At 39.8% G+C, this 54,306-nt stretch carries 48 protein-coding genes and 2 pseudogenes; 28 read left to right on the top strand and 22 right to left on the bottom strand.

Going from position 1 to position 54,306, the window contains the following annotated elements:
• Positions 1–425: 425 nt before the first annotated feature.
• Complete coding sequence (locus AC6UD8_RS05715) at positions 426–965, bottom strand: hypothetical protein (RefSeq protein WP_500699760.1); 540 nt, start codon at positions 963–965, stop codon at positions 426–428.
• 141 nt (positions 966–1,106) lie between these two features.
• Between AC6UD8_RS05715 and AC6UD8_RS05710 the strand changes: the two genes are divergently transcribed.
• Positions 1,107–2,288 (top strand): thiolase family protein, encoded by a 1,182-nt coding sequence (locus AC6UD8_RS05710; RefSeq protein WP_500699759.1) that lies wholly within the window; start codon positions 1,107–1,109, stop codon positions 2,286–2,288.
• 59 nt (positions 2,289–2,347) lie between these two features.
• Here the strand turns inward: AC6UD8_RS05710 and brnQ are convergent, their stop codons facing one another.
• Positions 2,348–3,700 (bottom strand): branched-chain amino acid transport system II carrier protein, encoded by a 1,353-nt coding sequence (brnQ, locus tag AC6UD8_RS05705; protein WP_500699758.1) that lies wholly within the window; start codon positions 3,698–3,700, stop codon positions 2,348–2,350.
• 144 nt (positions 3,701–3,844) lie between these two features.
• On the opposite strand from brnQ, the gene AC6UD8_RS05700 reads away from it, so the two are divergent.
• The 4 genes from AC6UD8_RS05700 (at position 3,845) to AC6UD8_RS05685 (ending at position 7,502) form a co-directional block, all read left to right on the top strand.
• A complete protein-coding gene (locus AC6UD8_RS05700) occupies positions 3,845–4,378 on the top strand; it encodes a GNAT family N-acetyltransferase (protein ID WP_500694276.1) in 534 nt (177 codons plus the stop codon).
• Positions 4,379–4,805: 427 nt separating this feature from the next.
• On the top strand, positions 4,806–5,543 hold the full coding sequence (locus AC6UD8_RS05695; RefSeq protein ID WP_500699757.1) for a hypothetical protein: 738 nt from the start codon (positions 4,806–4,808) through the stop codon (positions 5,541–5,543).
• 174 nt (positions 5,544–5,717) lie between these two features.
• Positions 5,718–6,263 (top strand): hypothetical protein, encoded by a 546-nt coding sequence (locus tag AC6UD8_RS05690; RefSeq protein ID WP_500694275.1) that lies wholly within the window; start codon positions 5,718–5,720, stop codon positions 6,261–6,263.
• 723 nt (positions 6,264–6,986) lie between these two features.
• Positions 6,987–7,502, top strand: a complete 516-nt coding sequence (locus AC6UD8_RS05685; protein WP_500694274.1) for a hypothetical protein — start codon at positions 6,987–6,989, stop codon at positions 7,500–7,502.
• 103 nt (positions 7,503–7,605) lie between these two features.
• Here the strand turns inward: AC6UD8_RS05685 and AC6UD8_RS05680 are convergent, their stop codons facing one another.
• Positions 7,606–9,702 (bottom strand): glycoside hydrolase domain-containing protein, encoded by a 2,097-nt coding sequence (locus tag AC6UD8_RS05680; RefSeq protein ID WP_500699756.1) that lies wholly within the window; start codon positions 9,700–9,702, stop codon positions 7,606–7,608.
• A gap of 289 nt (positions 9,703–9,991) precedes the next feature.
• Between AC6UD8_RS05680 and AC6UD8_RS05675 the strand changes: the two genes are divergently transcribed.
• Both AC6UD8_RS05675 and AC6UD8_RS05670 read left to right on the top strand, forming a co-directional pair.
• Positions 9,992–10,309 carry a helix-turn-helix domain-containing protein gene (locus AC6UD8_RS05675; RefSeq protein ID WP_500694272.1) on the top strand — a complete coding sequence of 106 codons (318 nt, stop codon included), beginning with the start codon at positions 9,992–9,994 and terminating at the stop codon, positions 10,307–10,309.
• On the top strand, positions 10,290–10,700 hold the full coding sequence (locus AC6UD8_RS05670; protein WP_500699755.1) for an ImmA/IrrE family metallo-endopeptidase: 411 nt from the start codon (positions 10,290–10,292) through the stop codon (positions 10,698–10,700). Before AC6UD8_RS05675 ends, AC6UD8_RS05670 begins: the two co-directional genes overlap by 20 nt.
• 54 nt (positions 10,701–10,754) lie before the next feature.
• Here the strand turns inward: AC6UD8_RS05670 and AC6UD8_RS05665 are convergent, their stop codons facing one another.
• Positions 10,755–12,449 carry an oleate hydratase gene (locus tag AC6UD8_RS05665; protein WP_500699754.1) on the bottom strand — a complete coding sequence of 565 codons (1,695 nt, stop codon included), beginning with the start codon at positions 12,447–12,449 and terminating at the stop codon, positions 10,755–10,757.
• A gap of 240 nt (positions 12,450–12,689) precedes the next feature.
• Between AC6UD8_RS05665 and AC6UD8_RS05660 the strand changes: the two genes are divergently transcribed.
• From AC6UD8_RS05660 to AC6UD8_RS05625, 8 genes and pseudogenes are all read left to right on the top strand, one after another.
• Entirely contained in the window at positions 12,690–12,923 is a 234-nt protein-coding gene (locus AC6UD8_RS05660; RefSeq protein WP_500694270.1) for a hypothetical protein, read from the top strand.
• Between the two features lie 112 nt (positions 12,924–13,035).
• Positions 13,036–14,172, top strand: coding sequence for a recombinase RecA (gene recA / locus AC6UD8_RS05655; RefSeq protein WP_500694269.1), 1,137 nt, complete (start codon positions 13,036–13,038; stop codon positions 14,170–14,172).
• Between the two features lie 257 nt (positions 14,173–14,429).
• Positions 14,430–14,567, top strand: coding sequence for a hypothetical protein (locus AC6UD8_RS05650; protein ID WP_500694268.1), 138 nt, complete (start codon positions 14,430–14,432; stop codon positions 14,565–14,567).
• Between the two features lie 22 nt (positions 14,568–14,589).
• The gene (locus tag AC6UD8_RS05645) at positions 14,590–14,721 is read left to right on the top strand and encodes a class III lanthipeptide (RefSeq protein WP_500694267.1); all 132 of its coding nucleotides are present in this window, start codon (positions 14,590–14,592) and stop codon (positions 14,719–14,721) included.
• Positions 14,722–14,738: 17 nt separating this feature from the next.
• On the top strand, positions 14,739–14,876 hold the full coding sequence (locus tag AC6UD8_RS05640; RefSeq protein WP_500694266.1) for a class III lanthipeptide: 138 nt from the start codon (positions 14,739–14,741) through the stop codon (positions 14,874–14,876).
• 50 nt (positions 14,877–14,926) lie between these two features.
• Positions 14,927–17,533, top strand: a complete 2,607-nt coding sequence (gene lanKC, locus AC6UD8_RS05635) for a class III lanthionine synthetase LanKC (protein ID WP_500699753.1) — start codon at positions 14,927–14,929, stop codon at positions 17,531–17,533.
• A gap of 76 nt (positions 17,534–17,609) precedes the next feature.
• Positions 17,610–19,085: pseudogene (locus tag AC6UD8_RS05630) on the top strand (ABC transporter ATP-binding protein); the annotation flags it as partial.
• 63 nt (positions 19,086–19,148) lie between these two features.
• Positions 19,149–19,325 carry a hypothetical protein gene (locus AC6UD8_RS05625; RefSeq protein ID WP_500723585.1) on the top strand — a complete coding sequence of 59 codons (177 nt, stop codon included), beginning with the start codon at positions 19,149–19,151 and terminating at the stop codon, positions 19,323–19,325.
• A 54-nt stretch (positions 19,326–19,379) separates the two neighbouring features.
• Here the strand turns inward: AC6UD8_RS05625 and AC6UD8_RS05620 are convergent, their stop codons facing one another.
• The 4 genes from AC6UD8_RS05620 to AC6UD8_RS05605 all read right to left on the bottom strand — a co-directional run bounded on the left by AC6UD8_RS05620 (position 19,380) and on the right by AC6UD8_RS05605 (position 28,882).
• Positions 19,380–20,738 carry a cytosine permease gene (locus AC6UD8_RS05620; protein ID WP_500694263.1) on the bottom strand — a complete coding sequence of 453 codons (1,359 nt, stop codon included), beginning with the start codon at positions 20,736–20,738 and terminating at the stop codon, positions 19,380–19,382.
• 272 nt (positions 20,739–21,010) lie between these two features.
• Complete coding sequence (gene addA, locus AC6UD8_RS05615; RefSeq protein WP_500699752.1) at positions 21,011–24,736, bottom strand: helicase-exonuclease AddAB subunit AddA; 3,726 nt, start codon at positions 24,734–24,736, stop codon at positions 21,011–21,013.
• A complete protein-coding gene (locus AC6UD8_RS05610) occupies positions 24,723–28,307 on the bottom strand; it encodes a PD-(D/E)XK nuclease family protein (RefSeq protein ID WP_500699751.1) in 3,585 nt (1,194 codons plus the stop codon). The genes addA and AC6UD8_RS05610 overlap by 14 nt, the downstream gene beginning before the upstream one ends.
• Positions 28,307–28,882 (bottom strand): NAD(P)H-binding protein, encoded by a 576-nt coding sequence (locus AC6UD8_RS05605; RefSeq protein ID WP_500699750.1) that lies wholly within the window; start codon positions 28,880–28,882, stop codon positions 28,307–28,309. Before AC6UD8_RS05605 ends, AC6UD8_RS05610 begins: the two co-directional genes overlap by 1 nt.
• Before the next feature lie 174 nt (positions 28,883–29,056).
• Here AC6UD8_RS05605 and AC6UD8_RS05600 point away from each other — a divergent pair, with 174 nt between their 5' ends.
• On the top strand, positions 29,057–30,370 hold the full coding sequence (locus AC6UD8_RS05600; protein ID WP_500699749.1) for an NCS2 family permease: 1,314 nt from the start codon (positions 29,057–29,059) through the stop codon (positions 30,368–30,370).
• A gap of 44 nt (positions 30,371–30,414) precedes the next feature.
• On the opposite strand, the gene AC6UD8_RS05595 is transcribed toward AC6UD8_RS05600, so the two are convergent.
• Entirely contained in the window at positions 30,415–30,687 is a 273-nt protein-coding gene (locus AC6UD8_RS05595; protein ID WP_500699748.1) for a helix-turn-helix domain-containing protein, read from the bottom strand.
• 240 nt (positions 30,688–30,927) lie between these two features.
• Here AC6UD8_RS05595 and AC6UD8_RS05590 point away from each other — a divergent pair, with 240 nt between their 5' ends.
• Positions 30,928–32,352, top strand: a complete 1,425-nt coding sequence (locus tag AC6UD8_RS05590) for an NAD-dependent succinate-semialdehyde dehydrogenase (RefSeq protein ID WP_500699747.1) — start codon at positions 30,928–30,930, stop codon at positions 32,350–32,352.
• A 96-nt stretch (positions 32,353–32,448) separates the two neighbouring features.
• Here the strand turns inward: AC6UD8_RS05590 and cls are convergent, their stop codons facing one another.
• Positions 32,449–33,921 carry a cardiolipin synthase gene (cls, locus tag AC6UD8_RS05585; RefSeq protein ID WP_500695893.1) on the bottom strand — a complete coding sequence of 491 codons (1,473 nt, stop codon included), beginning with the start codon at positions 33,919–33,921 and terminating at the stop codon, positions 32,449–32,451.
• Positions 33,922–34,034: 113 nt separating this feature from the next.
• Here cls and AC6UD8_RS05580 point away from each other — a divergent pair, with 113 nt between their 5' ends.
• Positions 34,035–34,199, top strand: a complete 165-nt coding sequence (locus tag AC6UD8_RS05580) for a hypothetical protein (protein WP_500695894.1) — start codon at positions 34,035–34,037, stop codon at positions 34,197–34,199.
• A 65-nt stretch (positions 34,200–34,264) separates the two neighbouring features.
• On the opposite strand, the gene AC6UD8_RS05575 is transcribed toward AC6UD8_RS05580, so the two are convergent.
• The 4 genes from AC6UD8_RS05575 to lepB form a co-directional block, all read right to left on the bottom strand.
• Positions 34,265–34,456, bottom strand: a complete 192-nt coding sequence (locus AC6UD8_RS05575; RefSeq protein WP_500694254.1) for a hypothetical protein — start codon at positions 34,454–34,456, stop codon at positions 34,265–34,267.
• Between the two features lie 440 nt (positions 34,457–34,896).
• Positions 34,897–36,222, bottom strand: coding sequence for a C1 family peptidase (locus AC6UD8_RS05570; RefSeq protein WP_500699746.1), 1,326 nt, complete (start codon positions 36,220–36,222; stop codon positions 34,897–34,899).
• Positions 36,223–36,298: 76 nt separating this feature from the next.
• The gene (locus AC6UD8_RS05565) at positions 36,299–37,393 is read right to left on the bottom strand and encodes a hypothetical protein (RefSeq protein WP_500699745.1); all 1,095 of its coding nucleotides are present in this window, start codon (positions 37,391–37,393) and stop codon (positions 36,299–36,301) included.
• Between the two features lie 75 nt (positions 37,394–37,468).
• Positions 37,469–38,071: a signal peptidase I gene (gene lepB / locus AC6UD8_RS05560; RefSeq protein ID WP_500699744.1), complete on the bottom strand. Its 603-nt coding sequence runs from the start codon at positions 38,069–38,071 to the stop codon at positions 37,469–37,471.
• Between the two features lie 161 nt (positions 38,072–38,232).
• On the opposite strand from lepB, the gene AC6UD8_RS05555 reads away from it, so the two are divergent.
• The 3 genes from AC6UD8_RS05555 (at position 38,233) to AC6UD8_RS05545 (ending at position 40,684) form a co-directional block, all read left to right on the top strand.
• Complete coding sequence (locus AC6UD8_RS05555) at positions 38,233–39,420, top strand: multidrug effflux MFS transporter (RefSeq protein WP_500699743.1); 1,188 nt, start codon at positions 38,233–38,235, stop codon at positions 39,418–39,420.
• A gap of 143 nt (positions 39,421–39,563) precedes the next feature.
• A complete protein-coding gene (locus AC6UD8_RS05550; RefSeq protein ID WP_500699742.1) occupies positions 39,564–40,079 on the top strand; it encodes a hypothetical protein in 516 nt (171 codons plus the stop codon).
• Positions 40,080–40,090: 11 nt separating this feature from the next.
• Positions 40,091–40,684: a cadmium resistance transporter gene (locus AC6UD8_RS05545; protein ID WP_500699741.1), complete on the top strand. Its 594-nt coding sequence runs from the start codon at positions 40,091–40,093 to the stop codon at positions 40,682–40,684.
• A 19-nt stretch (positions 40,685–40,703) separates the two neighbouring features.
• Here the strand turns inward: AC6UD8_RS05545 and AC6UD8_RS05540 are convergent, their stop codons facing one another.
• The gene (locus AC6UD8_RS05540; RefSeq protein WP_500699740.1) at positions 40,704–41,612 is read right to left on the bottom strand and encodes an alpha/beta hydrolase fold domain-containing protein; all 909 of its coding nucleotides are present in this window, start codon (positions 41,610–41,612) and stop codon (positions 40,704–40,706) included.
• 262 nt (positions 41,613–41,874) lie between these two features.
• On the opposite strand from AC6UD8_RS05540, the gene AC6UD8_RS05535 reads away from it, so the two are divergent.
• The gene (locus AC6UD8_RS05535) at positions 41,875–44,649 is read left to right on the top strand and encodes a cation-translocating P-type ATPase (RefSeq protein ID WP_500699767.1); all 2,775 of its coding nucleotides are present in this window, start codon (positions 41,875–41,877) and stop codon (positions 44,647–44,649) included.
• Positions 44,650–44,743: 94 nt separating this feature from the next.
• Here AC6UD8_RS05535 and AC6UD8_RS05530 read toward each other — a convergent pair whose 3' ends face one another.
• The 4 genes and pseudogenes from AC6UD8_RS05530 to AC6UD8_RS05515 form a co-directional block, all read right to left on the bottom strand.
• Positions 44,744–45,136 (bottom strand): VOC family protein, encoded by a 393-nt coding sequence (locus AC6UD8_RS05530; protein WP_500696009.1) that lies wholly within the window; start codon positions 45,134–45,136, stop codon positions 44,744–44,746.
• Between the two features lie 72 nt (positions 45,137–45,208).
• Positions 45,209–45,931, bottom strand: a pseudogene (locus AC6UD8_RS05525) (DUF6198 family protein); the annotation flags it as partial.
• 18 nt (positions 45,932–45,949) lie between these two features.
• Positions 45,950–46,966 (bottom strand): zinc-dependent alcohol dehydrogenase family protein, encoded by a 1,017-nt coding sequence (locus tag AC6UD8_RS05520; RefSeq protein ID WP_500696010.1) that lies wholly within the window; start codon positions 46,964–46,966, stop codon positions 45,950–45,952.
• A 608-nt stretch (positions 46,967–47,574) separates the two neighbouring features.
• Positions 47,575–48,171: a MucBP domain-containing protein gene (locus AC6UD8_RS05515; protein WP_500699739.1), complete on the bottom strand. Its 597-nt coding sequence runs from the start codon at positions 48,169–48,171 to the stop codon at positions 47,575–47,577.
• 290 nt (positions 48,172–48,461) lie between these two features.
• Here AC6UD8_RS05515 and AC6UD8_RS05510 point away from each other — a divergent pair, with 290 nt between their 5' ends.
• Together AC6UD8_RS05510 and AC6UD8_RS05505 are read left to right on the top strand one after the other, a co-directional pair.
• Positions 48,462–48,833, top strand: a complete 372-nt coding sequence (locus AC6UD8_RS05510; protein WP_500699738.1) for a carboxymuconolactone decarboxylase family protein — start codon at positions 48,462–48,464, stop codon at positions 48,831–48,833.
• A gap of 103 nt (positions 48,834–48,936) precedes the next feature.
• Entirely contained in the window at positions 48,937–49,299 is a 363-nt protein-coding gene (locus AC6UD8_RS05505; protein ID WP_500699737.1) for a MerR family transcriptional regulator, read from the top strand.
• A gap of 84 nt (positions 49,300–49,383) precedes the next feature.
• Here the strand turns inward: AC6UD8_RS05505 and AC6UD8_RS05500 are convergent, their stop codons facing one another.
• Together AC6UD8_RS05500 and AC6UD8_RS05495 are read right to left on the bottom strand one after the other, a co-directional pair.
• Entirely contained in the window at positions 49,384–50,079 is a 696-nt protein-coding gene (locus AC6UD8_RS05500; RefSeq protein WP_500694243.1) for a type 1 glutamine amidotransferase domain-containing protein, read from the bottom strand.
• Between the two features lie 12 nt (positions 50,080–50,091).
• Positions 50,092–50,631, bottom strand: a complete 540-nt coding sequence (locus tag AC6UD8_RS05495; protein ID WP_500699736.1) for a TetR/AcrR family transcriptional regulator — start codon at positions 50,629–50,631, stop codon at positions 50,092–50,094.
• A gap of 105 nt (positions 50,632–50,736) precedes the next feature.
• On the opposite strand from AC6UD8_RS05495, the gene AC6UD8_RS05490 reads away from it, so the two are divergent.
• The 4 genes from AC6UD8_RS05490 to AC6UD8_RS05475 all read left to right on the top strand — a co-directional run bounded on the left by AC6UD8_RS05490 (position 50,737) and on the right by AC6UD8_RS05475 (position 53,481).
• Complete coding sequence (locus AC6UD8_RS05490; protein ID WP_500699735.1) at positions 50,737–51,549, top strand: oxidoreductase; 813 nt, start codon at positions 50,737–50,739, stop codon at positions 51,547–51,549.
• Positions 51,550–51,561: 12 nt separating this feature from the next.
• Positions 51,562–52,578: an NADP-dependent oxidoreductase gene (locus AC6UD8_RS05485; RefSeq protein ID WP_500699734.1), complete on the top strand. Its 1,017-nt coding sequence runs from the start codon at positions 51,562–51,564 to the stop codon at positions 52,576–52,578.
• Positions 52,579–52,879: 301 nt separating this feature from the next.
• A complete protein-coding gene (locus AC6UD8_RS05480) occupies positions 52,880–53,122 on the top strand; it encodes a hypothetical protein (RefSeq protein ID WP_500694239.1) in 243 nt (80 codons plus the stop codon).
• Positions 53,119–53,481, top strand: coding sequence for a type II toxin-antitoxin system PemK/MazF family toxin (locus AC6UD8_RS05475; RefSeq protein WP_500699733.1), 363 nt, complete (start codon positions 53,119–53,121; stop codon positions 53,479–53,481). The genes AC6UD8_RS05480 and AC6UD8_RS05475 overlap by 4 nt, the downstream gene beginning before the upstream one ends.
• Before the next feature lie 147 nt (positions 53,482–53,628).
• Here the strand turns inward: AC6UD8_RS05475 and AC6UD8_RS05470 are convergent, their stop codons facing one another.
• Positions 53,629–54,195, bottom strand: a complete 567-nt coding sequence (locus tag AC6UD8_RS05470; protein ID WP_500699732.1) for an LbetaH domain-containing protein — start codon at positions 54,193–54,195, stop codon at positions 53,629–53,631.
• Positions 54,196–54,306 lie beyond the last annotated feature (111 nt).

Genomic DNA, 54,306 nt, shown 5'->3' with positions numbered 1-54,306 from the left:
TTAATTTTAAGTTCTACAACTTAAAATTACCTTACACTTGTAATCAAAATCTTGTTCAGTTTTCAAAGATCTACTCTTGATTGTTGCTGTTTGATTCTTCCTTAACGCAACATGTATAACTATACTACGTTGCGTTTTAAATGTCAACAGATAAACTCAATTATTTTAAATTTATTTGTTCAAGCATTGTATCCGGAGAACCCAGACAACAAAGACTATTATACAACGCTCATAATGAAGATGCAAGAGAAATGATTAAAATAATTAATTCAGTTCATAATCAGTGACTAATCGATTATTATCAAATCACTTTGTCTCCCTCACTGAGCATTTACTACTATACATGCGCTCAAATCATTTGTCAACACTTTTGGTCAAAAAAGGTCAAACTTTTTTAATTTTCATTTTTTATCAAGAAAATTGGCCTACTTTTTCTTTGAATATAAGTCAATTCCATCTTGCGGGTGTTGTCTTAGATAACGCGTCGTAAAAGCATCCACTGCACTCTTATCCTCTAAATCAACGTCAGCATCTTCCATCGCACTAACCAATTTCTTATAAAAGGCATCAAAATTAGAATCGTACATTGAACGTAATGCTTTACTATTATTTTCTACCCATTTATTCAAACTAGGACCATTACTAATAATTCCCTGATCGTTTAAATAAGAAAATAAATGGATTAAGGCAAAGGGAATTAGTTGAAACAGCGAGTCCGTTTTCTCATCACTATCTAGCATCAAGGTAAAACGATTAAACATTACGTTAGTAACCAAATCGACGTTCCAGTTCTTAGGCTGAACTCCCAACCCAACAATCGCAATTTCAGCAAAACTATCAATGATGGTATCAATCTCGTCAATCTCATCCTGCGTCTTCTCTAAGACATCAGGTTGATCATCAATAGCGTCTAGCCAGCGATCGATCATTTCCCCTACTTGCTGTACTTCTTCATCCTTATCCATGACTTCATCTCCTAAAGTATTTTTATTATTCACTTTATTATAGTAGAAACTCGAAATTAACATTAACTTTTGCACTTTAAAAAAAGTTAAGTAAAAACATGTATAATTATCAACGAATCATGTCAAAGGAGCATCGAATCTATGAATGACAATATCGTAATCGTAAGCGCAAAGAGGACTCCGATTGGTAAAATCAACGGCACCCTCGCTAGCCTAACTTCGGTTGATCTTGGAACCATTGCCGCCAAGGCAACCATCAAGGACGCGGGCATTGATCCAAAACAAATCGACCAAGTCATCTTTGGAAATGTAATTCAAGCGGGCGGTGGACAAAACGTCGCCAGACAAATCGAGTTAAACGCTGGCATTTCTGACACAGCCACCGCCTCCACCATTAACCAAGTTTGTGGTTCCGGTATGAAAGCGGTCCGACTGGGGCAATCCGCCATCCAAATGGGCGATGCTGACATCGTCCTTGTCGGAGGAACCGAAAGCATGTCGAACGCTCCATACCTAAATATGAACGAAAGAAGGGGCCACAAGTTTGGCCCAATCACTTTAGAGGACAGCATTCAAAAAGACGGACTAAACGACGCCAGGAGTGGAAAACCGATGGGAATGACCGCCGAAAACGTTGCCGACCAGTTCAACATTTCAAGAAGGGATCAGGATGCTTTTTCCCTCCAGTCCCATCGAAAAGCCAGTGCCGCCCAACAAAATGGTTATTTTAATGAAGAAATGATCCCAATTGAAATCCAGAATCGCCATGGGAACACTATGGTTGATAAGGATGAGGGCGTTCGTTTTGATACCTCAATGGAACAATTAAAAAAGTTAAAACCATCCTTTAAAGAAAACGGCACGGTGACGGCCGGAAATGCTGCCAGCCTAAATGATGGGGCTTCCGCAATCCTATTAATGAAGCAAAGTAAGTCCAACGAGCTTGGTCTAACCCCGCTGGCGGTGCTGGATGACTACGCCGAAGCCGGATGTGACCCTAAAATCATGGGATATGCCCCCTACTACGCCGTTAATAAACTACTGGATAAGACGGGTCAACAAATCAGTGACTTTGATTTGTTTGAACTAAACGAAGCCTTTGCCTCTCAAAGTTTAGCGGTAGCGCGTGACCTCAATCTTCCCGACAACAAGCTTAACATTACCGGTGGTGCCGTCTCAATGGGCCACCCGCTCGGCGATTCCGGTTCGAGAATCCTCATCACCTTAATTAACAACCTCAAACGGACTGGTCAGACTAAGGGACTGGCCACCCTCTGTATCGGTGGTGGAATGGGAATGGCGATGACCGTTCACACATTATAATGAAGAAACAAAAAAAGATCTCAGTAGTTAGATGCATTTCTAACTACTGGGGTCTTTATTTATCCTTGCTTTAATTGTTTTCTGGTCTTTTTCACTGAAAGAATCAATCCAATCGCAAATCCAATCAGTGCGAACAAAACCCATCCCATTCCGTACTGCGCCAGTGGCAAAAAGTCATTAATTTTAAATAACCACGCTAATTCTGGTACGTGTGTCAATTCGGGAATGGTGGTCATCCCGCTTAAAAAGGCTGGAATGGCGATGAACCAGATTGTCATCTGGTAAACAATCTTAGAGTTTTTAAGCAATGGTTTAATTAACGAAATCAAAATCAGACAGATGGAAAACGGATAAACAATCATCAAGACTGGCATGATAAATTTAATCATTTCAGTCAGACCCAGCGTTGCCAAAAGTGCCGACATCACCACCGCAAAAATCAGAACGGGAAGGTACTTAAGCTTCGGGAAAACATCAGACATCGTATCCGCAAAGGCACTACTCATCGCAATCGATGTCTTAAGGCAGGCCACGATCACAATTAGCGCCAGCAAAATGTTCCCATAACCACCAAAGTAGTGCGTCGCAATCTGCACTAGGGCAATGCCACCATTCGCTGATGGCCGAAAATCACCCAGACTGCTAGCGCCCATGTAACTTAATAGAACGTAGACAACTGCCATCATCAATCCACCAATCCAGCCGGCCTTTCCGATGCTAACGGCTAACTGCTTGGGGCTTTTGGCTCCTAGTCCACGCACGGTTTCCACAATCACGATTCCAAAAGCAATTGATCCAGCACCGTCAAGCGTGTTATATCCCTCAACGAATCCCGAAAGGAGTGGGGAGTGACCGTATTCACCCATTGGATGATAGAAATGTGGTGAACCCATTGGTCTAACAATCGACACGACGATGATGACCGCTAGTAAAATCAAAAACAACGGCGTCAAAAATTTCCCGATGTATTCTAATAATCGACCCTGATTATACGAGAGTAAAAAAACGGCAATGAAGAAAATTAAAATAAATCCGATTAAGCCTAACTGCTGATGACCAGAACTAAGAAATGGTGCAATTCCAATCTGAAATGAAGTGGCTGCTAAACGTGGAATGGCCAAAAGTGGTCCCATTATAAAAGAAATTAAAATAGTAAAGACGTACGCAAACGACTTGCCAACGTTTGAAGAAATTTCAAAGGCTCCGGAACTGTCGGTGACCCCTAACGCAATGATCCCTAAGATGGGGAGACCCACTCCAGTTAAAACAAATCCGAGGGTTGCCCACCAAACGTTGCCACCAGCCATCTGTCCCATATTAACGGGAAAAATCAAATTGCCAGCTCCGAAGAAAATCCCAAACAACATAATTCCAACGTAAATAATCTGTCTTACACTTAATTTCTTTTCCAAGTTTTCTCCAACTTTCCTAAATTACTGTTCAATGCATTTTACCAGAAAAAAAGCCGGCTCCCTAATTAATTTGATGGTTGAAAAACCACATGAGCTTCACTATAATTATTTATCGTCTGATAATAAAAGTAAGGAAGTGTTATTATGTCTACTATTTACGTAAGAAAAGCTACTGAAGCTGACTTAAACGATATCTACACTATCATCAAAAACGCCAAGAAGTTTTTGGGCGAACAAGGCATCGACCAATGGCAAAGTGATTACCCGAGTGAAGAGGATTTAGCCAGAGACGTTAAATTTGGCATCTCATACGTCCTAGATGTTGACGGAAAAGTTGCTGGAACCGCAACCCTGCATTTAGGAATCGACCCCGATTACTTACACCTTGAGGGTGGAGAGTGGGAAAATGGCGACCAAGGTCACTACTCCGCCATTCACCGTATCGCTGTCTCAAACGACTATCGTGGTCAGGGACTAGCATCCAAATTCATCAGTGGTCTATTCACCATCTCAGCCTTTCGTGGTTTTAAAGACGTCAGAATCGACACTCATCCAGACAACAAGGGAATGCAGCACGTCATTCTCTCAAATGGTTTCACTAAACGTGGTATCATTTACGCAAACGGTAAAAAGAGTCATGGAACAAAACGTTTCGCTTACCAAATCGAACTAAAATAATAACTAGGAAGTGGCCAAATTGGGCGACACAGCGGTATTAATCAAATTAATCATAATGGCAACGTTCGGATTGATCGTAATTTTGGGATGCATGGGATGGACCTATCACAAGACCCACAAATTGACGTCAAAACGTTTTTTGGCATTATCAGTGTTGGCAATTTGTTTCATTATCGTCCTAATTATTCTGGTATAAAAAAAGGCTCAACCTGTGATATTCATGGGTTGGGCCTTTTTGTTTATTTTTTCTACTATAATTAATAACTAAGCATTTCTAATGTGTACCGTAATTATATAATATCGTCACTCACTATATCGTCCTTATGATTGTATCATATTTCACATTAGCCCTATTAATTACGTCATTTAAAGAATATAATTATTTATGTGTCAAAATTTAATAAAACGTTAAAGGGTGTAAATTGGTTTGAAAAATAAGAAGAATTTAATTATAGTCGTTCTAGTAGTTCTCCTAGCATTTGCTCTAGGAATAATATTTGCATTTAAAATAAACGGAAATAATAACAACAGTAACAATAAGAAAAATACTACAAGTATATCTAAGAAACGTAAGCCAACTAAACACAAAAAAGAAACTGACAACAAAAATAAGCAAGCAACTGATCAAGCTTCAACTAAAAATAACAGTTCAAGTTCTGAAGAAACAGGAACAACTTTGCCTCAATCATTACAGGGAGATTACAAGGGTTCAGACGATGTTACACTTACTATTTCAAGCAATACTGTAGGATTAGGAACTGCCGATAGTAGCATCGTAGTTAGATCGTATAAAAAGAATGGAAATACTTTTACTATTCATGGTGGCAGTGATTCCGGTGATAGTGACATTGTTGCAGACTCACCTATGGATAAACCTGAAACAATCCAAATTACTAAAAACCAAAATGGTAGCGTAACTGTATCAGGATGCTCAAATAACAATTTAAATGGTACATTTAATGCCACCAATTCTAATGATAATAGCGCTGACAATGACTCCTCAGATGCTGATACCAATTCAAACGACGATAATTCAGATTCAAATACTGATTCTAATGATAATAATTCAGATTCCGATAATGACAACAACTCAGATACTGATACCAACTCTGACGATGATACAACTACGGAACCAAATACCAATAATGATCAAGACAATGATTAATCAATAAGAATATTCAGCTTTAATTATCATCCTAATTATTCCGGCATAAAAAGAGGCTCAACCTGTGATATTCATGGGTTGGGCCTTTTGTTTTGAAATTTTTAATCATCAGTTTGTGTAAACACTGAAACTTTACTACACTTAACACCATTAATTTAGTTAAGGAGAATTTTAATGAAACACAAAAAAACAATCGTATTCGTCGTTATTATCGTATTAATAATTGGGATTGGATTTATCGTGTATTCAAATTCAGGTCATAATGAAACATATAATAGGACGAAACAAGTAGAGCAAACAAAGGATAAAAAAACAAGCAATAGCAAGGATAGCTCTGAAAACTCATCACAGACATCATCTACAACAGATAGTCAAAGTAATATGAGTTCAGACACTCCCTCTAGTTCCAATGACAACTCATCCTCTTCTACTAATGAGGCTCAATCTACACATTCCTCTAACAACTCTGATCAAAGAAACAATCAACCAAATCAGTCCAATCAAGCGCAAAATAATGTAGTCAACAATCCTGAACAAGCTATTAATGTCCTAAAAAATGGCTTAGGTTTTGGTGACGATATGGAATACGGATCTTTACCAACTGATGGATCTTACTATGATATCCAATTGGTAATTAAATCCTACAGAGATCAAGGTGGATCTGGAACTGCAGGAACTTATCGTGTTAATAAAAATGGAACATATGAAGAAATTCAATAAACGTTCTTATAAATGAAGAAAAGTAATATTTCGATGTTATTTTCTCTTTACATGTCAAATACCTTCTAATCGCTGATACTATTGTTACTTCAAGCATACTAGTGCTAACATAATTAAGGCAACCTACTCAGTTTAATAGAAAAGCCCTAATGAACACTTTTACTGGAGGAATTATTTTGCAATCATATTTTCAATTAGGTTATTATCTGCTGGCTAAATTATTCTTTTTTTGTATGCTTATAGTAATTATCTATGAAATTGTTGCCTATGAGCGTTCCAGACATTATTTAAGAAAAAGGGGAGAAATATTTAACAATATTTCTCCCCTAATATACATTTTGATTCTTTTTCTATATTTTGCCTCTAACAATATCATTGGACATACTTTAACTGATAATTATATGTGGAACAAAACATTAACAGATCGCTGGAATTATTTAATCGGGAACCCTAGTGGACTAATTATGCTAATGTCATACGTAATTATTCTGACTAGTATTGTTTTGTACATGACAATCAAACGCTGGAACATTTACAATAATGGGAACCAACAACCAAAATTAATTAAGCAACTGAAACAATCATTTTTTAAACATATTAACTATATCTATATATTAATTATATTTACTTGCATAATTTCATTTATTAATGTTGCATTAGGAATAATCTATCATTTTGTATTTTACTAATAAGGTAATATCCTAATTGTGAGGAGGAAGATAAATGTCAGAAAAACCGGACTACATCAAAGACTACCAAGAATACTTACATAAATACCACATTATGTCACGCTTATTGCTACCATCCATTATATTGGTAATCATTACCTTCACTTTGGGATCCATTCTCCTTAATATGCATGCAAACAAATTCATCCTTTGGATCATGGGGACAATCGATGGAATTACATTCTCGCTATTTATTACCGCACTAGGAACTACAATAAGATTAATGATAGAAAAATATAAGATTAAGCATATGCGACCTTCAAGGTTAAAACATTATTATTGTTTATGGGTCATTATTTTATTTCTGTGTTTTGGAATTTTTGTTTTCATTGGATCAATTGAAATACTATTACTTTCAAACAATTTATGGGAGGCATATGAATCTCCAATGCTGCCAACGTTTTTAATTTGCTCTGGATTTTTATTATATTATCTTTCTAAAAGCACCTTAAAATATCGGAAAAAGAAATATTCAAAAGAACTTACTGAGGGAATTAAAAAGATGAAATAAGTAATTGAGATATAAATCAATAAATGGACCTGTAATTACAAATTACAGGTCCATTTATTTAATCATTTTAATACAACATAAATTACGCAAATAATGACATATATCATCCTACTAGTGCCGCTAAAAATGCAATTATTACAGCAATACCAACACTTTCACCCTCAATTGCATATCTTACATATGCCGGTGTCAACGCAAGCGTATCAGTCTTTTCTCCTAATTTATCGGTAACCTCATCATAAGCTTTTTCATAACTCTTAAAGTCAGGATAATCATGTGGATGAGAATCAATATCTATTGAAATAGAAAGCTCTGTATCAAAACTTTTATTATTAATTTTTAACTTAAAAATATTAAATTCTACTGATATACTCCAACCGTCTTTAGTTTCTACAATCTCAATTGAAACTTGACCATCTTCAATTTTTTGAACAAATTCCCACTTATTAAATAAACTAACGATGTATACGCCAGCATTAACATTGTTATTACAACTTTGCATGACCCAATCAAACATAAATTTTAGTGGTAATTTCCCATTACTAATGGTAAACATCCCAGATCCATGGACTGGCTTAATATCAGCTTCACCTACTAAAGTAATTTTTAATGATTTATTATCATTGTATAGCACATAAGGAACATCAATTTCTACCTGTGTATTATCAACAATATTCTTTAAAGCTTCTTTAGCAGACATTTCTCCAATTCCCGTTGGCTTAATCTTATTAGTACCATCATCTCTACCAGACGACGCATCTTGGTCAATCGCAATGTCACCTAAACTGTATTCAACAAATTGGTCAATTGCCCAATTTTTAGGCATCTGATAACCCAAATTTCCACTATATCCAGTTGACATATCAGATACAAACGCCGTTTTTGCAAGTCCTTTACCAAGGGCTTGAGCACAAACATTTCTGGTTCCGTAAATTCCTGCTTGATAACTTGAGCCGCCTAATGCTTTTTTGACTCCCTCCATATATGGAATAACCGTACTATCAATGTCACCAGCTTGAATATCAGTATCAACAGCAAAGTAAATAATAGTATCCTTTGGGAATCCAAGCCGTTGTGCTGTTGCATTTGCAATTCCTGCATCAGCACAACCCTGGCCGTATTTAAAGTATTCCTGACTGCCATCATTATCTTGATAGATTGGAAACACCTTTAGGCCACCATCAGTAATTCTTTTCAGTTCATCATCAGTCAGATTTTTGTTACGACGTTTTGAGCCAGTGCCAACTGATCCAGTTAAATAGCGACCAACAATTTCAAAGCCATAATTTTTGATGTTTTTAACGTCTTTATCACTTAATTGAAATGAAGTATCACAAGCATTTGAATCTCGATTAGTATTCCCATTACTGGTAAGCAACCCCTTGATAACGGTTAAATCAGCTTTCCCTGTAAATGGTGGTAAATTCATAAACTTCCTAAAATTAACCACATCTTCAGCAACCGAATTATTAAATACTCCATCAACAGATCCACTCAGAAAATCATTAACCATTAATCCATATTGAAGTAGCTTAACGCCTGCACCTTTGTCCCCTTCAGTTAAAGTTGGCGTTTTATTAATGGTTCCAGGTCCATAAACTCCGTTTGCTTGTCCAGGTGTCATTCCTTCAACAGCTTGCAGGGCATAAATCAAAGCTGTGTTTGTATTTCGTTGATACAAACCATCAGTTGGAACCAAGCCAAGATCATCACCAAAATAATCTAAATAGTTATGGTTTAAATATTGTTGCATTTGACGATATTTCTTTTTACCACCATCAAGTAATTCAAAGGCAGCCATATCAAATAGACCAGCCATTAATGGAACAGTAACCCCACCTTTATCTAATCCAGCATCATTACGTAATTTATTTACTGCATTCTGTGTATCTTTGGTATATTTCTCATCAAACGCATTCGGGCTAATTCCCTTACACCAAAAAGCACCCTGAATTAACTTCGCAATCTTGCCCTTGTAACCGACCTTCAACTGATCGACCATTCCACTTAGTGCTTTCTTGGTTTTATCACCAAAACCACTACCAAGTGGACTAATCCCTAGTTCATGCTGAAGTCCCATTCTTAAAGCATAAATAGTTGGCCAACCCGTCTTTCCATTTTCCTTGACCTTATCAAATCCTGAAACATTACCGTATTCTTCGTTCAACCACTTTTGAACGCTTAAAACTTGTTCATCCATAATTATTTCCTCCTAAAATTTTCTTTATAAAATTTAAGAGCTAGCGCTAACTCGCACGTAAACACATCAAAATCAATTTGCAATCATGTAGAATAATCATTGAATCTTATAGACAAAAGTTCTACAATGATGGTAAAGAAAATCAGCTGAAATAATCTAAACCGACCTCTCTTCGAGGTTGTTGCTTGATTTCTCATCTGTTTACAAGAACAATCATATATCCATTATTTCTACATGTCAACAATTTCATAGATTAATTTTCTATGTAAATAATTAAAAGGAGTCAAAAATGTCGATCTATCAACGGGTTAAAGAGCTTGCTAAAAATAAAAATATTTCCATTCGCGAATTAGAGCATCAACTTGGGTTCTCCAACGGAACCATGCAAAAGTGGGACCAAACCGCTAATTCGCAAAAACTCAAAAAAGTTGCCAACTACTTCAACGTCTCCGTTGACTATCTCTTAGGAAACTCAACTGGTAACTCGGCTGACTTAGATGACCTCTCAACGATCATGATGTTTGGGGGCAAACCCATCCCAGAAGAAGACCGTGAAACAGTCGTGGAAATCTTAAGGAAACTTCGAAATGCACGAAATCATCAATAGTCTTTTTAACTATGCGTTAGATAATGACATTGCTGTTGTATACACGGACAAACTCCATCAAAATACCCAATCCTTTGCGGACGTTCGTTCCCATTCAATTGTGATTAATGCCAACTGGCAGCTACGAAAACAACTTCCATTTATCATTGCGCACGAAATTAGCCACGTCCTGCAGTGCGATCAGGATGATGCCATTCTTAGTTTTACCACTCTGATGAATCCCAAGTACGAACAGAAGGCCAACGTGAATGCCGTTAGGCTTCTAGTTCCCTTCTACGCTGACAACAAGGAAATTGACCAGCTTAACCTAGAGGAATTCATGGATTTATTTGCCATCCCAAATTCACTACGTGACGTGTGTTTTACTGAAATTAAAGACTATGTTGATTGAAACATCAAAAAAGCTCAACTTCATTTCGAAGTTGAGCTTTTCATTTACGATCATCTATTCAAATAATTTTTTAGCGGCCTTGGCCAGAATCTTCGGATTCTTATCAAATCGTGGGTTGTCCACGAGTTTTGACATTGGAACACCAGCAAAGTGGTAAGCGGCCATTTCACCAGAACGAACGGCACTTTGTTCGGTGAAGACCATTTGGTAAGGTTGTTCAACAAACTCACCGGTGAATGCTAGATTCGTTGAATGGTCAGGGATGACCTTGGGACGGTCAATTTTAGCACGGTTGTTAAACAATGCCGAAGCGTATGGCATGTATACCGGAACGGAGTTGACAATTGAGTCCATGATTTCCTTTTCTTTATCACGGATGTTTACGGGACCTGGATCGACCTTTGAAAGCTGTCCGATCAACTCTTGAACCATTTCTTTTCCAGTCATCTTGATGTACTGCTTGTCGACGAATTCACCGCGACGATATGGATACAAGAAGTAACCCCAAAGAACGGTTTCGTTTGGCTTCTGGTCGGTGAAATGAGGTTGATGGTGAACCACAATCGACATTCTCACGTCTTTTTGACCTAACGGAGTAATTGGACTCGTTGATAGGAAGGAATTCAAAGCATTCCCAGGTAGTTGCGTAGTAATGCGAGTGATTTCGTTTAAGAAAGTGTGATCCTTAGTGGTTACGGTAAAACTACTCCAACCACTAGCATTCCGGTCGGCGAAAAACTTATCTGGATTACCTAAGTTGTAGAAGTGATTGGTAGCTTTCTTCCACAAACTTGAGGCAGCTCCATAATCGGTGTTCTCACCTGATGGGGTGTTGAAGTCCCCAAGCGTAGCCGAGTCGGTGATGGAACCATTGGTGAAGAAGACCGCGGTCTCGTCATCGACGTCAACGTGTTCTTTTTGACCAGTGTCAACGTTCTCCATTTCTAGACCCTTAACGGTGATTTCTTCGTTCATTGGGGTTTCTTTGAAGTCCCAATCATTAACCCGACGGTTCAAGACGAACGTTACGCCTTGTTTCTTCAAGTAATTAATTAATGGCAGCATCAAACTTTCGTACTGATTGTATCGAGTTCGGTTAACCCCCACGAGCGTGTTAATTTGGGTAAATTCGTAAATCATTTGGTGCATGTAACGCCTGAGTTCTTGAGCTGAACTTTGGGTACGAAAGGCAAAGGTCGTCTCCCACATATACCAGAAATTGGTTTGAAACATGTGGGGATCGTCCTTGAAGTAGTCAGCGATGGAGACGTTATCAAGTTCAGTCTCTTTGTCATCTGGCATCATGATTAACTTCGTCAATAGGAGCCGGTCCTTGTTGTTAAAGCCCATTTTAGCGGAGTTAATGATGCCCTTTTCGCCTTCCATCAAACGCGCTTTATCGTAGGTCCGATGCTTAGAATCAAAGTCGCGCGTGTCCTCTGCGGCAGTCATCCCTTCTTCAGTGACTGACGGAACCCGACTTAAGAGATCCATCAAATCAACGTAGGTTCGGTAATTCAACATTCTTCCCCCACGAGCGACAAAGCCAGTCTGGTCAGACGTTTCGTGATTGCGATTCCAGTATTCATTGCCGGTCACGTCAGTCTTGGCACCATCATTTGCGCCATGGTCGTCCAAGGAATAGAAAGTGATGTTCTTTCCGTCCCAGTGACCTTCTTGAATCAAGTAAACGGCGGCGGCCATGTTGGAAATGCCGGCGCCAATCATAATTGCTTTTTTCTTAGTCATATTAAACCTCCTAGATTTAAATACGTAGTAAGCACTGGTCTCTATGTTAGCAGTTTCACATATGCTTATATTTATATTATAACGTACCCAAAAGTTGGAGTGTAACTTATCAATTTGATTTAATAATTTATTTAATTAATGTTCTTACGTCAACCATTAAGCAACTCACACGTCAGCCTGCGAATAGATAATTAAGGTCGTAATCTGGTACAATATAGTAGAAGAAAGGTGGTAATTACTATGCCAGAAACAGTATTTTTCAATCCCGGCGACTCACTTGGAAACTTTCACGACTATAATGATGCAGTTCGTTCTGCTCAACTTTACCGTGACAAACAAGTGGAGGCCAAAAACGTCGTAGTAGTTCATGGAAAAGACAAAAAATCATTCGATATTTTCCTTTCGGATAACGCTCAATCAGATGCTAAAAATAACGATCAAACTTCGCCCTATTACGTTAATAAACGAATCTAATTAATTGATTTAATTTAATTGGAAATTACGTAATTATTAGTGTACAATTGATTATATTAAATAACCAAACGTATGTTCGCAATTATGTAATATGTAAAAAGAAAGGAATTTTATGGCAAATTCTAAAAACAGTGTCGACGGGCGTCAAATCGAGCTCGATAAAGCACTTAGCAAGATCAAAAAAGAATTTGGGACCGGTGCTATCATGCGGATGGGCGAGTCCCCTAACCAAAACGTTGATTCCATTTCAACTGGTATTTTATCGTTAGATATTGCCCTTGGCATTGGGGGATTCCCTCGTGGTCGTGTGGTTGAGATCTTCGGTGCCGAATCATCAGGTAAAACCACGATCGCTCTTCAGACCGTTGCTGCTTTACAACAAGCTGGCGGAACGGCCGCATACATCGATGCCGAAAACGCGATGGATCCGGAATACGCTCACAGCCTGGGAGTTAACATTGATAACCTTTTGTTATCACAACCAGGAACCGGTGAAGAAGGACTACAAATTGCCGATGCACTGGTACAATCCGGTGCCATCGACTTAATCGTTGTCGACTCAGTGGCCGCCTTAGTTCCGAAGTCTGAAATTGAGGGTGACATTGGTGATTCTCACGTTGGTTTACAGGCTCGTCTAATGTCACAGGCACTTAGAAAATTAGCTTCCAGTATCAACAAGACCAACACCGTTGTCATCTTCATCAACCAGCTAAGGGAAAAAGTTGGTGTGATGTTTGGTAACCCAGAAACAACTCCTGGTGGTCGGGCCCTTAAGTTCTACTCAAGCGTGCGACTCCGTGTTAGTTCCGGTAAACAATCCAAAGAAGGTCAAGACGTCGTTGGTCGAGAAACCAAGATCAAAGTCGTAAAGAACAAGGTGGCTCCCCCATTCAAGACCGTTGACACTTTGATGAGTTTTGGAAAGGGTATCGAACCGATTGCTGACATGGTCAACCTAGCCGTTGACAAAGACATCGTCGACAAATCTGGATCATGGTACTCATACGGTGAGGAACGACTGGGACAAGGCCTGAATAAGACCGTGGCCAACCTGCGTGACAAACCTGAGATGGTCGAAGAAATCAAGAACAAGGTCAGAGAAGCCTATGGCATTGCCAATGATGAGGAATCAAAGGACGATGACAGTGACAAGGATGCAAAATCCAAGTCAACTGACAATAAGGCCACTACTAAGAAAACAACCAAAGCAAGTACCAAAAAAGATAGCGAAACTAAGTTAGACGTTTAATTAAATGGAAAAGCATCAAATCATTATGTAATGATTTGATGCTTTTTTAATACAAATAATAATCTTGATAAAGCTTTAAACAATATTTTAATTAAATCTACATAAGTCAAATATCGAATACTCAAATGAATTTTCAGTGTAATTACACAACTATAAAAAACAATTTTTATAACTTTAAAAAAATTGTTGACTTTCTATATCGTTTAATTTATATTAATTATGGTAATTAAACCTCTCACAAGAAAGGAAGATTTAATATGAAGTACTTGCTTAATTTACAAGCACAACCAAACGTGGAGTTAAAGAAGAAGCGTCGTCATCACCATCACGGAGTACGAAGTAATATCAGTGTTCAATGTGATGTTCGAAGCAATGTAAGTGTCTTCTGTCAGTAATTTAACAATAGGTGTATTTATTATGAAAACTTTGCTAGACCTCCAAAAGACTGTGGGTAAAAATGCCAAGAAGCTTGTTGGCGGGAAAAAAGATTCTCATATTAGTGTTATGGGATGTGGCAACAACAGCAATATTAGTATTATGTGCAAATAATACTATAGGAGCATTTCATGAAACCTATTCTGCAATTACAACAACTTGATAATGTAGCATTAAGAAAAAAGCGCCGAAAAGGACGTAAGGGTTCTCATCTGAGCGTTGGATGCACAATTAACAGTGACGTTAGTATTCTTATATGCAAGAGATAAGAGAGCCCTAATAGGACTCTCTTTTTATTTTAAACTTAAAGGATGTAGTTATGGATTTAAGATATTTAGATTATTTAAAAAAAGGATCATTATTTTATCAACCCACCACAGCCGAAACAAACAGTTTAATTTATAAAGTTACTATTCACGACAAGGATAAATGGAATCATCATATCGATAAAAATTGGAATTATTTTATCAATAAAAATAGACAACTGCCAAACCAAGGGTGGAAAATTCATGTAACATCTCCCATTGATTACGCGCAAAAAACATTGGACCAAATCACACCGTATTTGATAGAAAATAACATTTCTTTTAAATTTGTTCCTACCAAAAAAGAATTAATTATGAAAAATTCAAAATATGGTGATCGATCTGCATGTGGAAAATTCATAACAATTTACCCCAAAGATGAAGATCAATTTATTCAACTATTAAGTCCCCTAACTGACCTAACCAATGACATCCCCAAGGGTGCATATATTTTAAACGATAAACAGTGGTACAATTCCAACATCTTCTTTAGGTATGGGGGATTTATTGGAATGCCAATGGTACATGATGGAAAAACGATCATGGGAATCAAAAATCCAAATGGAGAGTTAGTGCCAGACTTAAGGGTTCCATACTATAACGTTCCCTCATTTATTTCTGAACCAAAAGAAATTAAAAAAATGGATAAAATACAAACGATTGAATATTCCAAAATTGATTTAACTAAATTCAAACGCTATGAGGTTATTTCCGCAATTCACTTTAGTAATGGTGGCGGCGTCTATCAAGTCACAAAAGATGGTAAAAATTATGTAATGAAGGAGGGACGAAAACAGTCTGGAATTGATGCACAAGGGAATGATGGTTTTTTCCGTGTAAAGAATGAATACAATACCCTAAAAAAATTAAATGGGATTAACAGAACAGTTAAGGTCTATGATTATTTTGAGATATGGGAAAATAATTACTTGATTGAAGAATTTGTTCCTGGAAATTCATTATCCGATTTCATTCCAGAAAACTTTCCTTTCTCATACGAAAAGAATCGAAATGAATATTTAAAACTTATAGATCAATTAATCAAACAATTAAAAGTGGCAATCACAGAAGTTCATCAGGCTGGTTTTGCTATTGGTGACTTAAATCCAAATAATATTATGGTTACTCCTAACAATAACATTAAACTAATCGATTTTGAGACTGCTACCCTCCTCTCAAATGAATATCATCCAGAACTACAAACTATGGGATACGTTAATTCTAAAATTAGTGACTTTAAAAGTGCTGATTGGTTTGCTTACATGAGGATCTCAAGATTTTTGTTACTACCGATTGAGTTCGTTTCTGATTTGTCTTTAAAAATTGAAGAAAATCAAAATAAATGGATAACAGATTATTTTGGAGAAAAAGCACTTGATATATTACAAAATACAGAAAAGGATTGTAAAAATTTCATTCCAAAATTAAAGAACATTTTCGACGTCCCAAAATTTGAAATCAATATAAAAGCAGTAGACAAACTCATCAATGGGTTAAAAACCGGAATAATTGAATATTCATCAAATCAAAATGATAGTTTTTCAGGTGGTGACATTAGACAATTTATTGACAAGCTTGGAAAAGTTAACATCGCTAATGGTGGTTTTGGAATACTAATGGCATTAAATCGGAGTAATACAAAGTTAACAAAAGAAATCAATTGGGCTAATAATAGCAGCAAAAATCTTATTAGCCACTTCAATGAAGACACCAGTCTTGGACTATTTAATGGTATTTCAGGAATCGCGTCTATTTTAGATGATTTAAACTTACAGGAACATTCAAACCAATTTCTTGAATTTATACTTGATCAAAAAAATAGAATTTTAAAAGAAACAGATTACACTCTTTACTCTGGATTAAGCGGAATTGGTTTAAGTTTACTAGCCTTCTTTAAAAAAAATAATAATAATAAATTTTTAGAAATGAGTAAATTAATCGCGATCCGCTTAAATACATTATTTATAAATGGTTCGGGAACTCAACCAGATGATGAAGATACCATTCCTTATGGATTAATGAATGGATGGTCAGGCGCGAGTTTATTTTTATTACTACTATTTGATGTAACAAAAAACAAAGAAACTCTGAAAAATGCCAAAGATATGTTGAATTTTGAACTAGATAAAAACATTGAAATTTCCGACTCACAATCTGCAGAGATTTTGGATAATTCAATTGGTTTTCCCAGAATACTTCCATATCTAGGAGAAGGAGGAGCTGGTGTCGGATTAGTATTGAGCCAATTTATTAGGCGCTTACATGAATTTCAAAACGAAAAATATTTAAACCTTCAAGAACAATTCACTAAAAATCTCCAAACTTACTGCACATACTCATCTGGACTAACCAGAGGGATCAGTGGAATTATCCTTATAGGAATTGATAATAAAAACAAATTATCCGACATCGATAAATTAGTCCAGTCATTAGAAAACTATCTGCTTGTAGATTCTAATAATAATATTATGTCACCCGGAACATATGGATATCGTTTTTCAAATGATTTGTTTACTGGAAATGCTGGTCTAATGACTGTCTTACAAGGCATTAAAGATAATAACGCTTGGAAATGGATGCCAGTGCCTAAATCTGTCTTAAATCAACTGTTTCTTTCCTAATCAAAATTAAATTAATGTCATCGTATAAAATCATTTATTATGATTAATTCCTAAATAAATTAAAAGTAGGAAAATAATGAAAAAGACAAAAATTAATTTCATTAAACTAGATGCCGGCTTCTTCGTTGGACTCGGTTTAAGTCTGATTGGAACAATAGTTTCTTTATTTATTCCCCTATTAATTGGTAAGGCTATCAACATTAAATCGTTACTCAGTCAAAAAAATAATACGTGGACAATTATTGGAATTTTGGCCTTGCTAATTTTTAGTGCCATTTTTACAGCAATTAGTGGATATTTGCTTAGTCGTTCAGGAGCCAAACAAATTGCAAATATTCGCACTCGTATTCAAGATCATCTTCTTTATTTACCAACTACCTATTTTGATAACCAATTAAGTGGAAAACTTTCTAGTAGAGTTATTAATGATGCCTCAATAATTCAAAACTTTACTACTGAAATAATCCCCTCTTCAATTAGTGGAATAATTACTGTGGTGGGAACATTTGCAATTTTATTTTCACTTGATTGGAAACTATCTTTACTTATCTTAATTGCATTTCCACTAGACGCGATGGTTACCATCCCAATTGGAATAATTGATGAGAAGGTTTCAATTAAATCTCAAGAGAAACTAGCTCAAATGAATGAAACCAGTTCTGAAAGTCTTAGAAACATTCGAGCGGTTAAATTAAATAACGCAGAACATAGTATCCAAAATAAATTCAAAAAAGACGTAAATGCTCTTTATCATTTATCACTAAAAATGAATGCAATTTTTGCTATAACAGGTCCAATTCAAACCATGTTTGGACTTTTATTGATTATTATAATCATTTGGTACGGTGGTGTTCGGGTATCAGCTGGAACTCTTTCCATTGGAACCCTAGTCGCTTTTCTAATGTATCTATTCCAAGTAATTGGACCAATTAATGTCATAGCTGATTTCTATGCAAGCTACAAGCAAGCAAAGGGAGCAACAAAACAAATTACTAGAATCTTACAGTTAAGTCCAGAAAATAACTATAAAAATCCTGTTATTAAAAACACTTCAAAAAATTCAGTTATTAAATTAAAAAATGTATCTTTTTCTTATGAAAATCACCTAGTACTAAGTAATGTTTCAATGGATTTTACTCCTGGTGATAAAATTGCAATCGTTGGTCCCTCAGGCGCTGGGAAAACCACTATTATCAATTTATTAACAAGACTTTATCCAATCCAATATGGAAAACTCTTGTTTGATGACAATGACGCTTCTAATTTTTCTATTTCGCAATGGCGTTCGCTTTTTGGAGTAGTAACTCAAGATAACACTATTTTTTCTTGAACATTTTATGATAACTTAGTTCTTGGTTTAGTAAATATCCCAAGCAAATCAGAAATATCAACAGCAATTAAAATTGCTGATTTAGAAAATTGTGTATCATCATTACCAGATGGAATAAAAACAATCATTGGTGAACAAGGACTTAAATTATCTGGAGGACAAAGACAACGATTACAAATTGCTAGAGCATATTTAAAACATCCTAAATTCCTAATTCTTGATGAAGCAACTTCTAGTCTGGACTCTGATTCTGAACAATTAGTAACACATGAAATTGATAAGATGATGACCGGCAAAACAATTATTGCCATTGCACACAGACTTTCAACCATTATAAATGCCGATAAAATATACTTTCTAGACCGTCACAAAATATTAGGCTTTGGAAACCACGAAGAATTAATGAATCGAGTTCCAGAATATCATCGCTTCGTAAATGAACAATTCATTGATAAAAACTAAAAAAGCATCAAATCATTACATAATGATTTGATGCTTTTTTAGTTTGTTATTTAATTACGCTTTTCTCATTAACTTACTACCGACATAGTAGATAATGGCAATCACAATCATGGAAATGAAGGTGGCACCAACCGTTGCTTTAATAATTGGCAACATGTTTAACGCAATGTACAATACCACCCCGATGGCGATACATAACATCGCAAACCAGTTAATTCCATTTTTGTACCAATACTTTCCGGCGGGAGTTTCTAAGGCTTTTAAATCGTATTTCCCATCTGACAAGCCAAAGTAATCAACCACCAAGATGGCAATGATTGGACCAAGAAACATCCCAGTATAGTTCAGAAATGCGGTAAAGGCATCAAGGAAACTACCGTTAATCAAAGGAACCAGTGTCAAAATCATGGACAAGATGGTAACGATGAACAGTGATTTATTCAAACTAATCTTAGGAATCAAGTTATTTAGGGCGGAGCCACCAGACTGAATGTTGACGGCGTTGGCAGTCATACTGGTCAAAACAATGACAACCATCGCAATAACTCCTAGTCCCAATTTATTAGCAACCGTACTAGGATCGGAGTTATTAGGATTGAAGACCCCGGACGTCAAGGCAACACTTAGCGTCGTGCACAGACCGATGATGACAAAACTGACCATCCCAAGAATGGCACCGACATATGGAGCCTGGGTGGCAATGCGTTTACTGGAAGTGAACCGAGTAAAGTCAGCTCCACCAACTACCCAACCAAGGGCAGCTGCGGCAATCGTATCGAGGGCGACCCCAAACGGCATCCGGGCTTTCATTGGAACTTGATACTTGGCAATCTGTGAAAACGAAACGTCACGAAAAACCACGATGACTTCGATAATCACAAAAATAATTACCAAAATCACTCCAATTCGTTCGATAATTTGAACGGATTTGGGACCAGCGATGATACTAAGTAAGTGCAGAATGCTCATGATGATAATTCCAACAATAATCCCAAAGTAGCCGCCGGGTTGACCAAACAACGCCCAGCCAAACATACTGTGGAACAGATACGCAAGGGAAGTAGCGGCGATAAACGTGTTAACGGCCGTCCACCCCATAAAAAGCGTCAGATTAATGACTGATGGCACGACACTTCCCCGAATTCCAAAGGGAGCTCTGGACAAGATCGTGGTCGATGCCCCCGTTTGATATCCCATGTAGCCCACCATGCTCAAAAACGCGAAGGCAATTGCCGAAGCAATGACGGCGGAACTAATTCCGCCAAAGAAACCAGCGGCGGCAATCACGCCACCAATGAACCAGGTTCCGTTGTTAGCGTTCGCTCCGAACCACGTGGCAAACATATCCCAATAATTCATGTCTCGTTCGGAAATTGGGATTGACTCAAATGCATATTTCTTATTTCGCTCCATTTTATCCTCCAATTATTAACGACTGGTTTGGTTTACTGTCTGATGGTCGTATTTGCAACTTATTTCAAGTATACCACTGAAAGAATCCTTCACAACGAATAATTCGAACGCCTCCTCAATTACTAAAATTCTGAATTACATTAGGCAAATCATTAAGTTACCACAAATTCTATCATTCGTTTTTCTTTGAATCAATTAAGTTGGTTAGCTAATATTGTTCGTTTTCTATGAAAATAAAAACGCCAATCATTTTTGACTGACGTTCTTATTATTTACTTCTTAGCTCTAACCCGCTGCAAAGTATTATTTGATAGCAGGTATAAATATTCGTCTTTAACCAGTTTGCCCAAGATATCTGATAAAGCAATCCCATAGATATTTACCTGACCACGATACTGGTCAATGATCTTCTTGACACTTTCATCCGGCTTCTTCGGATTAACGAAATCGGTCTTGTAATCAAACAGAACGGGTCCATCGTCTAAATCAAGATAACCATCAATAATTCCGTGGACCAACAACTTTTGTTTTGAATCGTTTTCAAATTCAGAGAAGATTTGGTCGGCTGAAACCAGCAGTGAAAACGGAACTTCCCGATGAAGTTGATCGGGATGAGCCTTAATTAGTTTGCCTAGGTCACTTTGATAAAACTCGACAACCGAATCAACGTTGACCTTTTTGGCAACCTCCGGCGTAATTAACTTATCATTAATCAGCTGCGCCAAGAGTTCTGAAACCGTCTCGTGATTAACTGGTTCTTTGACGTTAATCTTCTGCAAAATCAAATGCGTTGCCGTTCCAATCTCCATCGAGTTGGGTTGTCCGACTGATTGCATGAACTGCGGCTGCATAAACGTTGAGTTATTGTATCGCGTTCGCCTTAAAATCATGTTACGACTTTCGGCGACACTTCCCAGCTGAATGTTGTCCGGATCATCAAACAATCGTTTGATTTCCGAAACGGACTGATAGGCAGTGGTGGTAGTAGCTGCTTTGTATGGATATTTGAACCCCATAATCTGCTTAATTTGTGATTGATCAATTTGATCAGCTGGAAATTCCTGTTCCTCTGTGGCCGACTTTGTTTCGGTCGTCCCAGGTTGCTTCAAATCCTTTGCCGTCACAAATTCGACCTTAAAGTTCGTCGGATCCTTCGCCAAAACGTGGGTGGCGTCAACTTTTCCACGGTCCTGATAGTAGTTTGGGTGACGAGCAAGGGCCGCCCCAATCCAGTCCATAAAGTTATTCGCACTACTTCTCGTGGACTGATTTAAGACCAGGTCTGAACTCTGATAAGCGCGTTCCCACTTCTTGGTCTCATCTTCAACCGACTTCTTATTCTTAACAATCCCAGTGATGTAGAGTTGTTGCTCAGCCCGGGTCAGTGCAACGTACAACTGCCGCATCTCTTCGGCTAGCATACTGTTGTACTCTAGATCATTAATGGCCACGTACTGTAGACTAGGCAACAGTTCATGCTTTTTTTGATCTAAGTATTTAACCCCAATTCCCAATTTATTATTGAAAATGTAGTTTCCCCGGCTGTCAGAGTTATTGAACTGTTTGGTAGCGTCCATCAAAAAGACCACCGGAAATTCCAGCCCTTTACTACCGTGAATCGTCATGACGTGGACCGAGTCGGTCTCAACTTCTGCAGGGGCCTCCGCTAAATCGTCGTCCTTGTCCTGCAGTCGTTTGACAAACTGCACGAAGGCAAACAAGCCCTTAAAACTACTCTTTTCGTATTCAGCGGCCCGTTCGTACAAAGCGTGCAGGTTAGCCTGGCGCTTCTTTCCAGCTGGCATCCCACCAACGTAGTCCAAGAAACCCGTCACACTGTAAATGTGCCAGATCAAGTCCGAAAGCTCATGCTTTGTCGCAAAGTCCTTAAAATCATTCAGTTGGTCCAAGAACAACTGCACTTTTTTGGAAACCAAGTTCCCGAATTCGGTTGGTTCCTGTGTCGGATAGTTGTGGTAGAAATCAAGAAGCGACGTGAAATAGTCACCAGTCTTATGGTTAATTCGCAGATAAGCCATCTCATTTTCATCCATTCCCACGATTGGCGAACGCAGGACAGCCGCGAGCGGAATATCTTGATAAGGATTATCAATAATCTGTAAGAGTGACATCATAATCTGAACTTCAGTGGTTTTAAAGTAGCTCTCGCCACCATCAATTGAAAGTGGGATCTGTTTTTGGGCAAATTCCTTGGAAATATCTAAATTGTTCTTACGGGTTGGTTCCAAGATGGCAATATCACCGTAACGAATGTCACGCATCTCGTGCGTGGCCTTGTCGTAGATCTGTATCTTCTTTTTCATTAAGTCCTGGATTTGATCGGCGACCATTTTAACCTGACCTTCAGAACTACTGTCTGGTTCAAGGGTCAGATCGTCGTCATCATGGTCTGAATCATCAACGTACATCATAACGTTGGCGTTTGATTTGACGGCATCACCGTAGTAAGTGGCCCCGTACTTCAACTTGGCGTTGCCGGTATAGTTCATCTCACCAAGACCCCGGTCCATGATTTGAGAAAAGACTAAGTTGGTAAAGTCATCGACGTTTTTGGCCGAACGGAAATTATCGGCCAAAACGACCGCCGTATCCGGATTATCGGATTCTTGATAATCGTCTAGTTTTTCCAGAAACATCCCGGGATCGGCCAACCGGAAACGATAAATCGACTGCTTGACGTCTCCTACCATAAACATGTTCTCATGTTTCGGATTCTTCATGGCGTTTAAAATGGCGTCTTGAAGACGATTATTATCCTGATACTCATCAACCATGATTTCATTAAAGTAGTTCTGAAACTGATGTTGAATTTCAGGACTATCCTTGCCCTTTCCCGTCAAAATATTTAACGCAAAGTGCTCAATATCAATAAATTCGTAAGCGTGCTTTTGTTTTTTGACCTCAGCATAGCGCGTCGAAAACGTCTTAACGACGTCCACTAACTTGTTAACAATGGTTTCAGAATGATGAATCACATCCAAATTGTCAGCTTGTTTGGCAAAAAAGTACCGGTTGGTAAGGTTCTTTTTGATCGTATCATCAGCATTTTTACGCAGTTCCATGGCTTGTTTCTTGAATTCTTTTTGAGAATCATCCACCTTTTTCCGAGACATGGTTCCCAGTTTAAAATCATGAAATACATCATAGAGGGCATCCCAGTCCGCCGTTTTCAACCGATCGTAAATCTGATTCAACTTTTTAATGTCGGATTCAACCAAATCGGCCCGATCAGACATGGCACCGTTTAAAAATTCCTGACGGGACTGTTCAAGTAAACTAAGAGCCTGCTTCATTTTGTTTTGAAGTTCTGGGAGGAGGTACTTCTGGTAAAACGCACTCCGAGTTATACTACCGTCCATCTGGTACAAACCTGAAAGCTTATCTAACCACGCCACTGGATCTCGATCAACGTTTGCGAAATCATAAAGTCCCAGAACCACGTCGGTTAAACCGTCGTCACCCCGATCACTTGAAAAATTGCGGGTTAATCTGGCAAATGACCCATCCTCATCGTCTCCGTACAGGTCTTCGCGCACGTCTTCCCAAACGGTATCCCGGAGCATCTCCAGCTCCGTTCGGTCGGCCAAAATCCGAAAGTTGGGATCTAGGTCAATGGCGTAGTAGTACTTCTGGACCAACCACTGACAAAAAGCATCCATCGTTGAAATGTGGGCCACTGACAACTTCCGAATTTGTTTGACTAAGTTTCGTTTTTGCGCATTGTCACTGGTCTGATTAATTTGATTCTGGAGACCCTTTTTAATGCGGTCCTGCATCTCCTTAGCAGCGGCCTTCGTGAACGTCACAATCAATAGATGATCGACGTCAACGCCGTGTTCGACCTTATTTAGGACTCGTTGAACCAACACCCGGGTCTTTCCCGAGCCAGCCGAGGCCGACACTAGCGCATTTCCCGGAAACTTTTCCGTAATGGCTTTTTCTTGTGCGGAAGTATAATTCATACTATTGTTCGCCATTATCACGTGCCTCCTTTCTTAAGAAGTCAATCACGTCCTTGTTATTGCCCATGTCCTTCACAATGCGATAATTATTTTCAGTTAACAATGGATCAAACTGCATTACCGGTTTATAGGGAGAATAAATAATCTTGGATTGGTCTTTATACTGAGACGGTTCCAACTTAATGTTTCCGGCAAAAATCTGCTTACCGGCATTCTTAATCCGATCCTCAGTCCGCTTCAGTAAGAGGTCCAAGTCACGCGGTTCAACAATACTGGTCTTGACCGCATTACTGTATAAATCACCCTTGCTGGTAAACTGATAGGGATAAATATTACCAGCATCGTCAACGTTATTGACCATGTCTTTTAACATACCGTCGTTATTAACCAAGAGGCCCGTGTACTTATGAGCCTTCATCAATGCCGCTTCCAGCTGCTTCGGATCATCAAAATTCTTGACATCCTGCGGCTTCAAAATTGGATCAAAGATGTGCATATAAAGTGCTCCCGCTAACTTCACCTTGTCAGTAGTAGACAGCTTGTCCTGATTTCGTAGCACCGCATCAAGGTAAGTCATCATCTGCATCCGCGTTCCGTCATAGGCTTCCGACAAATCAATCTTCTTTTCACCAGATTTATAGTCAATCACTCCGAGATACTCGGTCCCATCAATGAACATCTGGTCAATCCGGTCAATTCGACCCCGCACGTTCACCGAGTGTTGACTGCCTAAATCAAAGTTCAGACCGTCAATGCCATTCGGTTTTCCGGGTTCACCAAAGATGACCTCGGTGTTTTTCGGCCGCATCTTGGTGTAGTGGGACTGGTCTCTAAGCGCCGTCGCCATCTGGATCACGGTTTGAACTAACTGCCTAGCAATGTACTCCATCCGGTTGGAACTCTTCAGGATTTCGTACTGCAGGTTCGGGTCGTTTTCAATAATGGTATCAGTGATTTCAGTTACCATGTTTTTAATCTGTTCGTTGGTTAATTTAGTAATGTCAATGTGTTCGGCATTAATCTTCTTGACCAGCTCATCAAGGGACTCGTGGTAGAACGTTCCAGTACTGCTGGGGTCAAGATTAAACTCGTCTCGTTCTCTTAGTCGCAGTCCATACTTCAAAAAGTATTCGTACGGATCATAGTAGAATTCTTCTAGCTTAGAAATGGAGGTATTAATCGTGTTCCCGTACAGACCCGTCACAATTTGTGGCTTCAAAGAAGCTGGCACGTTCTCATACGTCAGACTGCCAAGTAACTTCTGCGTGATGGTCCGCATCGTTGGGTCATTTTCAAGGTTCGCTTTAATCTGATTCCAAGCCGGACTCAATTTTTTGCCACTAACCTTAGCGTCAAGTGCGGCTTTGACCAAAAACTTCAGGGTGGCACGCTTGGAACCAATGAACTGCCGAACATCATTAGAATCCGATGCTGGCATCCCACTTACATGTCGCTCTTTTAGGTTAAAGTGATCCCTAATCCTGGCAACGTACGGTGAGATGGACTGAGTCACGTCTTCCTTTCCGCCACCCAAGTTGTACGAAAAGACCAATTTATCAGATGGGGTCATGAAGGCTAAATAATTTAAATAGGGTTCGTTGACCATCTGAGTCTCACTGTTGTCATTTAAATACTGGTCATCAGTAAAGTGATCATTCATCTGGTCACGATCGGCGTCGTTAAAAAGACTATTGTTTTCAATCGTGGCTGGCATGCTATTGTCGTCAGCTCCCATCACAAAGGTCACTTTTTTATCGTTCAATTGGACTAGTCCGGTTTCAGAGATTGTGACCTGATCCAAGGTTGATGGAATCTGGGAATATGACGCTCCCTCAAAACCAGCCTTTAAGAGGTCCAGGAAGGTGTCCATCTCAAAGGGATGATCACCCAAAAAAGTAACAAAGTCGTCCAGTAAACCGCACAGTGTGTTCCAAACTTGTTCCGACTGACCAGCTTCCTGTAGGTCACCACGTTCAGTGGCATGATCCTGCCAGTGTTTTAGTTCATTAATTACACCATTTTTATCCAAAAATTGGTAGAGAATATTGGCAGCATCTTTCCCCGTTTTGGCCTTCGCCATTTTCTTATAAAATGGTGGTAACGTTTCTTTTACAAAGTGGCGAATGACGTTGATGTCAGTGGAGATTTCCTTATTTCGATTTGACACAATCCCCGTATCATTATCAGAAACGGTGGCGTACTCCCAGTCTTCGTCCTGAGTCCAGCGTTTCCCCTCGTAGCCATTCTTTAGGACTAAATTTTCACACAACGAAAGACAGCGGCGGTAACGGTCAATGTTCATCGGCTTTCCGTCTTGATCCCTTGGCAGTAACAATTCTGACTTTAGTAATCGCATCACATCGTCGTAGCGGTAATTCCGTTTCCGATCGGTACGATAGATGGAAAACAACGCGTCAATTAGTTCCACTAAGGGATGATTGTCCATGTGTTTCTGAATGTCTACGAAATATGGAATTTGTTGCATCTGAAAAATGGGATCAATGACGTTTTGATACTTGTCCAAATGTCTGGTAACCACCATGAAATCGGAGTAACGAAAGCGTCCCGTGGCAACCATCTGACGAATCATGGTCGCAATGTTCATCAACTCGTCATAATTGGAATCAGCCCGAAAAAGTTCGAGGTCCGAGTTGCCATTTGTGTTCGGCGAAATTGGTGTCTCGACCTGGCTACTTGAAATCCAGTAGTCCTCTAGTTCCTTAATGCCATCACTACAACGACAGTCGCCCGCGTACTGATCGGTCATGATTTTGACACCACTTGCCTTAGCGTACTGGTACAACTGATTGTACAGTCTTCCCGAACGCAAAAAGAAGACCGAGTTATCGGGCATTTCATTTGGATACGAACGGTCCAAGTTGAGGTCAATCGTGATGTCTTTGGCCTTATCAATCAACGTTTTGACGATGTCTAGTTCCGAAGCAGAAAATTGCGAGAAACCACTGATGTAAAAATGCATCTGGGACAGGTCGGTGTTTAGTAGGTACTGGTTTAACATTGTCAAAGTCTGTGAACTATAGACGTATTTTCCGTCCGTTTTTTTCAAGAATTCGCGATAAATCACGCTAATGTCTTTCAGTTTTCCCTGTAATTCGGGATTAATCGTTCCAGGATCAAGATCAGCAATCTTATCCAACGTATCGGGGTCAATCTTGCCCTGCTGCAGTTCGTTAATCTGATCAGCCACCTGCGAAATAAATCCTGGTTGGGCTCCCTCGCCCTTAAATACGGATAATTGTTCCTGTTGATTTTCAATAATCTGGAAAATTATCATGTTGATGGCATCTTTTGAAAGCCGAGGTAGTTGGTACTCCTTACTGTTGCCGAGAAAATACCACATCAATCGTGAAAAGGAAAAGACCTGGACCCGTGTCTCGGCAAACGTGCTCTGCTGCTTATGATTCAATTGTTTCAGCGTCCCTAGTTCGGACTCAAACTTGATGTGATTCGGTACCAAATAAAAATAAGCATCATTTGGATGTTGCTGCATGGACTGATCAAGATCGCCGACCACTTTTTTAAAATGATCGTTACTGGCTTTGCCTAAAACAAATTGTAGTGCCATTATGCTTTCCTTTCTGAACGCTCCTCAATGAGTGCTTGTGACTGATTGATAAATTTTTCGTTCACGATTGCGTCAATTACAAAATGTGCAACCGTTTCATGGGAAACGTCTCCAACTGGAACGGACTTTCCTTCTTCAATCGTATGACCATCGTTGTGTTTGGTATTAACTACGTTAACCAAGCGAAAAACAGTGTAGGGGATTTCCGATTCATCAATTACTTTTACGGCGTACTGCTGCTGCTTTAAAAATTCGGAAACATCGTCAACCCCGGGATAATACAGCTTTCCGTCAACTTCTTTGTCAATACCTGCTACCGAAAGAAAAATAACTCGTTCTAGTTGAAGGCGGTGCGAATAAATCACGGAAAACAACGCTTCCATGTCCAAATCGACGTCCATCGGTCCCAGAAAAGAAACCACGATATCAACATCCTTTAAGTGTCCCTGATACGTCCGTTCCTTAGTAAAATCGCCCGCGGTAATCTCAAAAACCTGAAATTTATTACTTCTATTAAAATAGTTAAAGACCATTTGTTCGGCCGGAGTATTTCCTAATAATAAAATCTTCTTCATCTCTAAAACTCCATTCATACTCTAATTCTAACAAACATGTCAACGGACGTTAATGCACGATTTTTGCCCTGTAATTAGGATCGTTCGTGATTTGACACATTTTAACTTTGTGTTATCCTATTATCGTAATTCGTTTTTGAAAAACCGAATATTAATTTGATAGGAGTTGTGGAAATGGCTAATCGAATTGCCTCGTTTTTTCACTTTCAGGAATTAGGGACTAACTTTACGCGTGAAACGGTTGCGGGAGTTACGACTTTTGTTTCCATGGTGTACATTTTATTCGTAAACCCGAACGTTTTGGGTGCTGCAGGGATGGATAAGGGTGCCGTTTTTACCGCAACGGCCCTCGCCTCTGCCTTTGGTTGTTTCCTAATGGGAATCATCGCAAACTATCCGTTTGCATTATCCGCCAGTCTGGGGCTTAACGCCTTCTTTGCGTACTCCGTATGTATTGGGATGAAGATTCCATGGCAGACCGCACTAGCCGGCGTGTTTGTCGCTTCGATTCTTTTTGTCATCTTGACCTTGCTCAAGTTGCGAGAAAAAATCATCGATTCGATCCCATCTGACTTAAAGTCAGCCATTGCGGGTGGGATTGGCCTGTTCATTGCCTTTTTAGGGTTAAACAATGGTGGGCTTGTGGTTGCCAACAAGTCCACGCTGGTTGGCCTCGGTTCGTTCAGTAACCCACTCACTTTACTGACGGTAGCCGGTTTAGTCATCACTTTGTTCTTGATGGCCGCTAACGTCCCAGCCTCAATCTTCATTGGGATGGTTGCTTCAGCCATAATTGGAGTCCTTTTCGGATTAATCAAAATGCCCACTGGAATCGTCTCGGCAGTTCCAAGCATTAAATCCACTTTTCTAGTAGGATTATTCAACGTTGACAAAATCAACACGCCGCAGTTAATCGTTGTCGTGCTGACGTTCCTTTTGGTAACCTTCTTTGATACCGCCGGAACGTTAGTTGGATTAGCCGAACAGGCTGGTTACATGAAAAACAATAAAATTCCACGAATCGGCCGTGCTTTAGGTGCCGACTCCGTTACCATGCTGGTTGGTTCACTTCTTGGAACTTCGCCAATGGGTGCCTACGTCGAATCTTCAGCTGGCATCGCAGTTGGTGGTCGTTCTGGTTTTACCGTCATTGTGACCGGAATTCTGTTCTTGTTAGCAATGTTCTTCTCGCCACTATTGACCGTTATTACTAGTCAGGTGACCGCTCCCGCACTGATTATCGTTGGAATCTTGATGGCCAAGTCACTTGGAAACATTCACTGGAACAAGTTTGAAGTGGCAGCCCCAGCCTTTCTGATCGCAATTGGAATGCCACTAACGTACAGTATCTCTGACGGAATTGCACTTGGTTTCATCGCCTATCCGATTACCATGATTGCCGCTAAACGCGGCAAGGAAGTCGGTTGGATGATGTATTCGTTAGCAATTATCTTCCTAGTCTTCTTGTGGATACTAAACATTAAATAACAAAAAGTCCCAAAATGAATTTGAAAGTTCATTTTGGGGCTTTTTTAAGAAATGGTAATACTAAGTTTTTTACCTAACGCCGTCGCAATTTTTGAAAGCGTCTTTACACTAACGTTATCACCCTTTTCAACGCGGTTAACGGTTGACTGAGGAATTCTAGCCTTTTTAGCAAGTTCTCTTTGAGAATATCCCGCATCTTTCCGTGCTTTCATAACTGAAACAGCACCTTCTAATTTGCCTTCTTCTTTTTGAACCCCACTCTTAAAGCCGGGTTCTTTTTTATCTCTATCTAAGACATACTTTTCTAACTTATTCATTATATTCTCCCCTTATCAAGTATATATTTATTTTTTGTTCTTTTCCCACTTGCAAGATTTTTGTATCTTTTTCGTAAATATATAGGTAAATAATTTTTTCAAAACAATTAAGCCAATTTCATTGTAACCGCTTCCGAATGGATTATACTCAAGGTGAGATCTGAGTTAGCTAACTGATTCTCATAGTTATTTGGTCACTAAAGTTTAATTCAAGTTTATTTATAATAAGGGAGAGTTATTATGGCATACAAGACTGTAAATCCATTTAACAACGAAACAATTAAGACTTATCCAAACGCTACCGACGCAGAATTAGAGCAGGTGCTTAAAACTGACGAGGCTCTTTATCAAAGTACTAAAAAACAAGACATCAAAGAACGAGCTAAAATCCTTCACAACGTTGCTAAAGCTTTGCGTGACAACAAGGACGATCTAGCTAAAACCGCCACCATTGAAATGGGAAAGTTATTCCGCGAATCCCAAGGTGAAGTTGAGCTTTGCGCAATTATTGCGGATTGGTTCGCCGATCATAGTGAAGAATTACTTCAACCAAAGGCCATTTCATCAATTGTAACTGGTGAGGCCGAGGTTCACTACCATGCCCTTGGAACACTTGTAATGGTTGAACCTTGGAACTTCCCTTATTACCAGATCATGCGAGTCTTCGCTCCCAACTTTATGGTCGGAAACCCAATGATTTTAAAGGATGCTTCAAACATCCCAGACTCAGCTCAATCATTTGCGGACGTGATCAGAAAGGCTGGGGCACCAAAGGGCGCTTTAACCAATATGTTCCTATCATACGACCAGGTCACAAAAGCCATCGAAGACAAACGGGTTCAAGGAGTAGCACTAACTGGCTCCGAACGAGGTGGATCTTCAGTCGCTGAGGCTGCTGGTAAGAACCTCAAGAAAAACTCAATGGAACTGGGTGGAATGGATCCATTCCTGATTCTAGATGACGCTGATTTAGACAAAGCGGAAGACATTGCTTGGCGGGTTCGTCTCTATAACGACGGTCAGGTCTGCTGCTCTGACAAACGTTTCATCGTCATGGACAACGTCTACGACAAGTTTGTTGAGAAATTAAAGGAAGACTTCAGTAAGGTTAAAATGGGCGATCCAATGGACCCATCCACAACGCTTGCTCCAATGAATTCCAAGAAGGCTAAGGACAAACTTCAATCCCAAGTTGATGCCACCATTAAAGCCGGCGCTAAGGTAGTCTATGGCAATGAACCAGTTGATCTCCCAGGTCAATTCTTCATGCCAACCATTCTTACCGACATCGACAAGTCTAACCCTGGTTACACCACTGAATTCTTTGGTCCAGTTGCTTCGGTCTACAAGGCCCACAGTGAACAAGAAGCCATTGATCTTGCAAACGACAACCCTTATGGACTAGGTGGAATCGTCTTCTCTGGCGATCCCCAACACGGCGCCAAGGTTGCCGACCAGATTGAAACCGGGATGGTCTTTGTTAACAACTTCCTCGCTTCCCTTCCAGCATTGCCATTCGGTGGTGTAAAAGGTTCTGGTTATGGTAGAGAAATGAGTGACATTGGACAAATGGCATTCGTCAATCAACAATTGATCGTTACCGCTCAAGAACCAGATATGCATAACCTGGCAGGTGCACTGGTTGCCACTGACCCAGAAAAATAAATCAAACTAAGAATGAACTTAAATAATTCATCCTTTTTAATAAAGAAGAGCCTAGATTAAATGATCTAGGCTCTTCTTTATTTTTAAATTTGAACGTTAGAGAATTGGGGCTAACAAGCGGCTAAAATGTTGCTTGAAGTTTAACCACCATGACTCTGATTCAAACATCTTTGTTGTTTGAAGGGTACTATTCTTCAAGTCCTCTTCAAAAATTGCTCCCATTTGTTTTCCAAATGCTTCATCATAGGTAAACGAATTAATCTCGAAGTTTAGTTTAAAACTACGATAATCCATGTTAGCGGACCCAACTGAGACAATTTTATCATCAACTACCACCGTTTTAGCGTGCATAAAGCCGTTATTGTAGTAGTAGACTTTGACCCCCAGTTTGGTTAACTGCCGTGCATAGTACTGGGTGGCACGGTATACGAACGGATGATCTGGCATGTCTGGCACGATGATTTGGACGTCAACGCCCGACATGGACGCAATCTTCAGGGCGTCTAAGACCGATGGGTCAGGGATTAAATATGGCGTAGTAATCTGGACCTTGTGTTTGGCCATTTCAATCATCTTAATGTAGCCAATCTTAATCTGTTCCATACTGGTATCAGGACCGCTGGAAACAATCTGCATCACCGCTTCGCCGTCGGTATGAATGATTGGATAGTACTTCTTGATCATTTCTGGGTTGTTGGGATTAATTTGGAGTTTCCCATCAGTGGCGTTCCAATCCAAAATAAACTGGGACTGGAGTCCATAAATGGCGTTTCCGTGAATTCGAATTGAACAGTCCTGCCAATTCCCAAACTTCTTACTCCAACCCATGTACTGGTCGCCGATGTTAAAGCCACCGACGTAAGCATGCTCACCATCAATCACTAAAATCTTGTGGTGATCTCGAAAGTTAACCCGAAAATCAAAGAAATTAGAATGGGTGTGTAGAAAGGGGTAAGCATGGCCACCCGCTTCAAACAGCGGTTTAAAGAATTTCTGCGTGGTCCCCATCGAACCCCATGAGTCATAGATGACCCGGACGTCAACGCCCTCTTTGGCCTTCTCAACCAATGCCGCTAAGACCTTTTTACCAATTTTATCAGCATAAAAAGTATAGAATTCAAGGTTAATGGAACTTTTCGCGTTCTTAATGTCAGAAAACATCTGATCCATCAACTTGTCGCCATTAGTGAAAACGTCGATTTTGTTGTTGTCATAGAGTGGGGACGTATCAGAATTCATAAACATGCGAACCATGTTAGCCGACTCCCACGCAATCTGTTTCGATGGTGTGTCAGCATCTTTCGGCTTTTTAAGCATTGCTTTTTCTTCACTAAGTTCATGTCTCACGTGTTTTTTCACGCTACCCTTTAACCGGAAGAACTTACTCTTAGGTAGTTTTCTCCCAAAGAAAGCGTAGATAATGAAACCTAGTAATGGTAGAAATACCAGTACTAAAAGCCATGCCCACGTTGCGGCGATGTCTCGTGGTTGCCTGAACACGGTAATAATCGCAAAAATCGCATTACCGATGACGATAATGTGCCAAATTAACATCCAATCAATTGCCATTGTAGATCCTCCTAGGTTTTATACGTCTATAATACATAATTTTAAAAGACTTTGCTTACTTTTTTGCTAACGATGGATTAAAATAATATGTACTTCGCATGAAATAGCAGGTGATGAAAATGAATTCTTACTTTGTCCTCGGACTACATGGTGTACACAGTTTTTCGATTCTTCATCGATTAGTCAACGCCCTGATTGCCAATCCGCAGGTCGCAACCGTGGTCTTTGCCGCCATAGTAATCGCGATCTTAGTTTATCAATTGTTTTTGAAAAAATAAAAGTGTTTCATAGTTGGCGATTAGTAAACATCGTTCACAACTACGGAACACTTTTTATTATTTGTTCATTTATATCGATAATGATGATTAATTGTACTCTGAACACGTTGATTAATGATTAACAAGAATGCCAAACTGGAGAAAAGCAGTATTAGCATCGGAAAGTAATCGATGGGGAGACTAATTAGTACCAAAGATAACGATCCAAATATCATAAATTCAACGACGTACAATCCAATTTTTAAAAACCACTTCATCTTACTCTCCCACCTATTCTACTGCTTGTTTAATAATTATTGATACAAATTATACAAGCAATATAAATCGGTGTCTACCGCTTAGTAGCGGTGTTTTGGAATTTTAACCCGCTGTTAAATGGATTGTAATAGTGTATAATGTCACAAACACTTTTTTCATGCCAAAACAACGAATGTAAATCTAAAAAAAGAGGTAACCTACTGTGAAACGAACTTACGTTAAAACCAAAAGTGGAACATTTACGTGTTTTTACCAATAACATTTTGTGATCAATAACTGTCCTAGCCATGCATCCCAATAACGATTCATTAAAGTATGAAGCCATTGTACTGGCAGCTGTATATCAATGCGACTGCTTTTTTATAATTATATATTATCATATGGAATAAAATAATCCATAAAAAACACCCTCCACATCGGAAGGGTGTTAAATCAATTTTTATTGTAATGAGTCCCATGGATCCAACTTGATTGGGGCCTTCTTCAAGACCTCTTTTTGGGTGTGCTTTAAATAACTCTTCTTAACAACCACTTCGTAAACGAAATCCTGCATCCATTCATCGGTCATCGCGAAGTAGCCGTCGTCTCCCACCTTCTTGCCCCAACTGTTTTCAACTTTCCATTTCGTTGGAACGTCGTTGATTAAATCAACACCGGTCAACGTCATGGCGTGGGAAACTTCAGCTTCGTGGTACTTGAGGCGTTCAGCCTTAGTCATGGTCATGTTTACATCAAATAAGGCAGATTGACGGTAGAGTTTGCTATCCAAGTAACCCTTTTGTCGGTTCATTTGATGCAAGACGTCATTTCCAAACCAAACGGTCTCGCCATCTTTAAGTTGCTTAATGGCGGCTTCCTTTAGTTCGTCCATTGGGGCGTTTAAGAACTCAATTGGCATGCCACCCTCAACGTTGTTCTGACTTGGAAGGGAATACATCTCATCCATTTTCTTGTCAGGTGAGTTGGTTAAAACGACATAATCGTTTAAGTCAACGCCGATGTACTTGTCGTAAAACTGTTTGGGAGTCAAACCCTGATCCAAATGATATTTCTTATCGTCATCACGATATTCAAGGTCAAAAGTCTTTGGTGGAACACCAAACGAATAGGCGGTCATTCGGTAGACCTCTGTCATCATCTTCTGTTTCATTTGGTTGATATCGTCGTCTGAGGCATCAGAATTAACCAAGTCTCTGAGGACCATCCCGTCGTGACGTAACTTTCTGTCCATCACTTCATCGTAATCAGTGGTGTCATCGGTGACGGCCGTTTCTGGAAAAGCCTCTTTGGGCATAACGCCGTACTTTTGGACCAGTGCCGCAGCCATGGCCCATTGGCCACCGTCTTCACCCGGCATGCTCAAGTAAAAGTCAACGTCCCGGTCACTCGTTTTACGATCGGCCAGTGCAATCATCCGGTCGTAAAACATGTTAGCCCGTTCAATCTTGTCCCAGAAGAACAGGTAGTTTTGGGATAACTCAAAGTCTTTCTTGTTGTACTTGACCGCAAACTTATGTCTCAAGGTGTTTAACAATGAAAATAGCCAACAGCGGCCACTGTGTTTCTGATTAGAAACCGTTCCCGTATCAATGTCAATTGAAAAGGTGCGGTTTAAGCGGACTGCGGTCTTAGGATCTTCAGAAGCTTTATCAATCCCGTTGGTCATGATGGCCCGTGAGATCACTTCATTTTTTGGTTGCACTTCCAGATCGGCCTGCATTTGATCAACGTCATCTGGTGTAATTGGGTGGTTAAATTCTGTCATTATTTTTGTCCTTTCTTTCGATTAATTAGTTAATTGTAATTCTAAGTCTCAACTAATCGTTTTACAAGCGAAGGGACTAAAAATTAGGATTCGTCATCCGCATCAGTTCGGGACCTCGGTTTACCAGTAGCATGCCCTTCCCGTTTTCAAACGACAGTCCCTCAAACTCGCGGTGACCGTCGGTAATAATCGTCCGGATGTCGCTGGTCTTGAGGTGGCCTAACTTATTGACCGGAATTCGCATGACCCCACCATTAGAAACGAGGTAAAGGTTATTATTCTGACCGTTATATGCCAGTGACTGGGGTACAATGCCAGGAGCGTGTCGGATTAACTGCGGAATTAGTTTGAACTTAGCTCCCCGTTCGTTAATCTGACCGCGATAAATCTTGACGGCTCCCCTTGGAGCGATGCCGTGATGAGTAATGCTGTAAAAATACGCCCGACCAGTTTTATCAAAGGCGAGGACCATTCCCATTGGAACCTTACCAGGAATGGTCGACTGAACCCGTGCTCTGACTTTTTGTTCTGGCTTTAAGGTGTCCATGTTCAGACGTTGGACAACCGGCTTAAACCCATTCTGGTTGATAAACCACATCTGTTTATTCTTAGGGTTATAGGCCATCGACTGCCCGTGTCCCGTGTGAAAGACGGGCCCAACCTTGATGGCGGCCAATTCGGTCTTACTATGACGAAACTTCCCCATGTAGCCTGGCAAGTCAAATCCCAGTTCGTTTAGCTTTTTTAAATCATAGCGCACCACGAACCCGGTGTTGGAGCCACCGTAGAAGGTGTACATAACGTACGCATACTGTCCGTGTAGCACCACACTCTGTGGATTACGCATCAGCCGGTGATTGCGGTCGTTCAAACGCGCGTGTCTACTGGTATAAGTAGGTAAAAAGTATTGGGTAACAAAGTCAGAATGACCGTCACCCCGAATCGTATGTAAAGTGTTCGGATAGTTCTCATCGGGTTTATAGGCCGATTCGTATGGATAATAGCCCCGTGAGTAATCCTTGTTGTCAACTACCTGATAGGCGTGTGCTTGTTTTGATGATTGGGTCTCATTTTGATTTGATTTCATAAATTCTAAAAGGTAAAAAATGACGACCAATCCAACAAAAAGCAGACACATCACAAATAAAAGCTTCTTCATCAATCCCTTCATATAATCCCCCAAATAATCCCCCAAAAATTAATTTAAATAAAAAGCTCATCATAAATATGATGAGCTTTTATTGATTTAATATCCTAATTCATTAATATTATACCGCTTTTGCTTGGTGGTACTCCATGGGAAGGTCTTGACAACCCCAACGACCTTCTTCTTTGGAACAAAGCCCCAGTAACGGCTATCGTTTGAGACGCTCCGGTGATCACCTAGAACGAAGTACTCACCTTTAGGTACTTTAACGGCACCCTTATTTTTAGGCCAGTTCTTGGATAAACTAGTTAGATCCCAGTCACCAGGCATCCGGTTGTAGTAAGTTCCCTGTTGCTGCTGACTCTTACTGATGTAATCCTGGTTAACCTTCTTGTTGTTAACGTAGATACTGCCACCCTTAAAGGCAACGGTGTCACCAGGAAGTCCAATCACCCGCTTAACGTAGTCGGTGTTCGGGGCAGCAGTGGGATCCTCCCCTGCCGCATTAAATACAACGACACTTCGATGCTTAATCTTCGCCTGTCTGAAGACCATGATTCGTTCTCCATTTTCAAGGTTCGGCTGCATCGACGGTCCATCAACCTTGGCCAGCGTAAATAGATATTGTCTGATTATTAAGGCTAGGATCAGTCCAATCACAATCGGAATCACCCAACTCATGACGCTCTTAAAAAATTTCATTTCAGATTCTCCTCAATCATTATGTATAATTTTATTCTATCACTAATGATTTGTCAGGGATGAAATCCATCCCGAAAATTTCCTTTATATATTTAGTAAGTATACCTTATAATAGCAATTAGTGCGTCATTGATCGCAAATTTTTTACTAGGGATGAAAAAATGGAAACAAAGAAAAGTCATGTCATTTGGTTAGCGGTCCTCCTTGGGATCGTGAGCGCAACTGGTCCACTCTCAATGGACCTATACATGCCGGCGCTTCCACAGATGATGGCAACGTTTCACACCAACGCCTCCATGATGCAACTAAGTATCACTGCTTGTCTGATTGGCCTGGCGGTTGGACAAGTCATCATCGGCCCCTTAAGTGACCATTATGGTAGAAAACCACTACTAATCATCGGTTTTATCCTATTTAGTGTCTCATCTGCAATGATCGCGTTCATTCCCAATATCTATGCCTTAATCACTTTAAGACTCATTCAAGGAATCGCTGGAGCAACCGGTCAGGTCATTTCTAGAGCCGTCGCTCGTGACATGTTTTCAGGAAAAATCCTGACCCGTTTTTATTCACTATTGACCGCTGTTAACGGCATCTTCCCCATTATTGCTCCCATCTTTGGTGGTTTAATCATCAAAATTACCGACTGGCAGGGAATCTTCCTCATCTTAGGGGTGATCGGAATCGTCATCGTTTTCATGTGCCTCTTTGGCATCCCCGAAACTTTGACGCCCGAAAACCGCAGCACCGGTTCCCTTTTTCAATCCGAAGTGCAGATGTTTTACCTACTAAAGGATCCAAAGTTTCTCCGCCTGGTGCTCGCAACCGGACTGGTTTACGGGTCGCTATTTAGCTACATCTCTTCCTCTTCCTTTGTCTTTCAGAGTCAGTTCCACATGTCAGTCACCGAATTTAGCTTCTTATACGCCATAAACGGAATTGCCATTGGGATTGGTAGTGCGTTGCCGGGTCGTTTGGTAATGAAAACCGACTCCATCACCCTATTAAAATGGTTCATTAAAGCTACCGTCATTACTAGTTTTATCCTCATCCTCAGTGCCATCTGGTTTAAAAACCTGTTAGTGGTTATTATCCTAGTCTTCATCATTCTCATCTTTATCGGTGCCATGCTGACGTTATCCACGACCGTCGCCATGAACGCTGCCAGTAAGAACGCCGGCAGTGCCTCAGCTCTTGTGGGTCTAACGCAAAACGCCATGGGTGGAATTGTTTCACCACTCGTTGGTATCATGGGTGAAAATACGTATTTGCCAATGGGACTCATCATTTTAATTGCCATGATTCTGTTTAACTTATTGTTGGTCAGACCAAAAACTGTGAGAAAATAAAGCAAAATCATTAATTTTTTCTGCAGGTTTTCTGCATGTTTTTAGCACCATCAAGTACACAAAGACTATCAAATCAACGTTTTTACATCATCTTTTCTGCAAGTTTTCTGCAGATTTATTCTATCAATAAGGAGAACACCCCCATGCTCACCACCAAAAACAAACGCTTCGACTCCTTCTCACTTGTAGTCGGACTCTACTTTTTATTTGTTGCGTTCCTCCTATTTATCCGACCAATTGGCTCTTTAATTACCATTATGGCACTTGGAACCCTACTTGCCGGAATTTACCGTTACGTCCTGTACTACGAATTGTCCAACTATTTCAATGTGATTAATAAGACCCTAATTGTAACGGGAACGATTGAACTCGTAATCAGTATCATCTTGTTTTTTCATCAGTTACTAAACTTTCACGTGGTCCTGATCTTAATATTTACCTGGATAATCGTGGACTCCCTCACCGAACTTTTAACGGTCAAATTCATCCCTAAGGTTCGGAAGTGGTACCACGCAGTCGTGATTGGCCTCGGGATGTTGGGCATCATCGTTTCAGTTGCCCTCACCATTCTGTCATTTGTCTCCACCTCAGAAATGGTCATCTTATTGGCCTTGTTCTTCGTCGCTGATGGCATCGTCATTGCCGTTCGAGCATTTTAAGGAGTGAACCAATGATCGAAATTATTTTCAGCTCAATCGTGGCTTATTTTTCAACCAATCTGGATTACTTACTCGTCTTAGTCCTCTTGTTAGGAGCATACAGGAATCCCAAGTTAGTCCTAACCGGTGACTTAATTGGAACGGTGGGATTAACCCTACTGCCAATGATAATTGCGCGAATTCTCGGAGCCGTCCCCCAGATGTGGATTCTGGGTCTTCTTGGGATCTTCCCCATTTTATTCGGAATTAAGGAGTTATTTCCACCCAAACCCCACTCTAGTAGTGACATCAGTACCAGTAATGGATCAAAATTCAAAATTGTGATGAAAGTCGTGGCGATTACCATTACCGCGTGTGGTGCTGATAACGTCGCCGTCTTCATACCTATCTTCATTCGCAAAACTAACTTAGAACTACTCCTAGCACTCATCACCATGCTCATCATGGCGGTCATCTTTTTCTTCTGTGCCATCCTCATTGAGGATAACCAGCCCATCAAGAAGCTGTTAGGAAAATACGGCCGTTACCTGTCATCAATCGTGTACATTCTTTTGGGAGTCTCCGTTTTAGTTCAAAACGGAACGATTGCCCATTTCTTTCATTAATTAACAAAAAGGCATCCCACTAGGATGCCTTTTCCTTTTGTTTCATAACTCGTTTCATGAATTGATCCTTCTGGTCAAACACGGTCTCATTCATAAAACCACTTGGACCATGGGGAACGCCGTCAACAATGTGAACCTCAACGTTCTGTTTGCCAATGAACTTGATGAGTTCGGCCGCCATGTTAATCGTCTGAACGTAAGGAACAACTCGGTCACCGGTTCCCGCGTACAGAAGCGCCGGAACCATTGCTTCATTTAGGTACGTCACCGGATTGGCCTCGGCAACTAAATCAGGAACGTCAATCGGTCGGTGAAATCCCAGCATGGCACCCTCAAAAGAGTCGGCGTCACCGGTTTCATAAAAATTGGGCTTTTGACCGAGTGCCTCAAACTCCGGCTTTAAAAGGTCCATTTCGTACAATCCGTACGAAGAAATCACGCCATCAACCTGACTTGAATAGTCAAAATGACTACCAAAATCACTTTCAAGGTGGCCACTGGCTTCAGAAGCTGCCAGTAACATCGCTAATTGAGCCCCTGATGATTCACCCATCATGAAAACTGCGTTACTATCAAAGTGATAACTATCAGCGTGAGCTTTCACGAAGCGCACCACGGCTTTTAATTCGTAGATTGCGGTGGGAAATGGTTTCATGTAACTAAGTGAGTAATTGGGACTGACAACCGCGTAACCGCGCTTTAACAGTTCCAAAGCGCCGTTTAATTTAAAGGAACTCTTCTGTCCGAAGTACATTCCGCCGCCATGCACATCAATGATGACCGGGTAACGGCCGCGCTTTTCATTTGGAAGGTAAACGTCAAGCTTGTGTCGTTCTCCATCCGCATAGGCCACATCGATGAACTTGCGGTCCACGAAGTCAGAATCAGCTGGTGAAAATTTATGTTCACGTTCAATGAATTTAACCATTTTAAGACTCCTTTGAAGTAGTTAATTTTATGATAATTCAAAAGCGAAAGAGCGGCAATTATTCCTACTTAATCGTGATGGTTTCGCCCTGACTCAGGCTAAATTAATTTATTTTACAAAAGTCAGTTTTTTCTATTGCTTTTTTTAAAAAAGAGGCTAAAATCAGGCCACGGTTGTTTAGAAGCACATTCTAAACGATATTTGGAAAAAGGGGTGAGAAACATTGGATAACAAAATTCTAACTGACGATGATTACGCCAAAATGCCATTGTCAGATCTCACTAGCACGTTAGACACGTCAAGCACCAAGGGTCTAAGTACCAGCGAAGCCAAACAAAAGTTACAAAAAAACGGAGCCAACGTCATCAAGAAAGGTAAGCAGGAATCGGTTTTAATCGCCTTCCTTAAAAACTTCACTTCACTAATGGCCATGCTGCTGTGGGTCAGTGGTGTGATTGCCATTCTGGCAGGAACCGTCGACCTTGGAATCGCAATTTGGGCAGTCAACATTATTAATGGTCTCTTCTCATTTTGGGAGGAACATGCAGCCAAAAAGGCCACCGACGCCCTTAGTAATCTACTGCCAACCTACGTCAATGTCATCAGAAACGGGAAATCAGTTCAAATCAACGCTGATGGGATTGTCGCCGGCGACCTACTACAACTACAAGCCGGTAACGCCATCCCAGTTGATGGAGTCGTGGTCCATTCTTCATCACTACAGGTGGACGAATCCGCTCTAACCGGTGAATCACTTCCGGTTGATAAGAACAATAAGTACCAACATGGTGACGGAAAGTTTGCCATCAGTAACGTAGTCTACGCTGGGACCGTTGTCACTAACGGAACGGCGACCGTCTTAGCCGTTAAGACCGGGATGAACACCGAATTTGGTAAGATTGCCAGCCTGACGCAAAACCAGAAGAAGACGGACTCACCACTTACTAAGGAATTGAACCGTTTGACCCGTCAAATTTCCATTATTGCTTTTGCGATTGGAATTACGTTCTTTATCCTGGCAATTTACTTTGTTCATTACCCGCTTGCCAAGTCGTTTATCTTCGCACTGGGAATGATCGTGGCCTTCATACCGGAGGGACTCCTTCCGACCGTCACGTTGTCTCTAGCCCATGGCACCCAGGTCATGGCCAAACGCCACGCCCTTTTAAAAGACTTAGACAGCGTTGAGACCTTGGGTGAAACCAACGTCATCTGTTCTGATAAGACCGGAACGCTGACCCAAAATCAGATGACGGTCAACCACGTTTGGCTTCCAGACAAGGAGTACACCGTTACCGGAACGGGGTATTTCAACAACGGCAAAATCCAGTTCAACGGCAAAAATGTCAATCTCGCTGACGAACCGGATTTGAACCTTTTGTTAAAGATTGCCCTGTTAAATAATGACACGGCCATTAAGTACGACCAGGACAACAAGAAAGCTCCGTCAATTTTAGGAACTCCAACCGAAGCCGGATTGAACATCTTGACCGACAAGGCTGGTTTAAACCGCGATGACTCGGCCAAACAAACTCCGAGGCTGAAAGAACTTCCATTTGACGCCAATCGGCGCCGCATGACCACGATTCAAAAGACGGCGCCAGACGGCAGTAACGTCATTTACACTAAAGGTGCCCTTGATAACATTCTTTCGATTTGTGACAAAATCCTAGTAAACGGTCAGGTGCGCCCCATCACCGCAACTGACAGGCAAAAGATTAACCAAGCTAATGCCGACTACGCTAAACAAGGACTGCGTTCACTCGCTTTTGCTTACCGCGATGACGACACCGATGATCCGAAACAAGCCACGATTGACAACACCGAAAAGAACCTCGCGTTTGTTGGTCTAGCCGTCATGTCCGATCCCCCACGAGAGGAAATCTTTGACGCCGTCAAGAAATGTAATAGTGCCAACATTCGGATCATCATGGTCACCGGTGACAGTTCCTTAACCGCCAAGAGTGTTGCCGTCCAAATCGGCATTACCTCTAACAAGGCGCGGGTCATCACCGGAGAAGAATTAACCAAGATGTCAGACGATCAACTTCAAGAAGCCGTCAAGGGTGAAGTCATCTTTGCCAGGGTGGCTCCGGAAGACAAGTATCGAATCGTCTCCATGTGTCAAAAAAACGGTGACGTGGTTGCCGCTACTGGTGACGGTGTCAACGACGCTCCAGCTCTAAAGAAAGCTAACATCGGCATCGCCATGGGGGTTAACGGAACCGACGTCGCCAAGGATGCCGCCGACATGATTTTAACCGACGACAACTTTGCCTCCATCGTTTCTGCCATTGAAGAAGGTCGAACCGTCTACAGCAACATCCAGAAGTTCCTCCTTTACATCTTGAACAGTAATATGGCCGAAGCCTTTCCATCAATTCTATTCCTAATCTCAAACGGTGCCATTCCACTCCCACTGACGGTTATGGAGATTTTAACCGTTGACCTGGGGACTGATCTCCTGCCAGCTCTGGGACTTGGAACCGAAAAGAGTGAACCGGGAATCATGAAACGGCCACCACGTTCAAGAAGCTCGCACCTGTTAAACAAGGGACTTATTATCAAAGCGTTTGGTTGGTACGGACTATTTGCGTCTATCTTGTCAACTGGCGGTTACTTCTTTGCCAACTACCAACACGGTTGGCCCAAGATTCCGCTAGCTGGCAGTGGCACGTTTTACGCCGAAGCCACTACCATGACGCTAGCTGCCATCGGCTTCTGTCAAATCGCTGCCGTCCTTAACTGTCGAACCGATTCGACTTCCCTATTTAAAATTGGGATCTTTAGTAACCACCGCATCATGTGGGGCATTGCCTTTCAGATTGTCCTAATCACCCTTCTAATCTACGTTCCGTTCCTTCAAGGTGTCTTTGGAACCGCTGCAATTGGTGTCAGTGACTGGATCTATCTGATTGCCATCCCAATTCCACTGGTTCTAATCGATGAGGTCAGAAAGTACTTCGTAAGACGACACATCCATAACAAGTTCAACCAACACATGTCTCACCTACAAAAATTAGAAAAAGCCCTATAAAATTAAAAGAGGATGCTGAACAAATTGTTCAACATCCCCTTTTTGGTATGGGTTTTAAAAATTGAGGTTTTAATAATTTAATGGCAATCAATCGTTACTTCAGAATCTGACAAAATTCAATACGTTCGTGGTTAGGACCATAGACGTTAAAGAATTTAATTCCCTTTGTCCAGTACGCCCCAATGTATTGAATTTGATCATCATCGACGTTCAGTCCCATTTCTTTAGCGGCCTTAAAGGCACTTTCAATGTCAGTGGTATTTAAGGCAAAGTGGTTAATCGCGCCATCAACCGGGTTGGTTGGCTCGCCTTCCCAAATTTCAAGGGTGAGGTTGTCGTACTTCATAAAGGCACAGTGAATGTTACCATTTGGGAAATCGCCAATCTTTTTAAATCCAAGTTTTTCATAGTACTGAATGGTTTTGTTAAGGTCTTTGGTAGGAATTCCTACGTGTTGAAGACCAGTAAAGTAATCACTAATATTCATTTTCTTACTCCCCTTTTTATTATGCGATAATTGGTGGTCATCATTATCAACATCAGTTGCCACCGTTGAATCCTCTATGCCATTAGACGTATCTAACGCTTGGTGCTTGAGGCTTGGAAAGACGACCTTATCGGCAATTCCGGTAATGCCACCCTGGAAAAGAAAGGCAAAAATCGTTCCAATCCCATAGTATTCAATTCGATGTGTGATCAAAATCGCAATTATTCCGATAACAGTCGGTGGGATGTATGAAGCCCACATTGCTTCAGCGGCGTTCCCCTTAAAATACTTGAAACGTAGGATCTGCATTAGATCGTCATTTGGGTGTAAGACCAGGTTGACCCGTTGATAAATCGAAATTCCAATCGCAATAAATGCAACTCCGATAAAGTTGACCAGCACGTAAACGGTGATTAAGCCCAACGAACGGGCCTCCGGTAACTTGATAATCTCGGTCAAAAGATCATAGAACACCTGAACTAACCAGGAAAACGGAATCATGAAAATCATGTTTCCAATGGCTCTGCCCCAGTCCCATTTTCCAAGCAAAAGCGCATTCAAGATGATGATGGCAACTCCGATCAAGACGAAAGTCCAAAAAAGATTCCAATGAATCGCAATACTAAAGTTGGTTTCGGCCGCCGTCCAGTACGCGGACCCCAAAAACTGGGGAACCACCTTGGCACTGGTGACCAACGTCAGAACGTTTCCAAGTGAATTGATGATGATTGAAATAATAAAATAAATAATCGAAGCACTCATCGAAATCGTTCGTGGTGTTTTCTTTGCAGTCATAACAATCACCACATTTTTCTATTTAAGTTCTGGGTTAACTGCGACAATCGACTTCCCCATCTTAGGGGTCGTGTGATTTAGAACTCCTTCAACTTCGTCAAGCTTTAAAATATTATCCTGGAACGGAGTGGTCTTAACGGCACCAGATGCCAGTAAAGCAATCGCATCTTCAAAGGCATGAGGATTAATAATCGATCCCTTAATCGTTAACTGTTTCTTAAAGACGTTGTAAGTATTCATTGAGAAGGTCTGATCAGGTTTACCGACTCCAAACATCAGCACTTGAGCACCTTTGTTGGTGTGCTCAGCAGCTTCTTCTTGAGTCTCAGGACGACCAACGGCTTCAACCACAAAGTCATAATTTTCTTTAATCGGGGTCTTCGTCGTGTTAATCACGTTGTCTAACTTTAATTCAGACTTCAAACGGTCAAGCACTGAGTCGTCTAGAATCCCGGCTAAATCAATTCGTTGAATCCCGTAGTCACGCAGGATCTGAGCAAACAGACGAGCCATGAAACCATCACCAATGATTAAAGCGTGTTGGTAAGGGGTAATGTTCTCGGTAATCTTCATTGCGTGAACCACACAAGAGATTGGTTCAAGTGAACATGCAGCTTGAAGTGAGACTGAATCTGGTAACTTGTAAACCACTTTTTCAGGTGCTGTAAAGTATTGAGCAAGTCCGCCATTACGAGTTACTCCAATGGCTGACAAGTTGTCACAGAGTTCATAACGACCAGTTCGACAATAGAAACACTTGTCACAATAAATATTGGGGTCAACGGCCACCCGATCACCCTTTTTAAATTCTTGGACGTTTTTACCAACGGCGGCAACAATCCCAGAATTTTCGTGACCTAACACGATTGGTGGGGTAGCGTCAGTGGAGCCTGGGAGTCCGTTGAACAGCCCATTATCAGTCCCACAGATTCCGGCATAGGCCGTTTCAACCAAAACTTCATCGTCTTTAGGAGTTGGAGTGTCAATCTGCTCCATCTTCATCTTTTGTTTGGCAGTCATTACTAAAGCATTCATTTTATCGTTCATAATAAATAGCCTCTTTTTATCATGTTAAATTTAGTATTAATTAATAGTAAGTAAAATAAGCGCTTGTTTTTATTTACACATTCAATATATACTCGGAATTTTAATAATGCAACCGCTTACACTATTGGCATGGCAATAAATAACAACTTCACAAGCGCTTCTGAATCAGCAAATATACTAAGATCAATATTTCAAATCATTTTGATTCTCATTTTATTCTGAAATAAATTAATATAAATAATAATTTCACAATAATTGTTTTGATAAAACGAAATAAAAATGAAAATAACACGAATTGTTCGGAAATAAAATCATCCCCAAACCGCTAGTGGCCTGAGGATGACTATCAAATTAAGCTATTTAGATTAATTGCATGATCAAAGTACTGTAGTTCAGACTTATTATGAACGACAGAAATAATGGTACTGCTTGCTATATAATTTCAAATTTCACACTTAAATAAAATATAAATCATAAAAAATACAACTAATCATAAATTAGTTGTATTTTACTGATATTCAGTTCTTATTAAAATTAATGTTTAAAGTGTTCTGATTTGTGGAAACGATGCCAGATGAATCCACCAACTGCACCAACTAAATTAACACAATAATTGCAATAATCCATGGCGTTTTACTACTTTTATTTCTTTTATCATGCTTAGTTGATTTTTTATTTGTATCTTTCTTTTCATGACCAGAATTTTTGACTTTGTTTTTGCTACCAGCATTTTTACCATTATCATCCGTTTTACTAGTAACCGGAGATGAACTAGCATTCTTTTTATCGACTTTCGATTTTCTTGAATCATTTGTGTTACTAGACTTATTTGGATTATTTGAATTATTAATTGCTGCTTTCGATCCATTTTTCATAGGACTGTTATTGCTGGATGAATTCTTAGAACTAGGGGCACTTTGAGCCTCTTTACTAGTTTTTGAACTACTGGAATTAGATGAGTTTGAGCTAGCTGCAGGAGTCTTACTATAATATAAATTAATTACATTATCACCAGAAGTAAAAGTACCATTAATCGGGTCACTACTACCAAAAAACTTATAATTACTAATTTGTGAAGGAGTAATGTGATAAGAAGATCCCGCATTTCCAGTTATAGAAGTAGACGACGAGATTGGTTGATAGCTTTCACTATCAAGATAATTAATTTGTAGCGTAACTGATTGATTATTCACATCATCGGCATGAACACTTTTATTAATTACTTGAGAACCACAAAAAAGATTCCGAGTGAGATAATAATTTTAAATATTTATGTAATAGCATTTCTTAATCTCCTATCTTTCTAATTATTCATCTTAATTATAAACTTATTTCTCTACAATTATCTATAATAATTTAAATTATGACCTTATTAGTAGTACGTAATTAAAATGATATTTTTAATATCCTAAAATCACGCTTTACATGGAGTTAACTCCATAAGATATTATCTAATTAACAAAAATAAAGGAGATAATATTTTATGGATAACAAAAGATTTGAAAATGGCAAAAAATTGTTAGATAAGATCGATGTGTCTTCAGCCGATCAAGTTATGGAGTCATTGAATGAAGTTGCTCCAGATGTTGGATCTTTGATTATCGAATTTGCTTTTAACGATATTTATGGAAGAGGAACCCTAAACTTAAAGCAACGAGAAATGATAACAATTACTTCCCTATTAACCCAAGGAGACACTAAAGAGCAATTAAAAGTTCATATTAATGGGAGTTTAAATGTTGGTCTTACAAAAGACGAAATAATAGAAACGTTTATCCAGTGCATACCATATGTTGGATTTCCTAAAGTGTTGAATGCAATTGAAGTAGCTAAAACTGTATTTAAATCACGTTAATTTATTTAGCCTTTTACTGTTAAAAACAAATTATTATATAGTATAATTCATGCTAATATAAATACAATTTTAGATCTATATCAACAGAATAGGATAATTAATTATGAATATTGGTGAATTTTCTAAAAAAGTAAACCTTTCAATGGATACAATACGGTACTATGAAAAATTGGGATTATTGAATCCGAAAAGATCTAAAAGCAATCGAAGAATGTACCAAGAAAAAGACATAAAATGGATTGAATTCATAAAAAGATTAAAACAAACTGGAATGCCATTAAAAACAATTGTTAAATATTCAATGTTACGAAAAAAGGGTAACAGTTCAATTGATGAAAGAATTTATTTACTAAATGAACATAAAAAACATCTTATTGAAAACAAAAATATCGTAAATAATTACATCAATTTTATAAACAAAAAATTAGAAATATATAAGCAAATGAAAAAAGAAAAGGAAAATTAATCATTTTTATTTAAAAGAGACTCACAATGGCAATCATTGTGAGCCTCCTTTTAGCTAAATTGATAATTAGTATTATATATCTTTTTATTTCTTGCTTATATTTATCGCCCTCACAAGCTCCTTTGCCACCGCTTTCGGTGATTGCGGATTTTGTCCCGTAATTAAGCGTCCGTCTTTTACGACATGGCTTTTAAATGGTCGTACTTTTTCAAAATGAGCGCCGTGTTTGTTGGCAACCTTCTCATTTAAGAACGGCACTCTTTTATAGTTGCCACTTAAAACTTCCTCAGCAGTCGTAAAACCAGTAATTTTTTTATTAGAAATGAGATATTTCCCATTCGGCAGCTTAATGTTAAGGATTCCAGCAATGCCATGACACACCGAACAGATGTATCCACCGTTATTGTAGATTTCCAAACTGATTTTCTGTAACTGCGGGTCATCGGGAAAATCCCACATTACTCCGTGACCACCGGTATAGTAAATCGCCAAATAGTCTTCTGGGTTAATGTCAGTTGGCTTCATAGTGTTAGACAATCCACGATTCTGATAGTCCCGATCTTGATACATTTTTAGAGTATCAGCATCAACATACGACGACTTCATACTTCTTGGATCAATCGGAATGTATGCCCCATTCGGACTAAGATAGTCCACTTCGTATCCAGCCCTTTGAACTTCCGCCACAAACTCAGCTGATTCACCCAACCACAGACCAGTCAGTCGATTACTCTTGGGAAAATTAGTCGTGTTAGTCTCGACCACTAAAATTTTTTTCATCGCATCATCCTCCTATTTATCTTGACTCAGATATGGCACTAAAATCGCCTTCACTCTCTTGGCCAGCTTACCCTTATTAACCTGTTCGTCTGATAAAACCAGCTCTTCGATGATGCCATCAATTCCGTAGCAAATGAAGTCTAGTTCCGTTTGACTGATGTCTTTAGTGACAAACGCCAGTTGTTCCCTGGTGAAATCATTGAATTCCTTTCTGAACTGGTACGAATCCTGACTTTGTAATAGATTACGAAAGAAATTACCATCCTGAGTGAAGAAATTAATCCAAAGTTCAATCTTTTCTTGGACTTTGGTGTCGTCAACATTCTGACAGGTCAACCTCAACTCTCTAAAATACGAATTCATAAAGTCCAGAACCAGCGCCGACTTGTCCGAATAGTGGTCGTAAAAGGCTTTTCTCGTAATGTCGGCTTGATCGCAAATCTTTTTGACCGAAATATGATCTAAACTAGGTTTCTCCTGCAATAGTTCACGAAAGCTATCTTGGATGGCTTTTTGAGTCTTTCGAACTCTTCTGTCAATCTTTTTTTCCATTAATAATCACCTTTTTTTAAGTTCATAGTTGCAAATGCAACAGTTGTATTATAATATACTCGTGTAACTTAATCAACGAAACTTATATCATTTAGGAGGTAACTAATGAAAACAATCTTAATCACAGGAGCTAGCTCCGGAATGGGATATCAAACCGCTAAACGACTGGCAAACTCCGGTTATCAAGTTTTTGGGGCTGCCAGAAACACGGACGCAATGGAACCATTAAAGGCTTTCGGGGTTACATCAATTAACATGGACGTTACCGACCAAGATTCGATGCAAAAAGGTGTTCATCAAGTTATTCAAACTGCCGGCAAGATTGACGTCTTGATCAACGGGGCTGGTTATGGTTCTTTTGGCTCCATCGAAAACGTCAGTACTGAGGAAGCCAAACGCCAATTTGACGTCAACGTCTTTGGATTAGTTGCCCTAACCAAACTGGTTCTACCTTACATGGAAAAACAACACGCGGGCAAAATCATCAATATTTCTTCAATGGCGGGCCGGTTCAGTAGTCCACTCGCCGGCTGGTACTTCGCATCCAAACATGCGCTTGAAACTTTAAGTGATTCACTTCGAATGGAAGTAAGAAGATTTGGCATCCAGGTAGTCTTAATTGAACCGGGTGTCGTTAAAAGTAACTGGTCCAAAATCGCTATGAACAAGCTGGTTAATTCCTCCAAAGGAACCAAGTACGAAGCAGCCGCGAAAGAAATGACCGAGAAAACTAATAAAATTTATGCTTCAAAATTAGCGTCACAACCCACTTTGATTGCCAAAACAATTCAAAAAGTCGTTTTAGCCAGAAATCCCAGACCACGATATCTCATCGGGTTCGGTGCGAAACCAACCGCGTTCTTCAACGCCGTTTTACCAACGAGACTGATGGATCGCCTAATCCCCAAATTTATGTAGGAGGTGCCTAATATGACTAACATTCCCAAACAAATGACTGCGCTGCAACTGCTGAAATACCGAACGCCCTTTGTAAAAGACACCATTCCCGTTCCTCAAATCAATGACAACGAGATCTTAGTGTCAATTGCGGCCTCGTCACTCAACCCAATCGACTATACGATTCAATCTGGTAAAGTAAAAATCATCATGCCTTACAAATTACCGATCACCGTTGGTAATGACTTTTCCGGAACGGTGGTCAAAGTCGGCAAAAAGGTAACTAAATTCCAACTGGGTGACCAGGTGTACGGGCGTCCTGATGATTATCAAAGTGGCACTCTAACCGAATTTATCGCGATTGACGAAAATGACATCGCTAAAACGCCTAGTAACCTAAGTATAGTAGATGCCAGTGCCGTTCCCTTAACCGGATTAACGAGCTATCAGGCTTTAATTGAAATTGGCAAACTGAAAAAGGGCCAAAAAGTCTTCATTCAAGCCGGATCTGGTGGCGTTGGTACCATGGCAATTCAGATTGCCAAAGCGCGGGGTGCCTTCGTTGCGACGACCACGAGTCAAAAGAACGTGGCGTTAATGCGCTCTTTAGGTGCCGATCAAGTGATTGATTATCATATGACGGATTTTTCCGAGGTGTTAAGCGATTACGACATTGCCTTTGACAGTCATGGCGGCAGGACCCTCAAAGATACCTTTAAAATCTTAAAACCAGGTGGCAAGCTAATCACAATCAACGGAATTCCAACCTTTAAATTTGGAATGGAACACCATCTCGGCTGGTTTAAATCAATTTTGTTTGGGATTGCTAGTGGTCCCCTGCGACTTTTAGCTAAAAAACATCACGTTGAATACACCTTCTTCATCATGCATCCCAGTGGACCTCAACTAGACATTTTAACCCAAATGATTGAAGACCAGCAGTTAAGGCCGATTATTGATAAGGTCTTCCCGTTTAGTGACGTGCTAGCGGGATATAAACTACTGGAATCACACCACGCTACTGGCAAGATAGTGATTGAGATGAGGTAAAACTATTTAACAAAAACCGTAAAAATAAAATGAAGTGCCAGATAAAGTTAAAATTCTATGTCTGGCACTTCATTTAATTTATTTAAATACATCAACAATTTCAGGAACAAACCATCCTATAAATCCTCCAAAAACGAACAACAGTCACCAATAATGAGAAATAAAATACCAAAAATTCAAAACCAATTAAGAGGTTCTAAATATATTAAAAAGTTTAATTAACAATAAAAAAAGAAAAACTATGTACTCTTATGTTCTTCGGTGTTACATGTGATACAATGTAATTAAGGAGATGATGTTGATGGAAAAAGTTAAAATCAGAAAACGCGGAAACTCAATTGGTATTAACTTCAATAGTGAGACTCAAAAAGAATATGGATTAGCTTTGGGACAAGAATACTTTCTAACTAAAGATCAACAGGGAGCACTTATGTTGGTCCCAAAAATAAAACAAATTTATGGCGACAAAAAATATGCCAACGGAAAACTTTACCAGTCTCCCATTAATAATAAAAGTCAACTAGAGGGACGTGAAATGATTTGAATAATCAATCGTATTGTCCAAATCAAGGAGACGTTGTTTGGATTGATTTTGATCCCAGTAGAGGAAACGAAATTAAAAAAAGACGTCCTGGCCTAGTAATCAGTACCAAAGCCTTTAATGACGCAACTCGTTTTGTTGTTGTTTGTCCAATTACGAGTACAATTCGGAACTATGCTGGTAATTTTAATTTAAATGGATACAAAACACATGGTCAGGTTATAACTAGTCAACTAGCAAGTTATGATTGGTCTAGTAACAGTGATAGAAATATTAAATTCATTGAAAAATTAACTCAATACGACTTACTAATCATAGAACAACTAGTAGGTCAGATCTTTAATTTCCCTAGCCAGGGATAAAACAAATAGTAATAAAAAACTGATACGCCACAAAAAGCCTCTAACTATCGCATTAGTTAGGGGCTTTGGCATTTATATTGTTAATACTCACAGTTTTATTATCTCAAATCATTCCACGTTTCAAAAACGCTAAAACCAATTTCACTCTTAGTCATGCCGCTTAATTGGTTTGGCCGGATCGCCTACGTAAGTTGAATTGGCAGGAACATTCTTATTGACAACCGAGCCAGCACCGATAATGGCATTCTCACCAATGGTAACACCTGGAAGAACAATGACACCAGTTCCAAGCCAAGCATTTTTGTGAATGTGAATGGCACCAGTAGTAATCAAATTCCGGTGGTCTGGTCGCGTATCGTGGTTAAGCGTAATCAGTGAAACTCGTGGTCCAATCAAAACGTTTTCGTCGAGATAAATTCCACCAGCATCGTCAAACAGACAATCAGTGTTGATTAAGACTCCTGATTTTAAGAAAATGTTGCGACCAAAATCAGTCTGAAGTGGTGGAAAGACAATCACGTTTTCCGGTACTTCTCTGCCAGTAATCTTAGCCAAGATTTCCTGTTGCTTAACTGGATCTGGTTCACTGTTAAACTGTTTCAATAATTCAGCATTTTTAAAATGAATATCAAAGATTGGTTTAAACGACGGGTCACGAAAGTCAAACGTTCCACCGTTTAAGGCGGCCTTTAAAAGATCATCTTCTTTTGACATAGATATCTACCTCGATTTTTGTTTTTTAGAGTTATAAAGGCTCCTGTGACAATTGTATCATCATTATAATGAGAAACAGAAAATCACATAAATGCCTACCTATAATATCTA

The sequence above is a fragment of the Fructilactobacillus sp. X1R3C1 genome (assembly GCF_059901545.1).
Note: the sequence above shows the minus strand (reverse complement) of the source record. Positions and strands in the feature narration are given on the sequence as shown.

Excerpts from the sequence above, each read along its gene's own strand:
- AC6UD8_RS05575 (WP_500694254.1), bottom strand. The coding sequence starts at position 34,456 with ATGAAGTGGTTTTTAAAAATTGGATTGTACGTCGTTGAATTTATGATA.
- AC6UD8_RS05500 (WP_500694243.1), bottom strand. The coding sequence starts at position 50,079 with ATGAAAAAAATTTTAGTGGTCGAGACTAACACGACTAATTTTCCCAAG.
- AC6UD8_RS05485 (WP_500699734.1), top strand. The coding sequence starts at position 51,562 with ATGACTAACATTCCCAAACAAATGACTGCGCTGCAACTGCTGAAATAC.
- AC6UD8_RS05555 (WP_500699743.1), top strand. The coding sequence starts at position 38,233 with ATGGAAACAAAGAAAAGTCATGTCATTTGGTTAGCGGTCCTCCTTGGG.
- AC6UD8_RS05595 (WP_500699748.1), bottom strand. The coding sequence starts at position 30,687 with ATGAATAAGTTAGAAAAGTATGTCTTAGATAGAGATAAAAAAGAACCC.
- AC6UD8_RS05580 (WP_500695894.1), top strand. The coding sequence starts at position 34,035 with ATGAAAATGAATTCTTACTTTGTCCTCGGACTACATGGTGTACACAGT.
- AC6UD8_RS05640 (WP_500694266.1), top strand. The coding sequence starts at position 14,739 with ATGAAACCTATTCTGCAATTACAACAACTTGATAATGTAGCATTAAGA.
- AC6UD8_RS05610 (WP_500699751.1), bottom strand. The coding sequence starts at position 28,307 with ATGGCACTACAATTTGTTTTAGGCAAAGCCAGTAACGATCATTTTAAA.
- AC6UD8_RS05620 (WP_500694263.1), bottom strand. The coding sequence starts at position 20,738 with ATGGAGCGAAATAAGAAATATGCATTTGAGTCAATCCCAATTTCCGAA.
- AC6UD8_RS05665 (WP_500699754.1), bottom strand. The coding sequence starts at position 12,449 with ATGACTAAGAAAAAAGCAATTATGATTGGCGCCGGCATTTCCAACATG.
- AC6UD8_RS05530 (WP_500696009.1), bottom strand. The coding sequence starts at position 45,136 with ATGAATATTAGTGATTACTTTACTGGTCTTCAACACGTAGGAATTCCT.
- AC6UD8_RS05550 (WP_500699742.1), top strand. The coding sequence starts at position 39,564 with ATGCTCACCACCAAAAACAAACGCTTCGACTCCTTCTCACTTGTAGTC.
- AC6UD8_RS05670 (WP_500699755.1), top strand. The coding sequence starts at position 10,290 with ATGCACGAAATCATCAATAGTCTTTTTAACTATGCGTTAGATAATGAC.
- cls (WP_500695893.1), bottom strand. The coding sequence starts at position 33,921 with ATGGCAATTGATTGGATGTTAATTTGGCACATTATCGTCATCGGTAAT.
- lanKC (WP_500699753.1), top strand. The coding sequence starts at position 14,927 with ATGGATTTAAGATATTTAGATTATTTAAAAAAAGGATCATTATTTTAT.
- AC6UD8_RS05680 (WP_500699756.1), bottom strand. The coding sequence starts at position 9,702 with ATGGATGAACAAGTTTTAAGCGTTCAAAAGTGGTTGAACGAAGAATAC.
- AC6UD8_RS05545 (WP_500699741.1), top strand. The coding sequence starts at position 40,091 with ATGATCGAAATTATTTTCAGCTCAATCGTGGCTTATTTTTCAACCAAT.
- AC6UD8_RS05535 (WP_500699767.1), top strand. The coding sequence starts at position 41,875 with ATGCCATTGTCAGATCTCACTAGCACGTTAGACACGTCAAGCACCAAG.
- AC6UD8_RS05490 (WP_500699735.1), top strand. The coding sequence starts at position 50,737 with ATGAAAACAATCTTAATCACAGGAGCTAGCTCCGGAATGGGATATCAA.
- AC6UD8_RS05600 (WP_500699749.1), top strand. The coding sequence starts at position 29,057 with ATGGCTAATCGAATTGCCTCGTTTTTTCACTTTCAGGAATTAGGGACT.
- recA (WP_500694269.1), top strand. The coding sequence starts at position 13,036 with ATGGCAAATTCTAAAAACAGTGTCGACGGGCGTCAAATCGAGCTCGAT.
- AC6UD8_RS05710 (WP_500699759.1), top strand. The coding sequence starts at position 1,107 with ATGAATGACAATATCGTAATCGTAAGCGCAAAGAGGACTCCGATTGGT.
- AC6UD8_RS05625 (WP_500723585.1), top strand. The coding sequence starts at position 19,149 with ATGACCGGCAAAACAATTATTGCCATTGCACACAGACTTTCAACCATT.
- AC6UD8_RS05520 (WP_500696010.1), bottom strand. The coding sequence starts at position 46,966 with ATGAATGCTTTAGTAATGACTGCCAAACAAAAGATGAAGATGGAGCAG.
- AC6UD8_RS05685 (WP_500694274.1), top strand. The coding sequence starts at position 6,987 with ATGTCAGAAAAACCGGACTACATCAAAGACTACCAAGAATACTTACAT.
- AC6UD8_RS05645 (WP_500694267.1), top strand. The coding sequence starts at position 14,590 with ATGAAAACTTTGCTAGACCTCCAAAAGACTGTGGGTAAAAATGCCAAG.
- AC6UD8_RS05590 (WP_500699747.1), top strand. The coding sequence starts at position 30,928 with ATGGCATACAAGACTGTAAATCCATTTAACAACGAAACAATTAAGACT.
- AC6UD8_RS05690 (WP_500694275.1), top strand. The coding sequence starts at position 5,718 with ATGAAACACAAAAAAACAATCGTATTCGTCGTTATTATCGTATTAATA.
- AC6UD8_RS05480 (WP_500694239.1), top strand. The coding sequence starts at position 52,880 with ATGGAAAAAGTTAAAATCAGAAAACGCGGAAACTCAATTGGTATTAAC.
- AC6UD8_RS05715 (WP_500699760.1), bottom strand. The coding sequence starts at position 965 with ATGGATAAGGATGAAGAAGTACAGCAAGTAGGGGAAATGATCGATCGC.
- AC6UD8_RS05540 (WP_500699740.1), bottom strand. The coding sequence starts at position 41,612 with ATGGTTAAATTCATTGAACGTGAACATAAATTTTCACCAGCTGATTCT.
- AC6UD8_RS05505 (WP_500699737.1), top strand. The coding sequence starts at position 48,937 with ATGAATATTGGTGAATTTTCTAAAAAAGTAAACCTTTCAATGGATACA.
- AC6UD8_RS05675 (WP_500694272.1), top strand. The coding sequence starts at position 9,992 with ATGTCGATCTATCAACGGGTTAAAGAGCTTGCTAAAAATAAAAATATT.
- AC6UD8_RS05470 (WP_500699732.1), bottom strand. The coding sequence starts at position 54,195 with ATGTCAAAAGAAGATGATCTTTTAAAGGCCGCCTTAAACGGTGGAACG.
- AC6UD8_RS05495 (WP_500699736.1), bottom strand. The coding sequence starts at position 50,631 with ATGGAAAAAAAGATTGACAGAAGAGTTCGAAAGACTCAAAAAGCCATC.
- AC6UD8_RS05565 (WP_500699745.1), bottom strand. The coding sequence starts at position 37,393 with ATGAAGGGATTGATGAAGAAGCTTTTATTTGTGATGTGTCTGCTTTTT.
- lepB (WP_500699744.1), bottom strand. The coding sequence starts at position 38,071 with ATGAAATTTTTTAAGAGCGTCATGAGTTGGGTGATTCCGATTGTGATT.
- AC6UD8_RS05650 (WP_500694268.1), top strand. The coding sequence starts at position 14,430 with ATGAAGTACTTGCTTAATTTACAAGCACAACCAAACGTGGAGTTAAAG.
- addA (WP_500699752.1), bottom strand. The coding sequence starts at position 24,736 with ATGGCGAACAATAGTATGAATTATACTTCCGCACAAGAAAAAGCCATT.
- AC6UD8_RS05605 (WP_500699750.1), bottom strand. The coding sequence starts at position 28,882 with ATGAAGAAGATTTTATTATTAGGAAATACTCCGGCCGAACAAATGGTC.
- AC6UD8_RS05700 (WP_500694276.1), top strand. The coding sequence starts at position 3,845 with ATGTCTACTATTTACGTAAGAAAAGCTACTGAAGCTGACTTAAACGAT.
- AC6UD8_RS05660 (WP_500694270.1), top strand. The coding sequence starts at position 12,690 with ATGCCAGAAACAGTATTTTTCAATCCCGGCGACTCACTTGGAAACTTT.
- AC6UD8_RS05570 (WP_500699746.1), bottom strand. The coding sequence starts at position 36,222 with ATGACAGAATTTAACCACCCAATTACACCAGATGACGTTGATCAAATG.
- AC6UD8_RS05510 (WP_500699738.1), top strand. The coding sequence starts at position 48,462 with ATGGATAACAAAAGATTTGAAAATGGCAAAAAATTGTTAGATAAGATC.